This is a genomic window from Kitasatospora sp. NPDC034023 (assembly GCF_055575795.1).
In genome coordinates this window covers 227,810-282,589 of record NZ_JBVIRY010000002.1, presented here as the reverse complement: position 1 = coordinate 282,589, position 54,780 = coordinate 227,810, and the positions used below count along the sequence as shown (strand labels likewise).

The window sequence follows — 54,780 nt, the reverse complement described above, 5'->3', positions numbered from 1 at the left end:
GATCGGGGACACCGAACTCGGCTCGCTGAGCGACCGGCGGCTCACGCTGCTGCGCCGGGAGCGGATCGGCTTCGTGTTCCAGGCCTTCAACCTGGTGCCCACGCTCACCGTCCGGGAGAACATCACCCTCCCGCTCGACCTGGCCGGGGCCGCCCCCGACCGGGCCTGGCTGGAGGCGCTGATCGACGTCGTCGGCCTCGGCGACCGGCTGCAGCACCGTCCGAGCGAGCTCTCCGGCGGCCAGCAGCAGCGGGTCGCGGTGGCCCGGGCGCTGGCCGGGCGGCCGCAGGTGGTCTTCGCCGACGAGCCCACCGGCAACCTCGACTCCCGCACCGGCGGCGAGGTGCTCGGCCTGCTGCGCCGGGCGGTGGACGAGATGGGCCAGGCCGTGGTCATGGTCACCCACGACCCGACGGCCGCCGGCTGGGCCGACGAGGCGCTCTTTCTCGCCGACGGCCGGCTGGTCGACCGGATGGAGCGGCCCAGCGCCGGGCTGGTGCTGGACCGGATGAAGGCCTTCGAACGGGGGCAGGCATGAGCGGGCGCATGAACACCGCCACCCTCAGGCTCAGCCTGCGGTCGCTGCGCGCCCACAAGCGGCGGCTGACCGGCACCCTGCTGTCCATCCTGCTCGGGGTGAGCTTCCTGACCGGCACGATGGTGCTGGGTGACACCCTGCGGGCCAACTTCGACACCCTCTTCGCCGACGCCAACGCGGGCACCGACGTCGTGGTCCGCAGCGCCGACGTCCTGGACTCCCCGGGCACGGCCGGCGGGGTGCGGGCGCCGGTGGCGGTGTCGCTCGCCGACCGGCTGCGCACGATCCCCGGCGTGGCGGCCGTCGAGCCGTCCGTCCAGGGCGCGGGTCAACTCATCGGGAGCGACGGCAAACCGATCGGCGGTCAGGGCCCGCCCACGCTGGCGGGCAACTGGCTCACCGACGGCCGGCTCAACCCGTACCGGCTGGCCGAGGGCCGGGCGCCGGCCGCCCCGGGCGAGGTCGTGGTGAACCGGGGCGCGGCGAAGTCGGGCGGGCTGCACCTCGGCTCGACCACCGTGCTGCGCACCCCGGACCCGGTGCCGGTCACCATCGTCGGCATCGCGACCTTCGGGGCGAGCGCGGACGGCATGGGGCCGAGCACCTTCACCGCGATGACCTTCGCGGACGCCGAGCGCTACCTCACGCCCAAGGGGGCGGGGCAGGCCGGTTCGATCCAGGTCCGCGCGGCCGGCGGGGTGTCCCAGCGGGAGCTGGTCGACCGGATCGCCCCGCAACTGCCCTCCGGCGTCGAGGCGATCACCGGTACGGCGGCCACCCAGGAGTCCACCCAGCTGCTGTCCGGGCGGTTCCTGACCATGTTCACCACGCTGCTGCTGGTCTTCGCCGGGATCGCGCTGCTGGTGGCGACGTTCACCATCCACAACACCTTCGCCATCGTGGTCGCCCAGCGGAGCCGGGAGAACGCGCTGCTGCGGGCGCTCGGCGCGGTGCGCGCCCAGGTGCTCGGGGCGACGCTGGCGGAGGCACTGGCGGTGGGCCTGCTGGCCTCGCTCGGCGGGCTGCTGGGCGGGATCGGGGTGGCGACCGGACTCAAGGCGCTGTTCTCGGTGCTCGGCTTCGCCCTGCCGACCGGCGGCATGGTGATCAGCGCGGCCGCCGTCCTGCTGCCGCTGCTGGTCGGGACGCTGGTCGCGGTGGGTTCGGCGCTGCTGCCGGCCGTCCGGGCCGGGCGGACGGCTCCGCTGGCGGCGCTGCGGGAGACCGGTGTCGACCGGGCGGCGCAGGGGCGCTCGGGTACCGTCCGGGTGGCGCTCGGCGGACTGCTGCTGGCCGGGGGTGTCCCGGTGGCCGTCCTCGGCGCCACCGACGGTCCGTCCGTCCTGCTGACGGCGGCCGGGGCACTGGCGGTGCTGGCGGGCACGGTGGTGCTCGGGCCGGTCGCCGCGGCCTTCGCGGTCCGGACGCTGGGCGCGCCGCTGCCCAGGCTGCGCGGCGTCTCCGGGGTGCTGGCCCGGCGCAACGCGGCCCGCAACCCGCGCCGGACGGCGGCCACGGCGAGCGCGCTGATGATCGGGGTCGCGGTGGTCACGCTGTTCGCGGTCTTCGGCGCGTCGATCAAGGCCACCCTGGACGACACGGTGAGCAAGTCCTTCGCGGGCGATCTCGCCGTCACCACCGCCTCGTTCGGGGCCGGCGGCAGCGGGATCAGCCCCAAGGTGGCGGACGCCCTGGCCGGGCTGCCCGAGGTGCGGCAGACGGTCGGGCTCGGCCGGGGCGTCGCCCGGATCGACGGGCACGGGCGGACGCTGGACGTCACCGACCCGGCCCGGCTGTCCGGCATCGTCGACCTCGGCCGGGTCGACGGCTCGCTCGCCGCGCTCGGCACGGACGGGCTGGCGGTCTCCCGCACCGAGGCGCAGCAGCACGGCTGGCGGCTCGGACAGACCGTCACCGTGGGTTTCACCGACGGCGCGAGCGGCCCGTTCACCGTCCGTGCGCTCTACGAGGGCGGCGGGCTGGCCGGGGACTACCTGATGACCAGGCAGGCCTGGGCCCCGCACCGGGGGCAGGACGCCGACACCATGGTCGCGGTCGGGCTGCGCGACGGCGTCTCACTGGGCGCCGGCAAGGCGGCGGTCGAGAAGGCGCTGGTCCCGTTCGGCAGTCCGCAGGTGCAGGACCGGGCGGAGTACGCCAAGAGCGCGGCCTCCGGCGTCGACATGATGCTCTCGGTGGTCTACGCGCTGCTGGCGCTGGCGGTGCTGATCGCGCTGCTGGGCATCGCCAACACGCTGACGCTGGCGGTGCACGAGCGGACCAGGGAACTGGGGCTGCTGCGGGCGGTCGGCCAGACCAGGGCGCAGCTGCGCGGCATGGTGCGCTGGGAGTCGGTGCTGGTGGCGGCGTTCGGCACGGTCGGCGGGCTGGGGCTCGGCGCCTTCCTCGGCTGGGCCCTGGTCCGGGCCTCGGACAGCGCCGGGACGGGGTCCTTCGCGATACCGCCCGAGCAGTTGGCCGTGGTCCTGGCGGCCGGGCTGCTGGCGGGCGCGGTGGCCGGCCTGCGCCCGGCGGGCCGGGCGGCGCGGCTGGACGTCCTGCGGGCGATCGCCACGGAGTAGGAGCCGATCGCGACGGAGGAGAAGGCAGAGAAGGAGGAGACGGAGGAGGAAACGGTGGCGTGACGGCGCGAGGAGGGCGTGAGGAGGAAGAGCCGGAGCAGGGAGTCAGTCCGCGGTCTGCGGGAACACCTCGCGCAGCAGCGGGTCCGGCAGGCCGCGCTTGCGCCACTCACGCGGGTAGCCCAGCGAGACCTCCTCGAAGGGCACGCCGTCGTAGCTGGTCTTACGGGGGATGTGCAGGTGGCCGTAGATCATCGCCGCGGTGTTGAAGCGGCGGTGCCAGTCGGCGGTCAGCTCGGTGCCGCACCACTGGGCGAACTCGGGGTACCAGAGGATCTCGGTGGGGTGGCGGACCAGCGGGTAGTGGTTGACGAAGACGAGCGGGACGTCCGGGTCGCAGGCCGCCAGCCGCGCCTCGGTCAGCCGGACGCGCTCTCGGCACCAGGAGTCGAGGTCCGGGAACGGGTCGGGGTGGAGCATCCGCTCGTCCGCGCAGACGACGCCGCTCTCGTACGCGGCCGCCAGGGACTCCTCCTTGGTGGTCGTGCCCGGCGCACGGAAGGAGTAGTCGTACAGGAGGAAGAGCGGGGCGATACGGACCGGCCCGCCCGCGCCCCCCCAGACCGGGTAGGGGTCCTCGGGGGTCACCACGCCGAGGCGGCGGCAGAGTTCCACCAGGTGTTCGTAGCGGGCCACACCGCGCAGCTGGACCGGGTCCTCGGGGTGGGTCCACAGCTCGTGGTTGCCGGGCACCCACACCACGCGGGCGAAGCGCTCGGCGAGCAGGCCGAGGGCCCACTCGATGCTGGTGGTGAGTTCGGCGACGTCGCCGGCGACGAGCAGCCAGTCGTCGGGGTGGGTGGGCTGGATCTTCTCCACCAGGTCGCGGTTCTCCTGGTAGGAGATGTGCAGATCGCTCACCGCGAGGAGTCGTCCGCCCGTCGGGGTGGGCCGCGCCGGCTGTGCGTCGCTGCGGTTCTCCGTGGTCACTCCTGCCCCCTGAGGTCGTCCGGCCGATGTGGCCCACCCTATGTGCCGGGCCGGGGGAGCGGGGCGGATTGAACGGATCAGTTGTTCGACTGTCGGACGGATCGACTGTCTGGCGGTTCGATGGCCCGACGGGTCGACTGTCCGGCGGATCGGCCGGGGAGCTGAGGACGGCTCAGGAGCTGAAGTCCATGAGCACGCCGTGGGAGGTGGCGGTGGTGACGGCGAGGATCGCCAGCGAGGCGATGCCGAACGCGAGGCCGAGGACGGCGCGGCCGCGGCGGCTGGTGCCACGGAGCAGGGCCAGGGTGGCGAGGGTGATGGCGATCGGGCCCAGGACGATGTTGAAGAGCAGCAGGCCCGGCAGGCCGAGCAGGAAGGAGGCGACGGCCAGGTTGTCGGCCTCGGCGGTCTCCCGGCGGCCGGCGTTCTGCGGGGTGGTGACGGTGCTCATGGCTGTGCGGGTCCTCTCTGGGAGTGGTCGCGGGAGTGGACGCGGGAGTGGTCCGGGGAGGGGCCGGGTCAGCGGTGGCGCAGGCGGGCGATGCCCTCGCGGGCGCCGAAGGCGAGCAGCCAGGCGGTGATGGCGGCGGAGGCGGCGAGGAACACCGGGAGCGAGGTGTGGGCGGCGGTACCGATCAGGACGGCCATGGCGACGAGGGCGGAGAACAGGATCACGGCTGACTCCTTCGACGGCGGCTGTGGTGGCGCCGGTTTCGGTTGACAAGTGTTTACTGACTTCGACACCACTGTACCCCGGCTGGCCAAGTTCGGCAAACAACTGTTTACTGAATGGCGTGAGTCACACCGTAGGGGCCAGACAGGCCCAGAAGCAGCAGAGTCGGCGGGCGTTGCTGGACGCGGGGTTGCACCTGCTGGCCGATCAGAACCTGGCGAGCCTCGGCGTTCGCGAGGTCACCCGGGAGGCCGGGCTCTCCCCGGCCGCGTTCTATCGGCACTTCCCGGACCTCGCCGCACTCGGGGTCGCGCTGGTCGAGGAGTCGCTGGCCAGCCTGCACGTCATGATCCGCTCGGTGCTCGCCGAGGCCGGCGGCGCCGAGGAGCTGATCGACCGCGCGGTGGACGTGATCGAGCGGCACGTCCGCGAACACCGCGCGCACGTCCGCTTCCTGTCGCGCGAGCGGCACGGCGGGGTCCGGCAGGTGCGCGAGGCGATCGACGCCGAACTCGGCCGCTTTGCCGCCGAGGTGGGTGCCGCGCTCGCGCTGCAGCCGGTGTCGCGGGGGTGGAGCGAGCGGGACCTGCGGATGCTCGCCGAGTTGTACGTGGACCACATGGTGTCCACGGCCTCCGCCTTCCTGGAGGCGCAGGAGGCGGACCCGGCCCGGGAGCGGCGGATCGCCGCCACCGCGCGCCTGCAACTGCGCCTGATCAGCCTGGGTCGGCGCCACTGGCAGGGAAGTTGACCCGCGGGGCAGGGGGCGCGAAGGCGCCCCGGCCCCGACGGCGGTGCCAACCGGGCATGGCGGATCGGGATGGCCTCTTTGTCGCGCTTTGACTCTTGACAGGACGTCATGTCCGCGACAGCTTTGGTGGACCCCCACGTGGACCCCCCACACCGAGAGGTCTCTCATGAAGAAGCCGCTCATAGGCATGCTCGCCACGCTCCTGGCCGCCGGAGCCACCCTCGCCGGAGCCTCCCAGGTCCAGGCCGCCCCCTCGGCCACCGTCAACTTCGCCGGAGCGGTCGCACTCAGCAACTGCTCCGGCTCGCTGGTACGGATGCCCGGCTCGGCCGCAAGCGACCCCGCGCTCGTGCTCTCCAACGGCCACTGCCTGGAGTCCGGCATGCCCGGCCCCGGCCAGGTGGTCCTCGACCAGCCCTCCAGCCGGAGCTTCACCCTGCTCAGCGCCACCGGCGGACGCCTCGCCACGCTGCGCGCGACCAAGGTGGTCTACGGCGCGATGACCGACACCGACGTGTCGATCTACCAGCTGAACACCAGTTACTCCTCGATCCAGTCCCGGTACGGGATCGCCCCGCTGACCGTCGCCACCACCCACCCCGTCCAGGGCGCCTCGATCCGGGTCGTCTCCGGCTACTGGAAGAAGATCTACTCCTGCTCGGTCGACGGCTTCGCCTACCGGTTGAAGGAAGCCGACTGGACCTTCAAGGACTCCGTCCGCTACACCTCGAGCTGCGACGTGATCGGCGGCACCTCCGGCTCGCCGGTGGTCGACGCCTCGTCCGGCCAGCTGGTCGCCGTCAACAACACGATCAACGAGAGCGGCGAGCGCTGCACCCTGGACAACCCCTGCGAGGTCGACCAGAGCGGCACCGTGACGGTGCGCCAAGGCATCGGCTACGCCCAGGAGACGTACGGGATCCCGGCCTGCTTCGCCACCGGAAACCGGTTCGACCTCACCCTCCCGGGCTGCGCCCTGCCCCGCCCGTAGGGCACCCGCCCCGCCCATAGGCGGCCGCCCTGCCTTAGGCACCGCCCGCGCGTGGGCGACCCAGCGACCCGGCGACCCAACGGCCCAACGGCCCAACGACCAGCGCCCTTGCCCCGATGGGCCACCCGCCGACGGCGGATGGCCCATTCGGCCGTCCACCGGGCGGCCGCCGTACCACCCGCACCGCAGAGTTGTGTCCACAAGGCGGCAGTCATGTCCGTTGACCAGATGGAGAGTTGATGACCACCACGCTGAGAAGACTGTTGGTTTCCACCCTGCTGATACCGCTGCTCGCGTTCGGCGGGCTGGCGTCCCCTGCGCTGGCCGCCGACGCCCAGGGCGCCCGGACGGCCGGGTCGGCCCACGGCCGGAGCCCCGCCGACGACCCGAACGCCGACATCAAGGACCGGCTGGCTGCGATCCCCGGGGTGACCATCACCGAGGAGAAGCCGACCGACGCGGACCACCGCTACTTCCTCGCCACCTACACCCAGCCGATCGACCAGTTCCGCCCCTGGCTGGGCACCTTCCAGCAGCGCTTCAGCCTGCTGCACCGCGGCTACGACCGCCCGACCGTCTTCTACACCAACGGCTACACCCTGGGCACCACCCCGTCCCGCACCGAGCCGACTCGGCTGGTGGACGGCAACCAGGTCTCCATCGAGTACCGCTTCTTCACCCCCTCGCGCCCCGACCCGGCGGACTGGTCCAAGGCCGGCATCCGCCAGGGGGCCGCCGACTCGCACCGGCTGGTGACCGCGCTCAAGCGGATCTACCAGCAGGAGTGGCTGTCCACCGGCGCCAGCAAGGGCGGCATGTCCTCCACCTTCTACCGCCGCTTCTACCCGGACGACGTGGCCGGCACGATCGCCTACGTCGCGCCGAACAACACCGACGTCAACGACTACGCGGCCTACAGCGAGTTCTTCCGCACCGTCGGCACCCCCGAGTGCCGGGACCGGCTGAACGCCGCCCAGCGCGAGCTGCTGGTGCGCCGCGACCGCCTGGAGACCCGCTACGTCGCTGACAACAAGGCGGCCGGCTCCACCTTCAACACCCTCGGCACCCCGGACCGCGCGTACGAGGCGGGCGTGCTGGACGTGGTCTGGGCGTTCTGGCAGTACAGCCTGGAGGCGGACTGCGCCAAGGTCCCGGTGGCCGCCACCGCGACCGACGACGAGCTGTACGCCTGGTTCGACGCGCAGTCGGGCATCACCGGCAACAGCGACCAGTCGCTGGCGAAGTACACCGCGTACTACTACCAGGCCGCCACCGAGCTGGGCGCACCGTTCTTCGACGTCTCGCGCCTGAAGGACCTGCTGCACTACGACTACAAGGAGCTCTACTCGGCCCGCACCTACGTGCCGAAGGAGATCCCGACCGTCTTCAACCGGAACGCGATGCCCGACATCGACCGCTGGGTGAAGCGCGAGGGCGAGCGGATCATGTACGTCTACGGCGGCAACGACCCGTGGGGCGCCAAGCCGTTCCACCTCGGCCGGGGCAGTGAGGACAGCTACGTCTACACCGTGCCCGGCGGCAACCACGGCTCCAACATCGGCAAGCTGCCCGCCGAGCAGTCGGCGGAGGCCACCGCCAAGGTGCTGGAGTGGGCCGGCCTGGGCGACCAGGACGCCGCCCGCTCCCTGGCCAAGTCGCCGCAGCTGATCCCGGCCTTCGGCCCGCTGGACGTCGAGGGCCAGCGGCAGGAGCAGGAGCGCCGCCCGCTGTAGCGCGTCGGCGATCACCACGAACTGAGGAGGCTGCCCCGCTGCCCGGGGTGGCCTCCTCGCGTCGTCCGGGGAGACCCGACCCTGGGAGCCCCCACCCCGGCAGCCCGGACCCCGGAAGCCCGGCCCCCGGCCCCTGGCAACCCGGACCCCGGCGGCCCGGCCCCTCCCCGAAGCGCTGAATCAGTGCTTCAATGCTTCCGTGGCCTACCGACGCACGCCCGCCGTACAAGCCCGTCTGGACGCCCAGCGCGAGGCGGTGCTGCAGTCGGCCGTCCTCCTGCTCGCCGAACGCGGTTACGGCGGCTGCACGATGGCCGCCGTGGCGGACCGCGCCGGGATCGCCACCGGCAGCCTCTACCAGCACTTCGCCAACAAGGCCGAGCTGTCGGTGCAGCTGTTCCGCCGGGTGGTCACCCGCGAGATCGACGCGGTCAACGCGGCCGCCGCCCAGTGGGACACCCCGCAGCGGCGGATCGCCGCCGTCGTCGAGACCTTCGCCACCCGCGCCCTGCGCGCGCGCCGGCTGGCGTACGCGTTGCTGGTCGAACCCGCCGACGCGGTGGTGGACGGTGAGCGCCTGGTGTTCCGGCGGGCGTTCCGCGATGTGATCGCCACCGAGATCGCCGCCGCCGTGGCGAGCGGCGAACTGCCCGAGCAGGATCCGGTGCTGACCGCCGCGGCCCTGGTCGGCGCGGTCGGCGAGGCGCTGGCCGGCCCGCTCGCCGGCGAATCCGCCGAGCCTGCGGGGCCCACCGGGCCCACGCCCACCGGGCCCACGCCCGCCGAGCCCACCGATCCCGCCGAGCCTGCCGGGCCCACCGATCCCGCCGGCCCTGCCCGGCCCACCGGGCCCGCCACGCCCACCGATCCCCGGAGGGCCGCCGCCGAGGTGGTCCCCGCCCTGGTCTCCTTCACCCTGCGTGCCCTGGGAGGACGCGATGACAGCGACGCATGAGGTCACCAACCAGGTGCCCCTGCCGTACGGACACGACACCGCCGCCGACCCCGCGCTGCTCGCCGCCCTGCGGCGGGCCGGCGCGGGCTGGGCCGAGCCCGAGCTGCGCGAGCTGGGCCGGCTGGCCGGCTCCGAGCAGGCCGCCGAGTGGGGCCGGCTGGCCAACGAGAACCCGCCGGTGCTGCGCACCCACGACCGCTTCGGTCACCGGATCGACGAGGTCGAGTTCCACCCGTACTGGCACGAACTGATGCGCACCGCCGTCTCGTACGGCCTGCACGCCGCGCCCTGGCGGGACGAGCGCCCCGGCGCCCACGCCGCCCGCGCCGCCAAGTTCTTCGTCTGGAGTCAGGTCGAGGCCGGCCACACCTGCCCGATCTCGATGACCTACGCCGCCGTCCCGGCGCTGCGTGCGACCCCCGCCCTGGCCGAGGAGTGGGAGCCCCTGCTGGCCGCGAAGGAGTACGACTTCGGGCTGCGCGAGCCGCGCACCAAGCGCGGGCTGATCGCCGGCATGTCGATGACCGAGAAGCAGGGCGGCTCGGACGTCCGCACCAACACCACCACCGCGGTCCCGCAGCCGGACGGCACCTACCGGATCACCGGCCACAAGTGGTTCACCTCGGCGCCGATGTCCGACCTGTTCCTGACGCTCGCCCAGGCCCCGGGCGGGCTCAGCTGCTTCGCGCTGCCGCGCGTCCTGCCGGACGGCAGCCGCAACCGCCTGCACCTGATGCGGCTCAAGGACAAGCTCGGCAACAAGTCCAACGCCTCCGCCGAGCTGGAGTACGACGGCGCGGCCGGCTGGCTGGTCGGCGAGGAGGGCCGCGGGGTGCCGACCATCATCGAGATGGTCAACATGACCCGCCTGGACTGCACCATCGGCGCCGCCTCCGGCATGCGCTACGGCGCCACCCGTGCCGTCCACCACGCCCTGCACCGGCGGGCGTTCGGCAAGGCGCTGGTCGACCAGCCGCTGATGCGCAACGTGCTGGCCGACCTGGTGGTGGAGTCCGAGGCGGCCACCACGGTCGCGATGCGGCTCGCCCAGTCCACCGACCTCGCCCTGGCCGGGGACGAAACCGAGTCGCTGGTACGGCGGTTGGGCCTGGCGGTGGCCAAGTACTGGGTGTGCAAGCGCGGTCCGGCGCACGCCGCCGAGGCGCTGGAGTGCCTGGGCGGCAACGGCTACGTGGAGGAGTCCGGGATGCCCCGGCTCTACCGCGAGGCGCCGCTGGTGTCGATCTGGGAGGGCTCCGGCAACGTCGCCGCCCTGGACGCGCTGCGCGCCATGGCCAAGCGCCCGGAGAGCGTGGAGGCCTTCCTCGGCGAACTCGACGCCGCCGCGGGCGCGGACCGCCGGCTGGACGCGGCCGTCGCCGCGCTGCGCAAGGAACTCACCGACCTGACCGACCTGGAGTACCGCACCCGCCGGCTGGTGGAGTCGATGGCGCTGGCCTTCCAGGGCTCGCTGCTGGTCCGGTACGGCGACCCGGCGGTGGCCGACGCGTTCTGCGCCGGCCGGTTGGGCGGCGACCACGGCGCGGCCTTCGGCACGCTGCCGGCGGGGGTCGACACCGAGGCGATCATCGACCGCGCCCGCCCGGTGCCCGCGTGAGCGGCCGGGAAGTGAGCGCCCGAGAGGCGGGCTGCCAGGGGGTGGCGGAGGTCCGCGCGTTCTGGCAGGCCCTCGGGCTGCCCGGCCTGATCGACGTGCACACCCACTTCATGCCGAAGAACGTCCTCGACAAGGTGTGGGCGTACTTCGACGCGGCGGGGCCGCTCATCAACCGCCCCTGGCCGATCACCTACCGCGAGGCCGAGGACGAACGCGTCCGGCGGCTAAGGGAGTTCGGCGTACGGGCGTTCACGTCCATGCTGTACCCGCACAAGCCCGGGATGGCCGCCTGGCTGAACGCCTGGTCCGCCGACTTCGCCGCCCGCACCCCGGACTGCCTGCACACCGCGACCTTCTTCGCCGAACCCGAGGCGCCCGGCTACGTGGCCCGGGCGCTCGAGGACGGCGCCCGGGTGTTCAAGGCACACCTGCAGGTCGGCGGCTACGACCCGACGGACCGTTCGCTGGACGAGGTCTGGGGACTGCTCGCCGAGACCGGCACCCCGGTGGTCAGTCACTGCGGATCCGGGCCGGTGGCGGGCAAGTTCACCGGTCCCGGCCCGATCGGCGCGGTGCTGGACCGGCACCCCGGGCTGGTCCTGGTGGTCGCCCACCTCGGCATGTCCGACTACCGCGAATTCCTCGACCTGGCCGAGCGCCACCCGGCCGTCCGGCTGGACACCACCATGGCGTTCACCGACTTCGTCGAGGCCGACGACCCGTTCCCGCGCGACGAACTGCCGCGCCTGCGCGGGCTGCAGGACCGGATCCTGCTCGGCAGCGACTTCCCCAACATCCCGTACCGGTACGTCCACCAGCTGGACGCGCTGGCCGGGTTGGGGCTGGGGGAGGAGTGGCTGCGGGCGGTCTGCCACGACAACGCGGCCGCCCTGTTCAAGCTCAGCTGACCTCAAGCTCAGCTGACCTCAAGCTCAGCTGACGACCTCAAGCTCAGCTGACCGCCCCCAGCACCCCCAGCGCGTCCGCGTGCAGCCCGGGCGCGGCGGCGAGGAAGCTGTCGGCGTCGGCCGTCCAGGCCGCCCCGGCGGCGTCCGTCACCGCCGCGCCCGCCTCGCTCGCGATCAGCGCGCCGGGCAGCAGGTTGCCCGCGTCCAGGCCGTACTCCCAGAACAGCGCCAGGTGCCCGGAGCCGACCTGCGCCACCTGCAGTGCGGTCGGGCCGAGGTTGCGCACCGCCAGCACCGCGCCGGCCATCGCGGACAGCGACTCGCCCGCCCGGCGCAGTGCCACCGGGTCCCCGGCCACCCGCGGCGGCTGGCTGGTGGCGGCGACGGTGGCCGCCAGCTCGCGCTCCAGCGGGGTGATGGCGCGACCGTCCAGCTCGGCTCCGCCGCCCAGCACCGCACGGTAGGTCCGTCCGCCGTTCAGCTCCGGGGCGTGCACCACGGCGAGCACGGCGGCGCCGTCCCGGACCAGCGTGGCGGTGACCGCCCAGTGCGGCTGGCCGAGCAGGTACTGCACCGCGCCGTCGGTCGCGTCGCAGAGCCACCACTCGCCCTCGGCGGGCACCGAGTCGTCCGACTCCTCCGGCACCCAGCCGGCCTGCGGGCGCAGCGCGGTCAGCCGCTGCTGCAGCTCGGCGGCGGCCGGCCCGTCCAGTTCGGCGAAGCGGGCCCCGGCCTCCTCGAGCGTCCGCGCCGTGACGGGTTCGGTGGACCGGCGGGCCGCCAGCTTCGCGCCGACCTCGCGCACCGCGGCCTCCACACCCTGCGCCAGCGTCCACAGCTCGTTCATCACGGTCTTCCTCACCTGCTCACGGCCGGTTCGCTCCGGCCTCCCGAGACAAGTAGTACCGTCGGGGCTGCCGAACGGGACTCTCAAGCCGCCGAGAATGACGGGAATCGGACACCATGGACCTCTCCGCTGCCGATCCGGACGCCGTACTGGACGCGCTCGACCGCCGCCTGATCTGCGCCCTCCAGGTGGACGGACGGGCCGAGCCCGGCCGGATCGCCGAGGTGCTGGGCGTCTCCGCCCGTACGGTCACCCGCCGCCTGGCCCGGATGCGGCAGGCCGGGGTGCTGCGGGTGGTCCGGATGCCCGACGTCGAGGACGCAGCCGTGGGTGCGCTGCTGTTGCGGGTCCGGGTGCTCAGCGGCCGGGTGAACACCATCGCGCAGGCGCTGGCCGACCGCTCCGACGTCCCCTTCGTCGACGTGATGCTCGGCGGCCACGAGATCGGCGCCGTCATGATGACCGACGCCGGCGCCCGCGACCGGCTGCTGTACGGGCAGTTGCCCGCGACCGGCGCCGTCACCGAGACCACCACCCACGCCGTGCTGCACGCCTTCGCCGACGCCGGGCAGTGGTGGGCCGGCCACCTGACCGAGGCGGAGGCCGCCGCGCTCGCCCGTCCCGCCGTCCCGCGCCCCGCCGCACCCCCACCGCTGGACGGCCTCGACCGTGCGCTGCTGGATCGGTTGGGCGAGGACGCCCGGCAGTCCCACGCCGTCCTGGCCGCGGCCGTCGGCGCCCCCGAGTCGACCGTGCGCCGCCGACTGCACCGGCTGGACGAGCTCGGACTGCTGCGCACCCACGCCACCGTCGACCCGCGGCTGCTCGGCATGGCCGTCGACGCCAACCTCTGGCTGGACGTGCCGCCCGGCCGGCTCGCCGAGGTCGGTGCGGCCCTGGCCCGCCACCCGCAGGTGCACGGCGTGTTCGCCACCAGCGGCCCGACCAACCTGCTGGCGACGCTGTTCTGCGCGGACCACGGCGAGCTGTACCGCTTCCTCACCGACACCCTCGGCCCGCTCGGGGCCGCCCGCGTCGAGACCACGATCACCGCCCGCGCGGTGAAGCGGGCGGGGGTCCTGCTCCGGCAGCCGCCCCGGAGGCCGTAGCGACCGTACCCGCCCCGGAGTCGGTAGCGACCGTACGGCCCCGGCGCCCGGAGTGGCCGTTACCTGCGGGGTAATCGACGCCCGCCGTCGGGCCGGGCAGGGTGGGGGCAACCCGGTGAGGCCGTCAAGGCCCCGGGATCCCACCCCCGACAGGAGGCGATCCGTCATGTCCGCCCACGCGAACACCCTCACCCCCGCCCGGCCGGGTTCCGCGTTCTCGCCGTGGACGGTGCGCGGCGTCCTCGCCCTGGACGCCCTGGTCACCGGCGGCAACGGCCTGGCCTACCTGGCCTTCCCGGGCCCGCTCGGTGAGCTGCTCGGCCTCGGCCGCGCCACCCTGTTCGGCCTCGGGGCCCTCCTCGCCGTCTACGCGGTCGCGGTCGGCGCGCTGGCGGCCCGTCGGCAGCCGCCGCCGCTGGGCGTGCGGACGGTGATCGACCTCAACCTGGCCTGGGTGGTGCTCAGCCTGGTGGCGATGGAGGCGTGGCTGGAGCCGACCACCGCCGGCTTCGTCTGGATCCCGGTGCAGGCCGCGGCGGTCGGCCTGTTCGCCGTCCTGCAGTTCACCGCCCTGCGCCGGAGCGGGCGCAGCGGCGGGAACGACGGCAAGGGCGGGAACGACGGCAAGGGCGGGAACAGCCGCAACGGTGGGAGCGCCCGCTACAGCTGACGCTCCGGCCCCACCGCGGACTGCAGGAACCGCACCGTCGCCGCGTCGGCCGGGAGGAAGGTCTCCATGGCCAGCTCGGAGACGGTCACGTCCAGCGGGGTGTTGAAGGTCGCGACGGTGGAGAGGAAGGACAGTACCCGCCCGTCGTGGCGGATCCGGACCGGTAGCGCGAACGGGAAGCCGTCCCCGGCCGCGTCCTGCGCCGGGTCGTCGGCCGGCTCGGGGTAGCCGCGGACCTCCTCGTACAGCCGCCGCAGCGGTTCGGCGCGGACCAGCTCCAGCTGGCGCTCCATCCGCTCCAGCAGGTGGTGGCGCCACTGCCGCAGGTTGACGATGCGCGGCGCCAGCCCGTCCGGGTGCAGGGTGACCCGGATCGCGTTGAGCGGCGGCTCCAGCAGGTGCGGGGCGACCCCGTCCAGGAGCAGTCCGAGCGAGCGGTTGGCCGCCAGTACCCGGAAGCTCCCGTCGACGACGACCGCCGGGTACGGGTCGTGGGCGGCCAGCAGCCGCTCCACGCCGCCGCGCAGCGCGTCCATCGAGGGGTCGTCCAGCGGTGTCTCGGGGTAGTGCGGGGCGTAGCCGGCCGCGAGCAGCAGGGTGTTGCGCTCACGCACCGGGACGTCCAACTGCTCGGCCAGCCTCAGCAGGAGCTCCCGGCTCGGGCGGGAGCGGCCGTTCTCCACGAAGCTGAGGTGCCGGGCCGAGGAGTCCGCCCGCAGCGCCAGTTGCAGTTGGCTGAGCTGTCGTCGTTCCCGCCAGCCGCGCAGCAGCGGGCCGACGCCGGTTCCCGTCGGGCTGCCCATGCCCGCCATGATCGTCATGGCCCAGGACGGTACTCGAACAAGCCCGGTCGGCGGGAGGGGGCGAGGGGCGAGGGGGGACGGACGGACCGGACGGGGCCGGGTGAGGCCGGGTGGGCAGGGCGGGGCAGGGGGACGGCGGGGATCCGGGGGATCCGGGGGATCCGGAGGGATCAGACGCCGGTGCTGGAGCCCGGCCGGATGACCATGAGGACCACGACCACGGCCCACAGCAGGTTGAACACCCCGGCCGTCATCGGCAGCAGGCGCAGGCCGTTGACGGCCTTGGCGCGCTGCTCGTCCGCCGGGTCGAGGCCGAGCGCCTCCACGGCGGCCTGCTGGCCGGGCAGCACGAACAGCAGCAGCGAGAGCGCGGCGATCGCGGTCAGCACCATCGAGACGATCACCCAGGACTGGCCCATCACGTCCATCACCTGGGCCAGGCCGATGCCCAGCACCGGCACCGCGACCCCCAGCAGCGCGTAGACCTGGGTGATCCGGTGCAGGACGCGCAGCACGCCGCCCGCGTCGGAGGCCTGGTCCGGCCCGCCGGCCAGCGCGGCCTTCGCCCGGCGCGGGAACATGCTGACGGCGACCGCGACCGGGCCTATGAACAGGACCGACACGAGGACGTGCAGGCTCAGCAGGAACTTGGCCATGGCGGGGCACCCTTTGGATCCGGTGGGCAGCTGGGAAGCGGGCGCGCGCGGTCGGCGCGCCCACGAGCAGGCACGCTAACACCGCTTATCCACGGGCCCGCCGCTCGGGTCGGCGGTGGCGAGAGCCCGGGCCCGCGGTTCAGCCCGCGGCCGTCAGCTCCACGATCCGCGGTGCGGCGGTGCTGACCGCCGCGACGGCGGCGCCGTGCTCCGGGTCGGTCCAGTCGATCAGGTGCAGGTCCTCGTACCGGCTGCGCACCGGCGCCCCCGGCGGTACGGCCAACGGCAGGGCGGAGAGGTCGATCCGGCCGAGGGTGTCCAGGGTGGCCCGCCCGATCTTGATCAGCGACTCCTTGCGCACCCACAGCCGCAGGAACGCCCGGTCCGGCTCCGGGTCCGCCTCGACCAGGGCGAGCTCCGCCGGGGCCAGTACCCGGCGGGCGACCGCCCGCAGCGAGCCGCCGCGGCCGGACAGTTCGACGTCCACGCCGATCGGCCGGTAGCCGGCGCCCGCCGCGACCACGCCCCGGGTGTGCGACAGGCTCACGTGCACCCCGGGGTGGTCCGGCAGGTACGGCTTGCCGTGGTCGGCGAGCCCGCAGTCCGGGCACTGCTGGGCGAGCACCAGGCCCGCCGCCGGGACACCGAGCAGCCGCGCGGCGCAGAGCCGGACCAGCAGGTGCCCGGCGGTGAAGTCGACCCGCCCCGACTCGTGCCGGAAACGCGCGGCGCGTTCCCGTTCGAGAGCGGTCAGCAGGTGCTCGCCCGCCTCGGGGTGCCGCAGCACGGCGTCGGCGGACGCGACGGCGACGAGCGGCGCGCTCTGGTCCTGGGCCTCGGTGGTCATGACTCCAACCTAGAGCTTCGCGGGCAGGGGAGCGCACCCGGGAGATCGCTGGGCCGTTCGTAAGAATTCCGGATCGGACCTGAGGGTCCATAGGGTGCGAATAGTCCGATATAGGGTTGGATATCCCGGATTTGTGGGACCGCCAGCAGATCACACGGACCATGGCAGGTCATCCGAACCTGCCCTTTTCTCTGCGCGGAGGAACAGTCGATGGGGCAGGCCACCGGTTCGCCGGATCACCGAACGACCGCCGTGAGAACACCCGCCACCCGCAGCCGCCGGGCCGTCCGCGTCGCGGTGGCGACAGCCGTCGCCGCGCTGCCGCCGGCCGCCGTGCTGACGGTCGGTTCGGCCGCTCCGCTGGCCCCGCCGCTGGGCGCCTGCACCGGACCCGACTGCCCCGGCACCTGGCCGCCGTCGAACAACGGCGACTTCACCGGACGGGACGCCACCATCAACGTCTTCACCGGCGGCAACTACATTGTGAACGGCCGCGCCGCCGAGGCCGAGGGCAAGATCGTCACGCTGGGAAACCTGGCCGTCGACAAGAACGGCGGCGGCGTCTACAACATGGGCGTCGTCGGCGTCGGTTCACGCGTCGTCCCGCCCAACGGCAGCGACTTCGTCACCACCGGCGGGAACGCCGACGTCAGGACCGGCAACACCGTCCTCATCGGTGGCAGCGACTCCCACGGCCAGGCGTTCGGCAACCTGCGCCACGCCGGCAGCGTGACCGGCACCGTCAACATCGATCCCACCGGCCAGTCGATCCAGGACTCCAACGCCGCCGCGCCGTACCGGACCGTGCTCACCCGGATCGAAGAGGTCTCCGACTGCGTGGGGCGGGCCACCGCGACCGGCACCGTCGACATCTCCTCCAGCACGGCGACCTTCACCGGCGACGGGACCAGCGCGAAGCAGGTCTTCAACGTCACCCGGAACCTCGCCTCGCCGGCCGGGCGGCAGATCGGCCTGGTCTTCAACCGCATCCCGGCCGGCGCCACCGTCGTGGTGAACATGCTCGGCGACAGCCCGATCATCAACACCTACACGGGCACCGGCCTGGCAGGGGACCAGACCACCGAGCTGCGCTCGAAGCTGATGTACAACTTCCCCACCGCGACCACGGCCCAGATCCTCGGTGGCGCCCAGTTCCAGGGCTCGGTCCTGGCCGGCAACCCGGGCGGCACCACCATCATCGCCCAGCCGGGCATGAACGGTCGGGTGTACCTGGCGGGCAACCTGATCCACACGGGGACCGGCGGCTACGAGATCCACAGCTACCCGTTCGACGGGGACCTGCCGGAGTGCACGGTGACGCCGAGCCCGTCGCCGACCTCGCCGTCTCCGTCACCGACCTCGCCGTCGCCGACGTCCCCGTCCCCGACGCCTCCCTCGCCGACGTCTCCGAGCCCGACCTCGCCGATGCCCACCTCCCCGAGCCCGAGTCACCACTCGCCGTCGGCCAGCGCTTCGACATCGAGCGCGCACCCGGCCCCGACCAGCCACCATCCGACCGGCCACCACCCGACCGGTCACCCGACCAGCCACCACCCCGGTGGGGGCGGTGAGCTGCCCTCCACCGGTGCGGGCAACGCCCCGGTGGTCTTCGGCCTGGCGGGCGTCGGCCTGCTCGGCCTCGGCGGTCTGGCCGTGATGGCCGCCCGCCGCCGTGGCCGCCACGGCTGACGGCCCGTACGGGACGGCTGAACGGCTGAGCACCTGAAGAGCAGAACGGCTGACCGGCCGAAGAGCAGAACGGCTGAACACCTGAAGAGCTGACCATCGGCCCAGGTCGCCCGCGTCGATCCGACCGGGCGGCCTGCGCCGTCCCGGGCTCCGGCGCGGAGCAGCCGGGGGCGGGCCGACGGGAGGCCGAAGGCGGGGTCTACCGCTGCGCCGGGTAGTCCGCGAGCCCCGAGGCGAGCAGGTCGAATGCCTGCTCCGCCGCCGCCCGGACTCGCGTCCGGACGGCGGCGGCCGGTTCGCCGGCCACCATGGCCCGCCGGATCTCGCCGAGCACCGCGCGGTGGGCCCCCGCGATGGCTCCGGCCACCACGTGGGGGAGCGGGTCGTCCTCGGCGGCTCCCGACTGCTCGGCCAGGACGGCTGCCAGTGCCGCCTCGGCCTGCTCGCCGAGTTCCAGCAGCCGGGCCCGGAGTGCCGGGCTGTCCGCGACGATCCGCCAGAACGCCGCCATCCCAGGGTTCAGTCCGACCGTCGGTTCCCCGTCCTCGAGGGCGGCCAGCAGGTCGGCCCGGACGGCGGCCACGGCGGAGCTGCCGGCCGGGCGGCGCCGGACCACCTCGGCCAAGTGGGCGACCACGGCGTCCTGCCGGTCGAAGAACAGGTCTTCCTTGGTCGGGAAGTAGTTGAAGACCGTGTTGGGCGAGACCCCGGCGGCCCGGGCCACCTCGACCACCGTGACCTGGTCGAACCCGCGCTCGGCGAACAGGCCCATGGCGGTGTCGGCGAGGAGCTCCCGGGTCTGTTGCTTCTTGAGTTCGCGAAGTCCCATGGCGGGATCCTATGCCAGAATCATGGTGTCGCAGCAAACTTGCAGTGACACCAAAAATATCGGGTATGGTCGCGGCATGACCTTCACCTTCGGCATCTATCCCGGCGGACTGCTCGGTGACGACACCGGCGTGCTCGCTCCCGTCCGCCCCGACGACCCGGCGCTGATCACTGCGGCGCTGCGCGAACTCCAGGGCGACGCACCAGAGTTCCTGGTCCGCGCCTACCGCTCGTACGCGGACTCGGCGCACGCCCCCGATCGGCCCGAGCAGTACGCCGTGGACGGCCGGAGGCTCGACCTGGTGCTCCAGTACCGTGACCGCAGCGGGGAATTGGCGGGCTGGCTGGACTTCGTCCGGAGCACGGTCCGGGCCGAGGGCCACCGCGTCGCCCTGCTCCAGATCTGCGAGGAGCCCAACCTCGACCTGCCGCCCGTGGACGGCAGCATCCCGAACGTCCGCCGGGCGCTGGTGGCCGGCGTGGTCGCGGCCAAGGAGGAGGCGTTGGCCCGCGGTTACGACCACCTGGCCGTCGGCTTCAACGCGGTGCCGTCCTTCGATCCCGCGGACACCTTCTGGCCCGAGCTCGGAAAGCTCGCCGACGAGCGCTTCCACCGCGCCCTGGACTACGTCGGCCTGGACTTCTACCCGGACGTCTTCGGGCCCGTCCCGCCCGGCGGACTCGCCGACGCGGTACGGGCGGTGGTCACCGGATTCCGTCGCGACTTGCTGCCCAGGGCCGGTATCGGGTCCGCCGTACCGGTGCGGATCTGCGAGAACGGGTGGCCCACCGGCCCCGGGCGGAGCGAGGCGCGGCAGGCCGAGGTGGTCGAGGAGCTGGTCCGGACGGTCGCCGGGCTGGCCGCCGAACTCACCGTCACCGGTTACGCGTTCTTCGCCCTGCGGGACGCCGACAGCGCGGGTGCGGGGCTGTTCCACCACTTCGGCCTGCTGCGCGACGACTACTCGCGCAAGCCGGCCTTCGACACCTACCGGAAGCTGGTGGCCGAACTGACCGGCTGAAAAGGCTAGTTCGCCTCGAAGAAGCGGTCCACCGTGCGGCGCCGGGCGGCGACGGCGTGCACCGGCTCGCCGATCACCCGCCCGGCCAGGGCGACGGCCAGTTCGCCGACGTCCCGGCGGAGCCGGTCGGTGGCCGCGGCCCGGTCGGCGGCGATCCGCGGGTGGGCGGTGGCGAGCAGTTCGTCCCGGTCGCGGAGGCCCTCCGCGCGGGCCGCGGCGATCGCCGCCGCGCCGCGCTCGGCGTAGTCCTCCCGGATCCGGGCTGCCTCGTGCCGGGCCTCGGCCAGTTCCCGCAGGTGGGCGTCCCGGACGGCCGCGGCCTCGGCGTGCAGGGTCTCGGCGCGTCCCGTCCGGCTTTCGGTGATCTCCCGACGCTCGGCCTGCACCCGCTCGATGCGGGGGAGCAGGTGCCGGCCGAGTATCCACAGGATCAGGAAGAACTGAGCCAGGCCGAGGAGCACGACCGGTTCGGGCTTGAGTTCGAGGTTCACGCGACCCCCCTGAGTCCGACGTTCCGTCAATCAGGGGTCTCCCCGGGGCCGATCGCGCTGGAACTCCACCCGGACATGACGTCCGTCACGGTGCCGATGCCCCGAACGGCATTGCCCTGTCCGGAACTTGACGATCAGTCCGGTGGTTCGGAAGCCGCTCGGGTACGCCGGGTCGACCGCTACGTCACCTCGCCCCGGCGGGAGAAGCGCTCTGCCCGCCACTCGCCGCTCTCCAGTACCTCCGCCAGCTGGCGGGCGGCGTCCCAGACCTCGGTGTACGAGAGGTAGAGCGGGGTGAAGCCGAAGCGCATCAGGTCCGGCGCGCGGAAGTCGCCGATCACCCCGCGCTCGATCAGCGCCTGCACCACCGGGTAGCCGTCGGCGTGCCGCAGGGCGACCTGGCTGCCGCGCCGGGCGTGCTCGCGCGGGGTCACCACCTCGATCCCGTCCAGGCCCTCGGTCAGTGAGATGAACAGATCGGTCAGCGCCAGGCTCTTCGCCCGAACCGCCGCGAGGTCGGCCCGCTCCCAGATGTCCAGGGAGGCTTCGAGGGCCGCCTGGCCGAGCAGCGAGGGCGAGCTGGTCAGGAAACGGCCGATGCCCGGTTTGGGGTCGTACCCGGGCTCGAAGGCGAACGGGCGGGCGTGTCCGAACCAGCCGCTCAGCGGCTGCAGCGGACCGGCCGCCAGGTGCCGCTCGGCGACGTACAGGAAGGCCGGCGAACCGGGGCCGCCGTTCAGGTACTTGTAGGTGCAGCCGATCGCGAAGTCCACGTTCGCGGCGCCGAGTTCGACCGGCAGCGCGCCCACCGCGTGGCACACGTCCCAGATCATCAGTGCGCCCGCGGCCTGCACCCGGGCGGTGATCCCGGGCATGTCCAGCAGCTCGCCGGTGCGGTAGTCGACGTGCGACAGGACGACCGCGGCGACGTCCCCGTCCAGGTGCCGGTCCAGGTCCTCCGGCCGGATCAGCACGCTGCGCGCGCCGTCGACCAGGCCGGTCACGCCCTCGGCGATGTACAGGTCGGTCGGGAAGGCCTCGGCGTCGCCGAGCACCGTGCCCCGGCCCGGGCGCAGCCGCAGCGCGGCCGACAGCACCTTGAACAGGTTCACCGAGGTGGTGTCGCAGACGACCACCTCCGCCGGATCGGCCCCGATCAGCGGCGCGATCCGCCGGCCCAGCCGGTACGGCTGCTCGAACCAGCCGGCGTCGTTCCAGCTGCGGATCAGCTCCCGGCCCCACTCCTCCTCGACGACCTGGCGCACCCGCTCGGGCGTGCGCACGGGCAGTGCGCCCAGCGAGTTGCCGTCCAGGTAGATCACCCCGTCCGGCAGGGCGAACTCCTTGCGGAACGCCGCCAGCGGGTCGACGGCGTCCAGCGCCGCGCAGTCCTCGCGCGTGGTCATGCCCATTCCCTCGTTCCCCTCGCTCACTGCTCTTCCCGTCACTGCTCTTCCCGTCACTGCTCTTCCCGTCACTTCTCGCGCCGTGACGGACCGTCCCGTCACAGCTCGTTCCGGATCGTCCACAGCTCCGGGAACACGTCCTGCTCGGCCGACTTGCGCAGCCAGGTCAGCCCGCTCGAGCCGCCCGAGCCGGGCTTGCCGCCCATGGTCCGCTTCACCGCCGAGAGGTGCCGCTGGCGCCAGCGGGTGACCCGCTCGGCGACGTCCAGCAGGGCCTCGCCGAGCGGCTGCAGCGCGGCGAACTCCGGCTCGGTGTACACCCGGCGCCAGGCCGCCGCGACCTCCTCGGACGGGTGGTAGCGCTGCTCGGACGACTCCGGGTGCAGCTCCAGGCCGCGCCGCGCCAGCAGCGCCAGCACCTCGTCGTACAGGCCGGGGGAGCGCAGCGCCTCGACCAGCTCGTCCTGGGTGTGCGGCATGCCGTCGTACATCTTCAGCAGCGCGGCGTTCTTGTTGCCGAGCAGGAACTCCAGGTGCAGGAAGGCCGCGGACTGGAAGCCGGAGGCCTCGCCGAACAGCGAGCGGAAGGAGTTGAACTCGTGCGGCGTCATGGTGGCCAGCAGGTCCCAGGAGTCCACCAGCACGTTCTGTGCGTGGGTGCCCCGGCGCAGCGCCGCGAGCGCGGTGGGGAGGTCGTCCTCGCGCAGTGCCTGCCGGGCGATCGTCCACTCGTGCCGCAGCAGGTCGAAGAGCAGCTCCATCACCTGGGTGGTGACGATGAACGACAGCTCGGCGGGTTCCTTGCTGCGCGGGTGCTGCAGGCTGTGCAGCTCGTCCAGGCGGGCGTACTGGGCGTACGGGGTGCTCCGAACCGGCGCCCCGCCCCGACCGAACGACAGGTTGGGTGTCTCCACCGTGTCGTGCCCCATCCCGATGCCTCCTGCTCCGTCCGGGCCACGTCGCCCGCTCCCGTGAACCAGACGGACTGCCTGGTTCCACCGGGATGCCCATTGTGCGGCGGTGGTGGCTCCCGCTTGAATGGTCGACGGACACCGCAACCGCCGTTGCAGCTGTCATTCGCGAGGCGTTCAGCCGATTCGCTTTACGAATGAAATTCCCTTGATCCCGACCACTGATCCCGACCACCCGGGGAGCCGCCATGGACGCCGTCGACCGCCGCCTGCTGGCCGAGCTGCAGGCCGATGCCCGGCTCTCGTACAACGAACTCTCCCGCCGGGTGAGCCTGTCCGCACCCGCGGTGGCCGAACGGGTCCGCCGCCTGGAGTCCGAGGGGGTGATCAGCGGCTACCACGCCCATGTGGACCCGACCCGGGCCGGGCTGCCGATCACCGCCCTGGTGCAGATCCAGTGCTACGGCCCGCGCTGCGTACTGCGCGACCCCGACGTGCCGACCTGGCCGGAGGTGCTCCAACTGCACCGGGTCACCGGCGGGGCCTGCTGCGTGCTGCTGGTCGCGGTGCCGACGATGGCCGAGTTCGAGGCGCTCTGCGACCGGCTCGGCGGCTACGGCCAGCCGTCCAGCTCGATGATCCTCTCCAGCCCGGTGCCGTGGCGGCCGCTGGCGCCGCGCTGACCGGGAGCGCGGGCCCGGAGCACGGGCCGCAAGCGCCGGCTGGGAGCGCGGGCCGGGAGCGCAGGCCGAGGCCGTTGGCCTTGACGTGGACGTCAAGGAGTAGGTTCCCCCGCATGTCGAACGAGCGCCACATCCTGCTGCTGCCGGGGAGCCTGCGGGCCGGGTCCACCAACGAGACCGTGCTGCGCACCGCGGCTGCCGTGGCCGCCGCCGCCCCGGGCCTGCGGACCACGTACTACGCCGGGCTGGCCGGGCTGCCGCACTTCAACCCGGACCACGACACCGACCCGCTGCCGGAGCCGGTGGTCGCGCTGCGGGCCGCGATCGAGGCGGCCGACGCGCTGCTGGTCTGCACGCCCGAGTACGCGGGGACGCTCCCGGGCTCCTTCAAGAACCTCCTGGACTGGACGGTCGGCGGGGTCGAGATCTCGGACAAGCCCACCGCCTGGATCAACGCCGCCGGACCGGGCCGCGGCAGCGGCGCCGAGGCCACCCTGCGCACCGTCCTCGGCTACACCGGCGCGGCCGTGGTGGACGAGGCCTGCGTCCGGATCCCGCTGGAGCGCGGGGCGGTCGGCCCGGACGGGCTGATCGCCGACCCGCTGGTGCGCGAGCGGATCGGCGAGGTGCTGGCGAGGCTGGCCGCGGCCTGACCCGATGCCCGGCCCTGTGTGGGTCCGGGCTCAACGCGCCTCGGGCAGGTGCACCCCGAGCCCGGACAGGCCCTCCAGGAAGAGCTCCACGCCGACCGCCGCCAGCAGCAGCCCGAGCAGCCGGGAGAGCACCTCCAGCGAGGTCCGGTGGGAGCGCTGCAGCAGCGGCGCGAGCAGGGCCACGCAGACGTAGTTGATCATGGTGACGGCCACGTACGCCCCGGCGACGGCGGTCTTCCAGCCCCAGTCGTCGTGGTTGAGCGAGGCGACCAGGACGGCGGTCACCGCGAGCGGGCTGGCGATGTACGGCAGGAGCAGCTCGCGGATGCCGTCCACCAGCGGGTTCGGCAGGTGATCGCCTTCCTCGCCGTCGCCGCCGAGGTGGACGCCGAAGACCAGCGCGACCGCGTAGATGAAGAAGATCAGCCCGCCCGCGAGCTGCAGCGACTGGTCGCTGATGTGGAACAGGGTGCTGACCTCGTCCGCCGTGAATCCGAGCACCAGGCCGATCACCGCCGAGATGACCGTGCTCCACGCCGCCAGCCGCCGCAGCTCCCGGGTGCTGCGGGTGGTGGCCAGCCGGGCGAAGGACAGCAGGGTCTTCGGCGGGCCGACCACGGCGAAGAAGGTGATGAACGCGCTGCTCAGGTTGAAGACGAACATGCGCCCAGCATGACCGTGGCGTCCGGGGCGGCCGGTCCGCCACGCCCCGCGACCGGGCGTGGCGTGGGTCTCCCCGGCCGGCGGTCCATTCCCTGTCCGCGGTTCATTCCCGGTCGGCGGTGAATTCGCCCGGATGGCGGCCCCAGCTCGAACGCGTGGGCGCTCTCGGTTGCTATGGAGGCAGGACCGCCATGCCGGCGGGTCCCGCCGGGACGACCACCGGCCGGGACCACTCCGCCGCGGAATCGAGGATGCGACATGTGCCTGAACCGTAAGGACCTGGGCCTGCTGGCCCTGCGCAGCGCGGTCGGCGGGGTGCTGATCGCGCACGGCACCCAGAAGCTGTTCGGCTGGTTCGGGGGTGGCGGCCTGGAGGGCACCACCCAGGCGATGGACCACATGGGCTTCCATCCGGCTCGGGAGAGCGCGATCGCGGCCGGCCTCGGCGAGGCGGGCGGCGGGGCGCTGCTGGTGGCCGGACTGGCCACGCCGGCGGCCGGCGCGGTGGTGGCCGGGACGATGGCGGGCGCGGTGGCGGTGCACGCCCCGGCCGGCTTCTTCGCCATGTCCGGCGGCTACGAGTACCCGGCCTTCCTCGGCGCGACCGGGCTGGCGATCGGCCTGTCCGGCGCCGGGCGGTACTCGCTGGACCACCTGACCGGGCACGTCTTCGACCGGCCCGGGGTCGGCGTGCTGTCCTTCGTGGCGAGCGCGGCCGGCGCGTACGGCGTGGTGGCGCGGCGCCGGCACGTGGTGCGGCTGCGCGAGGAGCGGGCCGCGGTGGAGGCGGACGAGCAGGAGGGCTCCGGGCTGTCCTGACGGGCCGCGCGGCCCGTCCGGTGCTCCACGCGCGGTCACCCGGAGGCAGCAGCCCTGCTGGCGGCTGCCTCCGGGCCCTCGGATGGTGGGCGGGGAGGCGTGCCGGGCAGCCCGGCGCCGACCGGAACCGGACGGTGACCGGAACCGACCGGAACCGGCAGACCGGAACCGGCCCACCGGAAACGAGGGACCGCATGGACCGCATCGATCGCATCGACCACCTGGACCACCTGGGCCGCCGGCCGCTCACCCGGGCCGCCTCCCCGAGCCCGAGGGTCACCGTGCAGGACCTGGATGCTCCCCCGCTGCGCCGTCAACGGCTGGCGGTGGCCGGGATGTTGGCCGCCGCCGTGCTCGGTGCGGCGGCGTTGGCGGGCTGCTCCTCGAGCAAGAGCGCGAGCAGTGTGGCCTCCGAGGCGGCGTCCGCGGTGGAGAAGGGCGCGAGCGCCGCCGCCTCCGCCGCCTCGGCGCTGGCCTCGGCGGCCGGCGGGGCCGGCGCGGTGATCGCCTCGGCGGAGGCGCAGGCCTCGGCGGCGGTGTCGGCCGCCTCCTCGGCGGTGGCCGGGATCAAGGGCGGGCTGGACGCCAAGGCGGACGTGACCGCCGGGGAGGTGACCACCGGCTCGGACGGCAAGGCGCAGGTGCAGCTGACCGTCACCAACCACGGCCAGCAGTCGTACCGGTACGTGATCCAGCTGAACTTCACCGACGGGTCCGGCAAGGTGCTCGACGCGACCGCGGTGACCGTCCAGGAGGTGGCCGCCGGGCAGAGCGCCCAGGCCACCGGGCGCAGCAACCGGGACCTCTCCGGCACGGTCAAGGCCGAGGTGGCCAACGCCGTCCGGTACTGACGCCCGGTAGTGACGCCTGGTAATGGCGCCTGGCGCTGACGCTCGGCTCGGCGCGCGGGCGGTGGAACCTTAAGCGGGACTCAAGGCCCAACGGGACCCCTTGACGGGCGAGTTGGTCTAGTCCATTTTTATTGCCCAGGTGCAGGGAGCCCCTGAACCGGCGCCGACGGCCTTGTGCCGTCGGCGCCGGTTCGGCGCATCCCGGCGTCCGTCATGGCCTGATCCCGCACGATTCCCCACCCATTCCTGTCATGTCCCGGTCGTCCGGCCCCACCCCGGACGCGCGCCCCCGGCGCGGCGGGAACCCCCACAACCAGGAGTCACGCACCCATGCTGCGCTCACACATCGAAAGGGCCGGGACCCCGGCTCCGCAGGGCGGTCGCCGACGCCGCCCGAAGAGCCTGGCCGCCATCGCGGCCGGCACCACCGCCTCCCTCCTGCTCGGCGCGGGCCTCGCGCTGTCCGGCGGCGGCGCGGCCAACGCCGCGACCACCAACAGCAGCGGCGCGCCCGCCACCAGCGGCGGCATCAAGGTCGCCTACTTCGACCAGTGGTCGATCTACGCGAACGGCTACTACCCCAAGACGATCCAGGACACCGGCGTGGCCGGGAAGCTGGACTACCTGATCTACGACTTCGCCAACATCCACCCGAGCGACCTCGGGTGTTTCGAGGCCACCAAGGCCGCCGACACGAACGACAACAACCCCAACGCGGGCGACGGTGCGGGCGACGCGTTCGCCGACTACCAGAAGAGCTTCGGCGCGGACATCTCGGTCGACGGCGTCGGTGACGTCTGGAACCAGCCGATCGCCGGCAACTTCAACCAGCTGAAGAAGCTGAAGGCGAAGAACCCCAACCTCAAGATCCTGATCTCGCTGGGCGGTTGGACCTACTCCAAGTACTTCTCGTCGGCGGCCGCCACGGACGCCTCGCGCAAGCACCTGGTGTCGTCCTGCCTCGACATGTTCGTCAAGGGCAACCTCCCGACCGACGCCGGCTACGGCGGCGCGGGCTCGGCGGCCGGCATCTTCGACGGCGTCGACATCGACTGGGAGTACCCGGGCGGCGGCGGTCACGCCGGCAACATCTCCAGCCCGGCCGACAAGCAGAACTTCACGGCGCTGCTGAAGGAGTTCCGCACCCAGCTGGACGCGCAGGGCAAGGCCGACGGCAAGACCTACGCCCTGTCGGCGGCGGTCGGCGCCGGCCAGGACAAGATCATGAACGTCGAGACCGACAAGATCGGTCAGTACCTGACCTTCCTCGACGTCATGACCTACGACATGCACGGCGGTTGGGACCCGCAGGGTCCGACCAACCACCAGGCGCCGCTCTACTCCGGCCCGAACGACCCGTCGACCCCGGCCAAGCCGGGCAACGGCAAGTACTCGATCGACAACGCCATCAAGGCGTGGACGGTCGGCGACGCGCAGTACGGCATCCCCGGCGGCTTCCCGGCCAACAAGATCAACATGGGTGTGCCGTTCTACTACCGGGGCTGGACCGGCGTCCAGAACAACGGCAAGAACGGCCTCTTCCAGCCCGCCACCAGCCCGGCGGCCGGTGCGGCGATGTCCGGCAACGTCCCCGGCATCCAGATGTTCAAGGAGCTCGCGGGCTTCGTCGACAACCCGTCCAAGACCTTCTGGGACGACGACGCCAAGGCCACGTACTTCTACGACGGCACCACCTTCTGGAGCGGTGAGGACGCCCGGTCGATCCAGGCCAAGATCGACTACGCGCACTGCAGCGGCCTCGGCGGCTCCTTCGCCTTCTCGCTGTACGACCTGGGCACCAAGACCGCCCTGTTCGACAAGATGGTGAGCGCCACCAACGGCTCCGCCGCCGGCTGCCCGGCCCCGCCGACCGGCACGCCGACCCCGACCCAGACGCCGACCCCGACCGGCACCCCCACCGGCACGCCGACGGGCACCCCCACCGGCACCCCGACCCCGCCGGCCACCTGCGCGGCCGCCCCGAGCTGGGACCCGAACGCCACCTACGCGGCCGGCGGCACCAAGGTCTCGTGGAAGGGCCACTACTACACCAACAAGTGGTGGACCAAGGGCGAGGACCCGAGCCTGAGCGGCCAGTGGGGCGTCTGGGCCGACAACGGCCCCTGCTGACACACGCACGCACGCACCACCGAGCGGGCGAGGGGCCTGACGGACCCTCGCGGCGAACGCGGGCGGCCCCGGACGAGCATGAACTCGTCCGGGGCCGCCCGTCGTGTCCGGCCGCTCAGATCTTGGCGTAGGTGACCGTGATCGTGGTCGACGAGCCGGTGATCAGCAGGTTGTTCTCGCCCTTCTCGGCGAGGCCCGAACCGTCGCCCGTGGAGGTCACCTCGAAGCCGGCCGCCTCGAGCGCCGAATGCCAACGAAAATCCGCCGGCCCGGCCCTCTCGTCCGGCGGCCCTCTCGCCCGCCGGCCCCCTTGCCCGCTAGCCCAGGTCGGCGGTGCGGCCGAGGGCGTCCGGCTGGCTCTCCTCGATCCGGCGCAGCATCCGGGCCAGCAGGCCGGAGAGCGCGGTGCGCTCCTCGCCCACGACGTCCTGGAGCAGCTCCTCCTCGAACACCGCCGCCATCCGCATCGACTCCAGCCACTTGTCGCGGCCGGTCTCGGTCAGCTCGATGATCACCCGCACCCGGTTGGACTCGTCCCGCTCCCGGGTGACCAGGCCGTCGGCGACCATCCGGTCGATCCGGTGCGTCATCGCCGCCGGGGTGAGCCCGAGCCGCTTGGCCAGCTCGCCCGGTCCCAGCCGGTACGGGCTGCCGGAGACCACCAGGGCCTTGAGCACCTCCCACTCCGCGGAGGTGATTCCGAGCACAGTCAGCTGCCGGTCGTACGCCACGCCCATCCGCCGGGAGACCCGGTTGAGGGTCTGCACGATGGTCTCCACCTGGGGGTCCACGGTGGGGAATTCCCGCTGGTAGAGGGCGACCTGCTCGGCGATGCCGAACTCCAGGGGGGTGGCCGGGGCGGGCTTGTCGGCAGCCGGCGCCGGCTTGTCCGTAGTCATGCGGACCAGTGTCGCACGAGCGTGCACTCCTTAAGCCTTTGACTCCGCAGCCTTCTGGTGCTAAGACTTTATCTCGTCAAACTTTAGCTCTGAAATCTTCTGGACTTAAGAGTATCCAGTTGAAGCCAGGAAGGGATGTGCACGGTGGTCGGCACGGTGAAGCAGCAGAGGCAGCAGCGAGGCGGGGCGGGCGGCCCGCTGCGCCGCGTCCAGATCGGCAACGCGCTCAGTGCGTTCGGCAGCGGATTCACGATGCCCTACATGTTCGTGTACGTGGACCAGGTGCGCGGGCTGGGCTCGCTGGCGGCCGGGATGGTGTTCACCGTCTTCGCGCTGGCGGCCCTCGCCGTCCTGCCGTTCACCGGGCGCGGCATCGACAGGTACGGCCCCCGTCCGGTGCTGCTGGCCGGTACGGCCCTCGCCGCCACCGGCGCGTTCGCCTTCGGCCACGCCACCGGCACCCCGGCCCTGCTGGTCTCCTCCTTCCTGTTCGGCGCGGGTGTCACCACCTGCCAGCCGGCGCTCGCCACGATGATCGTCCGCTGCTCGACGCCGGCGACGCGCTCGCACGCCTTCGCGCTGCAGTTCACCCTGGTCAACCTGGGCATGGGCATCGGCGCGCTGGTCGGCGGGCAGATCGTGAACGTGGCCGACCCGGCCAGCCTCACCCGGCTGTTCACCATCGAGGCGGTGACGTTCCTCGGCCTGGCCCTGGTCACCGGCACCGCCCGGATGCCGCGGATCCAGCTGACCGCCGTCCACGGGAAGAACGACGGCCCGACCGGCCTGCGCGCGCTGGTCGCCGACAAGGCGATGCTGCGGCTCTGCGTGCTCGCCGGGCTGATCTTCTTCACCTGCTACGGCCAGTTCGAGTCCGGCGTCGCGGCCTTCGCCACCGACACCGTCGGCACCGCGCCCTCCACGCTGGGCTTCGCGATCGGCGCCAACGCGCTGACCATCGTGGTGCTGCAGATGTTCATGGTGCGGATCACCGCGCGCCGCCGCCGCACCACCGCGATGGCCGCGGCCGGCCTGGTCTGGCTCGGTGCCTGGGCGATGGCCCTGGTGGCCGGTCTGATCCGGACCGAGACCATGGCCGCCACGGTCGCCATCGTCTCGATCTACGCCCTCTTCGGCGTCGGCGAGTCGCTGCTCGCGCCCACCATGGGCCCGATCGTGGCCGACCTCGCCCCGGCCCGGCTGCTGGGCACCTACAACGCCGGGTACTCCCTGGTGAAGCAGATCGCGATCGCGGTCGGCCCGGCCGTCGGCGTGCTGCTGGTCGGCTCCGGCACCTGGCCGCTCTACCTGGCGGCGATGGCGGGTTCGACGCTGCTGATCGTGGCCCTGGCGCTGCGGCTGCGCCCGTACCTCACGCCGGAGCAGGACAACGCCGCCCCGGCCGTGGTCCGCACCGTCCCGGTCCGGGAGCTGCAGACCGCCGCGTAGCGGAAGGGCGCGCACGAGCGTTCGAAACGGGCGCCGACCAGGTCACCTGGTCGGCGCCCGTCGCGCTTGGCTTCGCGACCACCGCCACATAGTGTCAGTGGCTGTTGACCGCCCGGATCCGGCCACTGCGCCGGGGTCCGGGCAGAGCAGACAGGCGAATCGGCGAGGCTATGACGCAAGCGGCGCTCACGCACCCCCCGGCGGCCCCGGCCCCAGCCGCCCCAGCACCGGCCCCGCGCGGGGGCCTGGTCCGCTGGGCGGCCGACCGCTCCGGCTGGCTCGGGCCGATCGCTGTCGCGCTCTTCGCCGGCCTGCTGCGGTTCTGGCACCTCGGCTACCCCAACTCCTTCGTCTTCGACGAGACGTACTACCCCAAGGACGCCTGGTCGCTGCTCCGACAGGGCTACGAGGGCACCTGGCCCGACCACGCCAACGCCGACATCCTGGCCGTCCCGCAGTCCATCCCGCTCGGCTCCGCGCCCGAGTTCATCGCACACCCTCCGCTCGGCAAATGGGTGATGGCGATCGGCGAGCAGCTGTTCGGTCTGCACCCCTTCGGCTGGCGGTTCATGACCGCCCTGCTCGGCACCGTCACCGTGCTGATGCTCGCCCGGATCGGCCGCCGCCTCTTCGGCTCCACGCTGGTCGGCTGCACCGCCGCGCTGCTGATGTCGGTGGACGGCCTGCAACTGGTGATGAGCCGGGTCGGCCTGCTCGACGGCATCCAGATGTTCTTCGTGCTCGCCTCCTTCGGCAGCCTGCTGATCGACCGCGACCACGCCCGCGCCCGGCTGGCGGCGGCCTCCGACGGCGACCTGGTGCGGCTCGGGTGGCGCCCCTGGCGGATCGCCGCCGGGGTGTTCGTCGGCGCCGCCTGCGCGGTCAAGTGGAACGGCGCCCCGATCCTCGCCGCCTTCGGCGTCCTGACCGTCCTGTGGGACCAGTCCGGCCGCCGCGGGGCGGGAGCCCGCCACCCCTGGCGCTCCATGCTCCGCCGGGACTCCGGACCCGCCGTCCTCGCCATGGTCGGCTCCGCCCTGGTGGTCTACGTCGGCGCCTGGGGCGGCTGGCTGGCGAGCGGAGGCAACGGCGAGGGCGGGTACGACCGGCACTGGGCCGACGGCCGCGCCGGGCTCTCCCCGGACAGCTTCCTCGGCATCCCGCTGCCGCAGGTGTCGATGAGCTGGGTGCCCGCGCCCCTGCGCAGCCTGTGGCACTACCACTCGCAGATGTACGACTTCAACACCGGCCTGAGCACCCCGCACACCTACCAGTCCAACCCCTTCGCCTGGCTGGTCGACGGCCGTCCGGTCTCCATGTACTGGGAGCAGGTCCCGAACGGCACCCGCGGCTGCACCTCCTCCGGCGGCTGCGCGGCGCAGATCCTGGGCCTGGGCACGCCGTTCCTGTGGTGGGCGGCCTGCCTCGCGCTGGTCTACCTGCTGTGGCGCTGGTTCTTCCGGCGGGACTGGCGCTCGGGCGCGGTGCTGTGCGCGGTCGCCGGGATCTACCTGCCCTGGTTCCGGTACCAGGAGCGGACGATCTTCTCCTTCTACATGGTCGTGCTGGTGCCGTTCCTGTGCCTGGCCGTCGCCCAGATGCTCGGCGCGATCCTCGGCCCGGCCGGCTGCAGCCGCGAGCGCCGCCGGATCGGCGCGATCGGGGCCGGGGCGGTCGTGCTGGCGATCGTCGGCTGCTTCGCCTTCTTCTACCCGCTGTACACGGCGGAGGTGATCCCGATGTCGTCCTGGCAGGACCGGATGTGGTTCACCAGCTGGATCTGATGCCCCTTGCGGCGTCCGGCGGCGAGCCGGATGGTTCGGGCCTCGCGGCGTCCGGCGGCCAGCTGCTGCCGGTCACCCCGGTGCTCGGGGTGGTCACCGCCGTCCTGCTGCTGGCCGCCGTCGCGGTGGCCGGGCGGGGGCTGCTCGGCCACGGGCACGCGGTGCTGCGGGCCGGGCTGCGGGCGGTGGTGCAGCTGGCGGCCGTCGCCGTGGTGATCACCTGGGTGGTCGGCTCGCTCTGGTGGTCGGCGCTGTTCGTGCTGCTGATGTTCACGGTCGCGGTGCGCACCGCCGGGCGACGGATGACCCCCGGGCCGGACTGGGTCTGGGCGGCCGCCCCGATCGGGGCCGGGGTGCTGCCGGTGCTCGCCCTGCTGCTGGGCGTCGGGCTGCTGCCGGCCAAGGGCCTGTCCGTCATCCCGGTCGCGGGGATCCTGATCGGCGGCGCGCTCACCGCGACCTCGCTGGCCGGGCGGCGCGCCCTGGACGAGCTGCGGCAGCGGCGCGGCGAGGTGGAGGCGGCACTGGCGCTCGGCTTCGAGGAGCGCGAGGCGCGGCTGGAGATCTGTCGTACGGCCGCGGCGACCTCGCTCGTCCCGGCGCTGGACCAGACCCGCACGGTCGGCCTGGTCACCCTGCCCGGGGCCTTCGTCGGGATGCTGCTCGGCGGGGCCTCGCCCGCCCAGGCGGGGACGGTGCAGCTGTTCGTCCTGGTCGGGTTGCTGGCGGTGGAGTCGGTGGCGATCGTGGTGGTGCTGGAACTGGTCGGCCGAGGCCTGGTGGCGGTCGGGCCGGTCGACGCCGTCCGGTAGGCTTGGGCGCGTTGAAGGGGAGTAGCCCTCCACCGGACCGTCGACATACTGGCCCCCAGGGGCCCGGCGCCCGGGGCACCGCTCGCAGAGCGTTGCCGGCGAGACCTTCGGCCGCAGTGCTGTGACCATGACCAGTGCTGTCGGGCCGAGGCGTCCCCTGACGGAGCTGCGGAGGCCGGGCAGCCCGACCGAGGAACTCCCTGATGAGTGAGCGAAGCGAACGAGCCATCAATAGGCGCGGCTGGGCGAATGCCCCTGCCGAGCGCAGCGAGGCGGGCGCATGAGTCTGACCGTTGCCGCGTTGACCTTCGGCATCATCTTCCTGGCCGAACTGCCGGACAAGACCGCGCTGGCCAGTCTGGTGCTCGGCACCAAGTACCGCGCGAGCTACGTCTTCGCGGGCATCGCCGCCGCCTTCGCCCTCCAGGTGGGCATCGCGCTCGTCGCAGGGCACCTGCTGTCGCTGCTGCCGCACCGCTGGGTGGAGGGCGTCACCGGCGCGCTGTTCCTGGCCGGCGCGGCGATGCTGCTGTTCCACGGCGGCGGGGACGAGGACGAGCACGCGGCCAAGGAGCCGTCCTCGGACAGCTTCTGGAAGGTGGCCGGGGCCAGTTTTGTGGTCGTCGCGATCGCCGAGTTCGGCGACCTGACCCAGATCATGACCGCCAACCTGGCCGCCAAGTACGCCGATCCGCTGGCCGTGGGCGTCGGCTCCTGGCTGGCGCTGTGCGCGGTCGGCGGGGTAGCGATCGTGGGCGGGCAGAAGCTGCTCAAGTACGTGCCGATGAAGCTGATCATCCGCGTGGCGGCGGCGATCATGGTGGTGCTGGCGGGCGTCAGCATCTTTGGGGCGATCACCGGCTGACCGGGCACCCCCGGCGTGACCGACGGGCGGCGTCTGCTGATCGGCAGGCGCCGCCCGTTCGCGTGCCCGGGGCGCGGCAGTCGGGGAGCAGTAGCCAGGTGGGCGGGGAGCAGTAGCCAGGTGGCTGGGGGTCAGCAGCCCGGGTCGGCAGTGAGGACGGCCTGGGTCTTCGGGCCGTAGACGTCGTTCTCGCCCTTGATGCGGTTCTCGCGCTGGTAGTCGTTGAGCACCGTTCGGGTCCAGGAGTCGAAGGTGCCGGTGATGATCGACTTGTCGACGTATCCGCACTCGGCGGCGTAGAGGCGCCGCTGCATGTCCATGACGTCGGACCCGCTCATCCCCATCTTCAATACACGCGCCGTGGGCGTGGGGGTGGGGGTGGGCGTCGGTGTCGGGGTGGGCGTCGGCGTGGGGGTCGGGGTGGGCGTCGGTGTCGGGGTGGGGGTCGGCGTCGGGGTGGCCGTCTTCGTCGGCGTCGGCTTGCGGGTGGGCGTCGCCGACGGGCTCGGCGTCTCGCTGGTCGGCGCCGGCGTGGTCGGCACCGCAGCCGGAGTCGGCTCCACCGGCGCGGGCGCCAGGGTGGTGGTCGGCAGCGGCTGCGCCTGCTTGGCGCCCGGCTCGTCGGAGGGCGTCACCGCGTACGCGACGCCGATGGTGAGCGCCACCAGCGCGGCGCCGATCCCGACGAGCAGCCCCTTGCGCTCGGCCAGCGGGTTCCTGGCGGCCTGCTCGGCCGCCCGGCGTGCGGCCCGGCCGCTGCCGACGGCCTCCGGCTCGGGCCCGGGCTCGGGGGAGGCCGGGGCGTTGTCGAAGGGGAAGAGGCCGATCTCGTTGCCGTGGCCGCCGTGGCCGCCGTGGCCGCCGCTGTTGCCGCCGCCGTTGCCAGTGCCGCTCCCGTACCCGTACCCGGTCCCGGCGGGGGGCCGCGGCGGCCCCGGCGCGTACGCCCCCGGCCCGGAGGGCGGCACCGGCGGCATCACGGTGGTGGCGGAGGCGTCGGCGTCCGGTCCGAGCGGGGGCCGGCCCGGGAGGACGGGCGGCAGCACGGTGGTGGCGTAGGCGTCCGCGTCCGGTCCGAGCGGGGGCCGGCCCGGGAGGACGGGCGGCAGCACGGTGGTGGCGTAGGCGTCCGCGTCCGGTCCGAGCGGGGGAGTGACCGGCCCGCCCGGAGCGAACGACTGCCCCGCAGCGAACGGCTGCCCCGGGGCGACCGGCGGCAGCACGGTGGTCGCGAACGGGTCGACGACCGGGGCGTGCGCCGACGACTCCTCGGCCACCTGGTCGGCGGTCTGCGGGACGTACGGGCGGACCAGCGGCGGGCCCTCGAGGTGGGGGAGGACGGCGGTCTCGGTGAGGCTCGGGTCCGGGACGCAGCCGCACCCGGTTGAGCGTGCGGTGCCGCACGTCGGGCAGTGCTGGTCCGGCATCGGCCGGTCCTCCTCGGTTTCGGGGCGTTCTCGGAGCGGTTTCGGCGGCTCCGGGGCGGGGCCCGGGCGCACGATCGCGCCTGATTATGCAGGACGGCCCGGAGGGTGGACAGGGGCGTCCGGCCTCCGGCGGGGGTGTTGTGCCGGTTGGTGCCGGTTGGCTCCTCCGAGAACGCCCCGAAGGCCGCGGAAGTCCCCGGTGCTTACGTTCGGCTCAACCCGAAGGAACAAACCGGGACGAATCTGCCAGCATGGTGAGCTGGGAGTGATCATCCGCACGGGCCCGGCAGCCGGGGCCCGCGACCCTACGGAGACGCCTTGCCCACGGAGACGCCATGACGGATCCGCTCGCCGCGCCCGACCGGAGCCCGGCGAGCGAGCCCGGCCCGCCGGAGGCCGCCGTCCCCAACCTCTGGGTGCCGATCGGCGCCCTGCTGCTCGCGATGCTGCTCGCCGCCCTCGACCAGACCATCGTCTCCACCGCGCTGCCCACCATCGTCAGCGACCTCGGCGGCCTCGAACACCTCTCCTGGGTGGTCACCGCCTACATGCTGGCCGCCACCGCCGCGACCCCGCTCTGGGGCAAGCTCGGCGACATGTACGGCCGGAAGCGCTTCTTCCAGGCCTCCATCGTGATCTTCCTGCTCGGCTCGGTGCTGTGCGGGATCGCCCAGAACATGGGCGAGCTGATCGCCTTCCGTGCCCTGCAGGGCCTGGGCGGCGGCGGGCTGATGGTGCTCTCCCAGGCGATCGTCGGCGACCTCGTCCCGCCCCGGGACCGGGGCCGCTACCAGGGCCTGTTCGGCGCCGTGTTCGGCGTCACCAGCGTGCTCGGGCCACTGCTCGGCGGGCTGTTCGTCGACCACCTCAGCTGGCGCTGGGTCTTCTACATCAACCTGCCGGTCGGCGTCGTCGCCCTGGTCGTGATCGCCGCGGTGCTGCACGGGCGGGAGGTGCGGCGCGAGCACCGGATCGACTACCTCGGCACCGTCCTGATCGCCGCCGTCGCCACCTGCCTGGTGCTGATGACCTCGCTCGGCGGCACCACCTGGGACTGGAACTCCTGGCAGATCACCGGCCTCGGCGTGCTCGGGGTGGTGCTGCTGCTCGCGTTCGTCCTGGTCGAGCGGACGGCGGCGGAACCGGTCCTGCCGCTGCGGCTGTTCCGCTCGCGGACCTTCAGTCTGGTCGCCGTGATCTCCTTCGTCATCGGCTTCGCGATGTTCGGCGCGCTCACCTACCTGCCGACCTTCCTCCAGGTGGTCATGCGGGTCTCGCCCACCATGTCCGGCATCCACATGCTGCCGATGGTGCTGGGCATGCTCGTCACCTCGATCGGCTCCGGCCAGATCGTCGCCCGCACCGGCCGCTACCGGATCTTCCCGATCGCCGGAACCGCCGTGACGACCGTCGGGCTGCTGCTGCTCTCCCGGCTGGACGAGCACAGCAGCACCGCCGAGATGAGCGGCTACTTCCTGGTCTTCGGGCTCGGGCTGGGCCTGGTGATGCAGGTGCTGGTGCTGATCGTGCAGAACTCGGTCGGCTACGAGGACCTCGGCGTGGCCACGGCGGGCGCGACCTTCTTCCGTTCCATCGGGGCCTCCTTCGGTGTCTCCATCTTCGGGACGATCTTCGCCAGCGGGCTGCGGGACCGGCTCGCCGACGCCCTGGCGGGGGTGCCGCTGCCACCCGGGTTCCGGCCCGAGGCCATCACCGCCGACCCGAGGGTCATCCCCCGGCTGCCGGCCGCCGTCCAGGCGGACGTCTACCACGCGTACGCGGAGTCGATCACCCGCGTCTTCCTGTACGCGGTGCCCGTCGCGGCGGTCGCCTTCGTCCTGTCGCTCTTCCTGCGCGAGCAGAAGCTGCGCTCCACCGTCACCGCGCCGGACCTGAGCGAGTCCATCGGGCTCAACCCGGTGGAACGCACCTCCCTGGACGAAATCGCCCGCGCTCTGTCGGTACTGAGCACCCGCGAGGCCCGGCGCGACCTCTTCCGGCGGATCACCGCCACCGCCGGGCTGGACCTGCTGCCCGCCTCCAGCTGGCTGCTCCTGCAGATGCACCAGCACGGCTCGGTCGAGCCGGCGGAGCTCGCCGAACGGCGGATCGTCCCGGTCGCCGTCATCGAGGAGGCCGCCCGGGAAGTGGAGGGCCGGGGCCTGGCCGCGCGGGCCGGCGGGCTGCCGCTGCGGCTCACCGAGCCGGGGGAGCAAGCGGCACTGCGGCTGGTCGCCGCCCGGCGCGCCCAACTCGCCGACCTGCTGGGGGACTGGGACGAGCAGCAGTACGCCGACCTCGCCGAGCTGCTGACCAGGCTCAGCTCCACCCTGTGCGCCGACCTGCGGGACCGGCCCGACCCGGTCGGACCGGAGCCGCCGTACCGGGGCGAGGGGAGATCGTTCTGAGTGCGGTCGTGTGGCCGTGTGGCCGTGTGGCCGTGCGGTCGTGTGGCCGTGCGGTCGTGGGGTCGTGCGGTGTGTGGCCGTGCGGCCTGTGGGTCCGTGGGGCCGTGGAGGTGGTCCGGTGGAGCGGCGAGGCGTGATCGGGTGACGTATCGTCGCCTACCGGTCCCGGTCGCGTCGGCTGCCGGGGGAATTCCGTCGAGAGGGTGCGGCATGCCACTCGAGATCGAGCGCAAGTTCCTGCTGGGCTCCTTCGAGCCGCCGGAGACCGCGGTGCGGCAGCACATCGAGCAGGGCTACATCGCGATCAAGGACGACGGGACGGAGGTGCGGCTGCGCCGGATCGGCGGCAGCTGCGTCCTCGGCGTCAAGCGCGGGAAGGCCGGCTCTCCGGTGCGGGTCGAGGTGGAACGCGAGCTCGGCGAGGAGGAGTTCACCGAGCTCTGGCCGGCCACCGCCGGTGCCCAGCTGGTCAAGGACCGGTACACCTTCGAGTCGGCCGGCGTCACGGTTCACGCCGACGTCTACCAGGGCGAGTTGGCCGGGCTGCGGACCGCCGAGGTGGAGTTCGGCTCGGAGGCCGAGGCGGAGGCCTTCAGCCCGCCGGACTGGTTCGGCGCCGAGATCACGGGCGTCAAGGCGTACAAGAACCAGACCCTCGCGACGCGCGGGCTGCCCTCGGAGGCCTGACTGCTCTATCCGGGAGGCCGGTCAGGCCTCCGAGGGCAGCCGGCCACGCTGGACCGCCCGCACGCCGAACTCGAACCGGCTGCGGGCGCCCAGCCGCTCCATCAGCTCCGTCGCCGACCGGCGGGCCGTGCGCACCTCGCCGCCCAGCCCGGCCAGCCAGCGGACGTACGCCACCGTGGGCCGGTTGTTGCGCGTACCCGCGATCTCATGGCGCGCCGAACCAGCGGGGGGTGTCGAGGCGGAACGGGTCGCCGGGGGCGAGCCGGCGCAGGCCGTCCTCGACCTGGCGGAGCTGCTCCTCACCCAGGGTGGCGGACCACTCGGTGCGCAGCTCGTCGAAGATCCGGGCCGAGCGGACCAGGCAGTCCACGCCCCGGTCGGTGAGCCGGACCACCTTGCGGCGGGCGTCGGCCGGGTCGCTGCCGCGCTCGACGTAGCCGAGCTGCTCCAGGTTGTCGATGGTCTTGCCCGCCGCCTGCTTGGAGACGCCGAGGCGGCGGCCGAGTTCGACGGCGGTGGTGCCGTGCGGGCCGATCGCCTGGAAGACGAAGCCGTGCATCGGCCGCAGGTCCGGGTGCCCTTCGCGGGCGATGCGCTCGTGCAGTTCGTCGATGATCGTCCGGAAGGCGAGGAGCAGCCGCAGCGGCAGCTCGAAGCCGGGCGGGGCCGGTTCACTTGACACGATAGACAACCTCATTGACCATATAGACAATGTCATTGACCATCTTAGGGGAGTCCATCACCATGTCTGTGATCCGCCGAACCGACGCCCGCCGGACCGAGACCCCGAACGCCGCCATGACCACCTTCGCCTCACCCACCCAGGGCTCGACCACCCTGGCCCTGTGGCAGGTCGAGATGCGGCCCGACAGCCAGGGCCCGCTGCACGCCATGGAAGCCGAACAGATCTGGACCTTCCTCGCCGGCTCCGCCACGGCGGACCTGGCGGGCGAGCACCACACCCTCACCGCCGGCGACACCCTCGTCCTCCCTGCCGACACCGCCCGCCGCATCACCACCACCGAGGGCTTCACCGCCATCGTCGCCTCCACCTCCCCCTCCCGCGCCTACAACCCCGACGCCATCACCCCCGAAGGCGCCTGCGCCGCCGCCCCCCGCGACGCCGAACGCATCCTCCCGGCGTGGATCGCCTGAACCGCGGCACGCGGGCCCGCCCGGCGTGAGGTGTAGCAGACTGCTGGCAGTGACCGAGCCGGCGGCCGCACCCGAGGCCCCGGCGGACCAGTAAGGAGCGGCATGTCCGTCGTCAAGATCAACGTTCTGACGGTGCCCGCCGAGCAGCGCGAGGTGCTGGAACAGCGCTTCGCCTCCCGCGCCGGCGCAGTGGAGAACTCGGACGGCTTCGAGTGGTTCGAACTCCTCCGCCCGGTCGAGGGCACCGACGAGTACCTCGTCTACACCCGCTGGCGCAGCGAGGAGGACTTCCAGGCCTGGATGGAGGGCCCGATGAAGTCGGCCCACCAGGGCGGTGGCGAGGGCGAGGCCCCCAAGCGCCCCGCCGCCTCCGGCTCCACCCTGTGGTCCTTCGAGGTCGTCCAGTCGGCCGGGCCCAAGGGCTGACATTCGTACGGCAGTTGCGCGCCCCGGGGCTCGACGGGCCCCGGGGCGCGAGGCTGTCCGGGCGACCTCGGCGACCCCGGGCGCTGCTGAGGCGGGTTCACGCCGAGGCGGCGTAGAGGACTTCGCGCAGGCCCGGGACGGATTCGCGGTCGGCGCGCCAGACGAGGCGGAGGTGGAGTGGCGGGGGATCGAGGGGGAGGCGGATCAGGGTGCCGGCGGCGAGTTGCTCGTGGACGGCGAACTCGGGCAGGAGGGCGATGCCGAGGCCCTGTTCGGCGCAGGCGCGGGTGACGGCGACGCCGCCGGTGCGGACGCGGTCGACGTCGTGGCCGAGCAGGCGTTCCCCGGCGAGGAAGAAGGAGCAGGCCGGGGTGTTGACGAGGAGGCGCCGGCCGCGCAGGTTCTCCCGGGTGAGAGCGGTGGCGCCGGCCAGCGGGTCGGTGGGGGCGGCGACCAGGACGAGCGGGACGTCCTGCAGGTCGACGTGGTCGAGCGGGGCCGGCGGCAGGTAGAAACCGAGTTCGCCGAGCGCGCCGGCCGTGTCCAGGATCAGCGCCGCCTCCAGCGCACCGGCCGCGACCCCGCCGAGCAGGCCGTCCCGGGCGCTGTCGGTGTGCAGGGATATCTCCAGGTCGGGCCGGCGCTCGGCGAGGCGGGCCAGAACGGTGGGCACGTGGGTGGCCGCGATGGTCTCCAGCGCGCCGAGCCGCAGCCGGGCTCGGGCGGTGACCACCTCCCGGCGCGCCTGCTCGGCCTGGTCGAGCAGCCGCCGGGACCACGGCAGCAGCCGCTCCCCGGCCGGGGTGAGGGTCATGCCACGCGGGGCCCGCTCGAACAGGTCGGTGCCGAGACTGCGCTCCAGCGTGCGGATCTGCTCCGAGACGGAGGACGGGGCGAGGCCGAGCGCCACGGCCGCGCCGGTGACGGTGCGGTGGGCGACGACGGCCTCGAAGACGCGCAACTGACGTAGTTCCACTGGTATCCCCGACTCCCGAACGTCCTCGCGTGTCCCGTCCGTGTTGCGGGACAGCGTACGGGTGCGGGCACGGAGCCGTACCGGGGCGTTCGGAAAATCCGAACGGTGCGTGAGGCTCCGGCGGTCGAACGGACGGCGGTGGCGCGGCCAGAGTGGGCGGCCGTTCCACCCGTCGATCAGGAGACCTCTCGATGACTGCCCCCGCCGTCCCGCCCGCCGTCCCGCCCGTCCTACCAGCCCTGACCGCCCCACCTGCACCCGCCCGATCGCGGGCCCTGCTCGGCATCGCCCTCGGCTATTTCATGGTGCTGCTCGACACCACCGTGCTCTCCGTCGCCGAACCCGATCTGGCGGCCTCACTGGGCAGTTCGACCGCCGGACTGCAGTGGGCCGTCACCGGCTACAGCGTCACCTTCGGGGCGCTGCTGCTGTCGGCCGGTGCCGCCGCCGACTGCTACGGCGCCCACCGGGCCTTCCGCTTCGGCATCGCCGCCTTCGGAGTGGGCTCGCTGCTCAGCGCGCTCGCGCCGGACATCCGGACACTGGTGCTGCTGCGCGCCGTGCTGGGCGTCGCGGCGGCGGCCTGCGTCCCGGCGAGCATGGCGCTGATCACCCGCCTCCACCCGGAGCCGGGGGCACGGGCCCGGGCAGTCGCCGTGTGGGCGGCGGTCAGCGGCTGCGCGATGGCCTTCGGGCCGATGGTCGGCGGCGCGCTGGTCGACCTCGCCGGGTGGCGGGCGGTGTTCCTGGTCAACGTCCCGCTGGCAGCGCTGGTCCTCGCCCTGGTCGCCGGACGGGCGGTGCACTGCCCGCGCGGCGAGCGGCGCATCGACTGGCCGGCCCAGCTGGCCGCCTGCGCGACCCTCGCACTGTTCACCGACGCGCTGATCGCGCTCGGCGACACCGCGTGGTCGCACGCGGCCTGGTCGGGGGCGGGCGCGGCGGCGGCCGGCATCGCCTTCGCCCGGCGCGAGCGGCGCAGCCCCGCGCCCGCCATCCCGACCGACGTGCTGCGGGCACGCGGCATGGGTGCGGTGCTGCTGGCGGGCGGGGCCGTGAACTTCGCCATGCTGGGCGTGCTGTTCGTGCTGCCGCTACTGCTGCAAGGGGAGCTGAGGCTGTCGCCGACGCTGGCCGGGGTGGCGTTCCTGCCGATGACGCTGCCGCCGGGCTTCAACCCGCTGCTCACCGGACGGATCGTCGCCAAGGTCGGCCCGTGGCGGCCGGTGCTCGGCGGGCTGGCGCTGCTGTCGACGGGCTGCGCGGTGTTCGCGGGGGCGGTGCTGCTCGGCACGCCGTACTGGCTGCTCGCCGTGGGCCTGCTGGCGGCCGGATTCGGGGTCTCCTTCGCGCTGCCCGCGCTGGTCACCGCCGTCGTCACCACCGCGCCCGAGGGCAGCGCGGGTACGGCGGGCGGCCTGCTCAACGCCGTACGGCAGGTCGGCGCGACGCTGGGGGTGGCGGTGACGGGCGCGTTCGTCGGTGGCGGAGCTGCCGTCGGCGGTGGCGGCGCGCTCGCGGCAGCGATGCTGCTCCCGGCGGCGGTGTGCGCGGCGGCGGCGCTCACGGTGCTGCGCAGCCGCCGGTGACCGATGCACTGGCGGCTGACCAGGAATCACGCGAGAGGCGTGAGGAAGATCCACACGTGGCCGAACGGGTCGCGGAGCATCGACTGCCGGGCACCGTACGGCATGTCGGCCGGGGGAGTGAGGAGTTCGGCGCCCGCCGCAACGGCCTGGGCGGTCAGCCCGTCCACGTCCGGGACGTAGACGTGCAGGATGACGGACGGAGCGCCGGCGCCGGGCGGTGCGAACGGGGCCTCCGCGTCACCGAGCATGAGCGTGGCGCCCTGCACCTTGATCTCGGCGTGCACGATCCGCCCACCCTCACCCTCGAGCCGGAACAGCTCGGACGCCCCGAACGCGGCGCCGTAGAAGTCGATCGCCTCGGCAGCCCCGTCGACCAAGATGTGCGGGATGACGCCGTACTTGTACTGCTCGGGAATCTCCATGCGGATCACGGTAGGCCGGTGCCGCCCAGTCGAGGATCAGGCGTAGGACCCACCGGCCCTACGCCGCTCGGCGGAGGGCTCCAGGACCTGTTCAGCCAGGCGGGGAACTCCCCGTCCGGCACGGAGCAGTTGAACTCCTGGACAGCGCCCCGTTGTCCGCCAGGGGCGCGACATTGGAGAGATGGCCGCCGGCGAGATCGGGCAGGGCGTCGCTGATCCGGCCGAAGGCGCGGTGGCTGGTCATGGTGACGTACTCGCTCTGACCGGGCCCAGGTCCGCGCCGGGCAGCGCGGGCCCGGCCGGCGGGACTGTGTTCCGCGCGCCCCCACCGGGTCACCCTCTGCTCTTCGTCTTCTCGGGGGTGCTTTAGCGCCCATCGGCTGGCGAGCCTGTATGTGGCGCTGCTGAATGCCCAGTACAGCAGTTCGGCGGGGTCGCGGGTCGTCTGTTCGTGGACCAGTTGCCCTCGCTCGACGGCGAGGTAGCGCAGTGCGCCGTCCTCGGCGACGACCATGAACGGCCGGGCGCCGTCACGCTGCACGAAGCCAGGCATATCGGAGCCCTTGATCCCGATGACCGCGCTCAGTCGGGCGATCTCGGCTTCCAGGTACTGCCGCATCAGGGCACCCTGGTCCTTGCTCATGGTCACCACCATGTCATGAGGCGCACGGCCCAGGAGGAGGGCCCGTTCTCATCAGCCCACCAGGCTCTTCGAGCCGGTGCAGCGGTATCTGGATGGCGCTCTCGCGGGCTGACCGAGCGTCGGCTTGGGGCTCTGGATGTTCGCGCCGGGTGGTGTGCGCGTGCGCCGCCCGAATGGGTGACGGGAGTCAAGGATTGACGTTCTGTCAGGGCGATACGGTGAACACTGCGCAAGAGAAAGCCCCGGCGGTGCTACCAACACCCCGGGGTATGGCACCAGGAGCAGGAGACTCCCGAATGCAGATTCATCGTATCCCCAAGCATGACCCCGGGTACACGATCCTCGACAACGGCCACGTCGTCCGTAAGCACTCGCTGAGTTGGGCGGCGCGCGGCATCCTGGGCTATCTGCTCAGCCTGCCGGATGGGGCGCGGGAGGACGTTCGCACGCTCGCGGCGAAGAGCCTGGAGGGGCGGGCGACCGTGGCCCGGGCGCTGCGGGAGCTGGAAGCGGCCGGGCACTACGTCCGGCGGACGCAGCGGGATCCCGTCACCGGGCAGGTGCGGACGGACGTTTCGGTCCACGAGCAGCCGGTGGTGGGGAAGGCGGTTCACACCGTGCCGCCGCTTCCCGTTCCCCCGGCCGCCGGGGTGCCTGGAGCTGGGGCGGCAGGCGGCGGGAACGCGGGAAGCCCTTCCAAGGAACCGAAGGTCAAGGACGTGAAAGAACCTTCCGTCCGTCCCTCCGAGAAGTTGACGGCCGGCATGGCCCTGCTGCTGGACCTCGGGCGCCGGGAGCCCCGGATGGCGTTGGCGGGGAAGCCGCTGTCCGACCAGGCCGCGCGGGTGGAGGGGCTGCTCGCGGGTGGCTGGACGAGAGAAGCGCTGGCGGGGATTCTGGCCGCGCCCCTGCCGCAGACGGTCACGCACAGCGTGGGGGCGATCCTGGCGGGGCGGTTGGCGAAAGTGCCGGCTGTTCCGGCGGCACCGATGACGGCGGACAGGCCGCGCCGACATGAGTGCTCCGGGCGGGGTGGGATGTGCGGGCGGCCCGTCGCGAGTGCCGGGCAGAGGTGCGGCCGGTGTTCACCAGGTCAGGAAGCCCGGAAGCTCGGTGACGGGCGGGAGCGGTGCGTCCGCCGGTAGCGGGCGGATCTGGACGTAGGCGTGCTCGAACTGTGAGTAGGAGAAGCCGTCGAGGCCCGGCGCGACGACCAGGATGCTGCCTCCCCGGCGCCAGATCCGGTATCGCCAGCGGTAGCCTTCGTGCGTCACGTCCTCATCGGGCGGGCCGAGCAGTGCGGTGAACTGCTCGGCCACGGCGTCCAGTCGGGTGCCAAACGTACCGGCCGGCGGATCGACGAGGCTCCGCCAGCCGGGCTGCTCCGCCCAGAAGTCCTCCGTCCACGCCCCGTCGGGGTGAATCCAGTACTCGTACGCGAACGGCATGGCGAGGCGGTCGTCGCCGTACACGAGGTGTCCGGCGGGCGTGTACGCCTTCTCGTTGAACTCGCCGAGGTAGTCGCCGGTCGAGCGCCAGCCGGCGCTCACCATGGCCTTCTCGGTGATCTCGGGGTCCTCCCAGTCGAGTTCCACCATCTCGGCGATCTGCTCGGCCAGTTCGAGCGTGACCGGGCAGACTGCGACGGTCCAGGGCGACTCTTCCTCGTCGGACACGCGGGGGACTCCGTTCTGCGGTGGCGTACAGGCGTTCACCCTACTCAGAGCGTGTCGCGGACCTCGATCGAGCCGCGGTCCACCACGAACCTCTGGTTGGGGTTGGTGACGTCGCAGCCGTACAGGAAGACGTTGTCGCCGTTGGTGCGGGACGACCCGACGTCGACGCACATCTCCTCGCCGCTGCCGACCGTCCGCTGCAGGACGAGCGCGCCGCGACGCAGCAGCCAGGTCTGGTTGGCGCTGGCGGCCTGGCTGTACTCGCACGCCCAGATGCGGACGACGTCGCCGTTCACACCGGTGTAGTCGGCGTCGAGGCACATCTCCTGCGCCGTACCGACGGTGTCGGCGACCTTCACCCTCCCGTCGTCCAGGACGAAGCGCTGGTTGGTGTGGTCGAGGCAGTCCCACACCCGGACGTTGTCGGCGTTGTAGCGGGTGCTGCCGACGTCCAGGCACTTGCCGGTCGTCACCCGGGGTGGGGTGGCGACGGTGAGGGTGCCGTCGGTGATGGTGTACTCGGTGGTGCTGCCGGGGTTGGTATAGCGGAAGGTGCCGTTGCCGCGCGGGAGCGTGGTGTCCGACGGCGCGGACGGGTTGACGGTCACCAGCGGGGAGAAGCGGAAGTAGCCGTTGGACGGCCAGCCGCTGTTGCCGCCGTTGAGGCCGTAGCCCTCGCAGGTGAGGGTGCGGTTGCCGTTGCTCTGCGCGCATCCCCGCAGGCCGACGTTGTTGGAGGCCCACGAGGACCCGTCGCTGCTGTACTGCGTGGGGACGGTGGACTGCGCCGGGAAGGTGGTGTTCCCCGGGGCGGTGAAGACGGCGGTCATGCCGGACGGCGGGAGCAGCCCCGCGCCGCCGGTGTTCTGGTACGTCCACGGCACGGCGCCGGTCCGGCCGGGCGCGATGGTGGCGGTGGTGGGGACGTCGCGGCCGATGAAGGTGACGGCCGCGGCGGGGGAGGCGAGGGCGGCGGCGAGGGTGAGGGTCGTCGCGGCGATGGTCGTCGTACGGGCGAGGGTTCGGATCACGCTCGCGATGATCGTGGACGAACGGGGGCGCCACGGGCGCACGGCACGCCAGGGGAACGGCGGTTCACCCTTCCGGCGGCCGGAACACGACGGGCGCGTCGAAGGCGGCCCGCCGGGTCGCCCGGCGCAGGGCGCGCAGCACCGGGGTGCCGAGGGCGAGGCACAGGACGACGGTCAGCACGGCGCGCGGCAGGTCCCAACCCAGCGAGGTGGTGAGGCAGTAGGCGGCGAAGCGGACCAGGTTGGCGGGCAGAGAGTCGCCGGGGACGAAGGAGATGGAGCCGGCCAGGCCGCCGATGTACGGCCAGCCCTGCAGGTTCATGATGGTGCCGTACAGCACGGCCGACACCGCCCCGTACCCGGCGAGCAGCAGCAGTTCGCGGCGGCCGCGCAACGAAGCGGCGCCCGGCAGCAGCCCCGCGCCGAGGCAGACCCAGCCCATCGCCAGCATCTGGAACGGCAGCCACGGCCCGACCCCGCCCGTCAGCAGCGCGGAGGCGAACATCGACAACGAGCCCAGGACGAAGCCGAATCCGGGGCCGAGCACCCGCCCGGAGAGCACCATCAGGAAGAACATCGGCTCCAGCCCGGCCGTGCCCGCGCCGAGCGGGCGCAGGGCCGCGCCCGCCGCGGCCAGGACGCCGAGCAGCGCGACGGACTTGGCGTCCAGCCCGGGCGCGCCGCCGCCCGCCGAGCGGCCCTCGGAGATCTGCGCGATGACGACGGCGAGCAGCAGGGGCAGGAGCAGTGCGAACAGCCATGGCGCGTCGGTGGAGTGGCCGACCAGCGCCGACTTGGTGGAGGCGAGCAGCGGCCAGCCGAAGGCGGCGACGCCGACCAGCGAGGTCAACGACAGTGCCGCGACGGACCGGCGGCCGAGAGGGACCGGACGGTTCATGCGCCGCTCGGAGGTCGGACGGTTCATGCGCGGATCGGAGGCTGGACGGACCATGCGCCGATCGGGGGCCGGACGGTTCATGCGCCGTTCGCCTCCGCGCCGATCGCCGCCGCGACCTGCCCCACGGTGAGCCACGGCCCCGGCGCCAGCACCTTGGCGACCTGCGGGGCGAAGGCGGGGGAGGAGACCACGACCTCCGCCGTCGGCCCGTCGGCGACGATCTCGCCCTCGGCCAGGATCACCGTGCGGTGGGCGAGTTCGGCGGCCAGTTCGACGTCGTGCGTCGCCAGCAGGACCGCGTGGCCCTCGACGGCGAGGCCGCGCAGGATCTCCACCAGCCGGGCCTTGGCGGCGTAGTCGAGGCCGCGGGTCGGCTCGTCCAGGAGCAGCAGCGGGGGTCGGGCGGTGAGGACGACGGCGAGGGCGAGGGTGAGCCGCTGGCCCTCGGAGAGGTCGCGCGGGTGCGCGGCGTCGGCGATGCCGGGCAGCAGGCGTTCGACGAGGGCGCGGCAGGTGCCGGGCTCGGCGCCCGCGTCGGCGTCGGCCGCCGCGCACTCGGCGGCGACCGACTCGCCGTACAGCAGATCGCGCGGGTCCTGCGGGACGAGGCCGACCTGGCGGATCAGTTCGGCGGGCCGGGTGCGGTGCGGGGTGCGGCCGCCGACCCGGACGCTGCCGGAGGCGGGGGCGTGCAGGCCGACCAGGGCGCCCAGCAGGGTGGACTTGCCGGCGCCGTTGCGGCCCATCAGGGCGGTGATCTCGCCGGGGTGGAGGGAGAGATCCACGCCGCGCAGGGCCTGGACGGGGCCGCGTCGCACGGCGAGACGGTCCGAAACGGCAAGGGGGGAGCCGGTGGTGACACCGGCAGCGGACGGCGCGCGGCCGTCGAGGCGCTCTCGCAGCGCCGCCGCCTTGCGCCGTGCGTCGCGCACCGACAGCGGCAGTGGGCGCCAGCCGGCGAGCCGGCCGAGGCCGACGACGGGCGGGTGCACCGGCGAGTGCGCCATCACCTGGGCGGGCTCGCCCAGGACCGGGGGCGCGCCCGGGGTCAGCAGCAGTACCTGGTCGGCGTACTGGACGACCCGTTCCAGCCGGTGTTCGGCCATCAGGACGGTGGTGCCGAGGTCGTGGACCAGCCGCTGCAGGACGGCCAGGACTTCCTCGGCCGCGCCGGGGTCGAGGGCCGAGGTGGGCTCGTCCAGGACCAGCACCCGCGGGTGCACGGTGAGTACGGAGCCGATCGCGACGCGCTGCTGCTGGCCGCCGGAGAGGGAGCCCAGCGCCCGGTCGCGCAGGTCGGCGAGGCCGAGCAGGTCGAGGGTCTCCTCGACCCGGCGGCGCATCACGTCGCCCGGCAGGCCCAACGACTCCATGCCGTAGGCGAGTTCGTCCTCCACGGTGTCGGTGACGAAGTGCGCCAGCGGGTCCTGCCCCACCGTGCCGACCAGGTCGGCGAGTTCGCGCGGCCGGTGCTCGCGGGTGTCCCGGCCGCCGACGGTGACCCGGCCGTGCAGGACACCGCCGGTGAAGTGCGGCACCAGGCCGCTGACCGTCCCCAGCAGGGTGGACTTGCCGGAGCCCGACGGGCCCACCAGTAGGCAGAGTTCGCCCTCGGGGACGGTGAGGTCGACGCCGTCCAGGGCGGGCGCGGCGGAGTCCTCGTACCGGACGGAGACCTGCTCGAAGGTGATCACGATGCCCTCCGGGGCGGGGTCGGGGCGGCGAACGCCGGCACCAGGCCGAGCAGGACGGCCAGGACGGCGGCCAGCGGCAGTGGGGGAACGGTCGGCGGGACGACGATGGGGGCGAAGGCGACGGGGTCATGCGCGGCCAGGTAGGTGGTGAGGGCGGCCACGGCGGCGCCCGAACCGGCGGTCAGCCACTCGGGCAGCGCCCAAGGATCCGGCCGGTAACGGGTTCTGACGGATCGTCGGCTACCGAGCAGCAACCCGGCGAAGGCGGCGGCCAGGCCGAGCAGCAGCACGGGCAGCGCCCAGCCGGCACCTCCGGCGGTCAGCAGCCCGTACGCGGCCAGGCAGACCCCGAGCAGCCCGGCCAGGGTGAGCGCCGCCGCGGTCCGGGCGAGCCGGCGCGGGACGTCGGCGGTGCGGCCGAACCCCCGGGTGTCCATCGCGGCTGCCAGCGCGACGGACCGCTCCAACGCGCCCTCCAGCACCGGCAGTCCGACACTCAGCACGGCCGCGACGCCCCGGTCCGTACGGCCGCGCAGCCGCCGCGCGGCGCGCAGCCGGCGGACGTCCGCGACCAGGTTCGGCGCGAAGGTCATCGCCACCACCACCGCCACGCCCGCCTCGTAGAGCGCGCCGGGCAGGGTGCGCAGCAGCCGGGCCGGGCTGGCCAGGGAGTTGGCGGCGCCGACGCAGACCAGCAGGGTGGCCAGGCGCAGCCCGTCGTACAGCGCCGCGAGCAGGCCCTCGACGGTCACCGGGCCGCCGATCCGCACACCCTGCGCCCAGGTGGGCAGCGGCACTTCGGGCAGCGTGAACAGCACATGGGTACCGGGGATCGGCGAGCCGAGGAAGACGGCGAACACCAGCCGGATGCCGAGCACCAGCAGGCCCAGCCGCAGGAAGGCCCCGTACGACCGCGACCAGGGCGCGTCGCCGCGCCGGGCCGCGACCACGTACCCGGCGACGGTGGCGAGCAGCAGAAGGATCGCCGGGTTGGTGGTGCGGGTCGCCGCCGCGCCCAGTCCGAGCGCCCACAACCACCAGGCCCCGGGGTGCAGTTGGCGGGGGCCGGTGGGCGGTCGGGTGCTGCGGGGGGTGCTGCTCACGGGGACTTCCTGGAGGGGTGCGGTCTTCCTGGCGGGGTGGCTCGGGTCAGGACTGACGGCGGCGGCGGCGCGCCTGCCGGACGGCGTCGCCGACGAGGCCGGCGACCAGCACGCCACCGGCGATCAGCCCGATGTCCGGGCCGCTGTCGCTGTCGCCGCCACTGGCGCCGCCGTGGCCGGCGGACGTGCCGCCGCTGCCCGGCTGCGCGGCGCCCGCCGCGCCGACCTGGTCGGCGCAGCCCGCCGTCGGGTACCCGGCGATGGCGCACAGCAGGCCGTTGGTGTCGTACCGCAGCGGCGGAGCGACGGCGGCCAGCACTTCGGCGGAGGTGGCGCGCGGCGCGACACTGGCGCACACCGTGCGCGGCTCGGGCACCGATCCGGCAGCTGATCCGGTGCCCGATCCAGCAGGTGATCCGACGTCCTCGGCGGTCCCGAAGTCCAGCACGACGGCCACCCGCTTGCGCCCCTCCTGCGCGGGCGTCTGCGCACAGATGCCCGCGAAGCTCCCGGCCGTGCGCGGCTTCGCGGCGTCCTGCCCGCCGTCCGGACTCACCGCGAACCGCCACCCGTCCACGGAGGCGTCCGGCGGCACCGCGATCGCCGGGCCCTGCTGCTGGTACGCCCAGCCTCCGCCCTCGGCGCCGCGCCAGAACGACCAGTACCGGTACCCCGCCGCCTCCGCGGGCGCGGCACCGGCGAACACCGGCAGCGCCCCGACCAGCGGCAGCAGCAGCGCGGCGAGGCCCCGCCCGGATGGACGGGCGGCGCGGACGGCGCGGCGGACGGCGCGGCGGCGGGGTGCGCGGCGCATCAGAGGTTCGGGTTGCGCTTGCGCTGGAGGCTGAGGAGGAGGCCGCCGCCGAGGCCGATGAGGAGGCCGACGCCGATGACCCAGTACTGACCGATGCCGTCGTGCTTCTTCTTCGCCGGGGTGGCCTCGTCCGAGGTGGCGGCGGTGGCCTTGGGGGCGGGGCCGAGGGCGGTGAGCTTGCCGGTGAGGTCGGAGGTAGCGCGGTGGTCGGCCTGGGCGACCAGGAGGAGGGTGGCGGTGGCGCCGGCGTCGGTGCCGTTCTTGGTCCAGGTGGCTTCCTGCTGCTCGAGCCAGTCGGCGGCGTCGGAGGCCTGGTCGGGGTGGCCGCTCTGGATGAGGGCGAGGGCGGCCCAGGCGGTCGCGGTGTAGTCGGGGGTCGGGGCGGCGCCCGGGGTGGTGAGGGTGAGGTGGTTGCCGCCGGCCGTGAGCTGGGCGGAGAGGTAGGCGCCGGCGGCCTCGCCCGACTCGGCGTGCGGGACGGTGGCGGGCGCGGAGCCGTCGGAGCACGCGAGGGGCTTGGGCTCGGTGTCGGCGCGCACCGAGCCGGCGACCGGCAGGTGTCCGCCCGCGGCGGCGAGGGAGGCCTGGCCGCTGGCCAGGGCGTTGGGGGCGAGGGCGCCGGTGGCGGCGTCCGGCTGGTAGGCGAAGGCGCCGCGCTGGTCGGCGGGGGCGCTGCAGCCGAGCTGGAAGGCGGCGAGGCCGTCGAACGCGTTCTTCCCCGCACCGGAGCCGGGCTTGGCGACGCTCGCCGGGTCGGTCCGGGCGGCGAACAGCGCGTTGACGGCGAGTCCGGTGGAGTTGGCGTCGCCCGGGCTGCCCGGGTTGTAGGCCCAGCTGCCGTCGGCGTTCTGGTTGGCCTTGAGCCAGGCGACGCCCTTGTCGACGGCCGGCTGGTGTCCGCCGAGGGCGACGAGGGCCTGGATGGCGACGGCGGTGGCGTTGCTGTCCTCGGTCTTGGGGTCGCAGGCCGCGCCGGCCGCGCGGTAGGAGGGCCAGCCGCCGTCCTCGCACTGCTGGCCGGTGAGCCAGCCGACCGCCGAGTCGGCCGGGGTGACCTTGGCCGTGGTCAGCGCGGTGAGCGCCAGCGACTGCCGCCACACACCGTCGTACGTCGGGTCGCTCTTCCCGTACAGGCCGTCGGGGACGGCGACCGGGGTCGGCGAGGGGCTGTCGGCCAGGGCCGGTCCGGCGGCGACGCCGGCGAGCAGCGCGGCGGACAGGGCGGCGGCGCCCAGGCGGGCGGCGGTGAGCATGGTGCTGGTGTGCCTTTCGGTGAGCGGTGGTGGCCCTGGCGGGGGCCGTTCCGTAGTCCTCGACGGTGCCGGGCGCGTGCGTCCGGGCCGGCCGCTCGCCCCGCCCCGGGCGCTCCGACTCGTCCGGTGACCAAGGGGGACCGGGCTCACGGTTGCGGGGTCAGCGCCGGATTCGCACCGGCTTTCCCCGGGGGAGGAGCGGGATGGAGTTGTGCTGCCCGTCGACTCTAGCCGCCGGGCCGCGCCGGGTGTCCCCTCCGTGGCAGGAACAGGTTCCAGTCGGGGGCCGTTCACGGCCGGGCGATTGAAGGGCGATTGAAGGGCGATCGAAGGGCGATCCCAGGGCGGTCAGGGACTGTTCACGGGAGAGTGAGCAGTCGGGCCGCGGTGTGCAGGTCGGCCCGGACCTCGGCGATCGAGGCGCGTCCGGAGAGCCAGGCGACGAGCGCCGAGTGCCAGGTGTGCTCGATCACCCGCACCGCCGCGCGCTGGCTCTCGCTGGGCGGGCCGGACTGGCCGATGGCGTCCAGGATGAGCTGTCCGGTGGCCACGCTGACCTGGTCCACCTCGGCGCCGACCGAGCGGTCCGCGAAGGACAGGGCCCGGACCATCGCCTCGGCGAGCAGCGGCTCGCGCTGCAACGCGTGGAAGGCCCGGGTGAGGGTGTCGGCGACCCGCAGGGCGGGCTCCGCCTCGATCGGCGGGTGCCGCCGGATGTGTTCGTGCAGGCCTTGCAACTGCTCCAGCATCACCGCGACCAGCAGGTGCACCTTGGACGGGAAGTACCGGTACAGCGTGCCCAGCGCGACCTGCGCGCTCTCCGCGACCTCCCGCATCTGCACCGCCTCGTACCCGCCGCGGGCGGCCAGCGCGGTGGCGGCCCGCAGGATCCGCCGGCGGCGCTCGGCCTGCCGGGTGGTCAGCGGCAGCTCACCGGGCCGGGGCGCCACGGGGCTCGGGGTGAGGTGCTCGGTCGACGGCGGCAAGGGTGCTCCCGGGCGGGCGAGAGTGGCGGTGTGCTCCACTGGTCGGCAAGAGTTCGGCAAAGGGCGCCGGCAGGGTCGTCGGCAGGGTTCGTCGGCAGGGTCATCGGCAGGGTTCGGCGGGCGTCGGCGTGGCGGGAATCACCAGCCCTGGCTCCTGAGGAAAAGCTACGGGCCGGTATCTTCGAGGTCTCTCATTGTTCACGTGGTCGACGACGAGTTCCCCAGCCACTGAAACCTGATCTACTTTAGCGACCGGCAGCACAGATAGCAGCTAGAGATGAGGGCCCAGGATGACCGCGCAGCCGCTGCGGATTGCCCTGCTGTCGTACCGCGGGGACCCCTTCTGCGGCGGTCAGGGCGTGTACGTACGGCACCTCTCCCGTGAGCTGGCCAGGCTCGGCCACCACGTGGACGTGATTGGCGCCCAGCCCTACCCGGTGCTGGACGAGGTCGAGGGCCCCGGTTCGGTGCGTCTGGTGGAGCTGCCCAGCCTGGACCTCTACCGGGCCGACGACCCGTTCCGCACCCCCGCCCGCGGCGAGTTCCGCGGCCTGGTGGACGCCCTGGAGTTCGCCACCATGCGCACCGGCGGCTTCCCCGAGCCGCTGACCTTCTCGCTGCGCGCCCGCCGGTACCTGGCCGCCCACAAGGGCCGCTACGACGTGGTGCACGACAACCAGACCCTCGGCTACGGCCTGCTGGGTCTGGCCCGGTACGGCTTCCCGCTGGTCACCACGATCCACCACCCGATCACCGTGGACCGGCAGCTGGAGCTGGACGCGGCCGGCACCCGGCTCAAGCGGCTGTCGCTGCGCCGCTGGTACGCCTTCACCCGGATGCAGCGCCGGGTCGCCGCCCGGCTGGACCGCGTGATCACCGTCTCCGGCACCTCGCAGCGCGAGATCGCCGAGCACCTGGGCGCCGCGCCCGGCGCGATCTCGGTGGTGCCGATCGGCGCCGACACCC

At 73.4% G+C, this 54,780-nt stretch carries 54 protein-coding genes and 1 pseudogene (2 of these 55 only partly in view); 28 read left to right on the top strand and 27 right to left on the bottom strand.

Annotated features, from left to right (window positions below):
- Positions 1–538, top strand: the 3' portion of a protein-coding gene (locus ACZ52R_RS04165; RefSeq protein WP_465623716.1) for an ABC transporter ATP-binding protein. It extends 218 nt beyond the left edge of the window; only the last 538 of its 756 coding nucleotides appear in the window; its start codon lies off the left edge, out of view; the stop codon is at positions 536–538.
- Between the two features lie 8 nt (positions 539–546).
- Positions 547–3,120, top strand: a complete 2,574-nt coding sequence (locus ACZ52R_RS04160) for an FtsX-like permease family protein (protein ID WP_465752685.1) — start codon at positions 547–549, stop codon at positions 3,118–3,120.
- Between the two features lie 105 nt (positions 3,121–3,225).
- Here ACZ52R_RS04160 and ACZ52R_RS04155 read toward each other — a convergent pair whose 3' ends face one another.
- The 3 genes from ACZ52R_RS04155 to ACZ52R_RS04145 all read right to left on the bottom strand — a co-directional run bounded on the left by ACZ52R_RS04155 (position 3,226) and on the right by ACZ52R_RS04145 (position 4,785).
- Positions 3,226–4,110 carry a metallophosphoesterase family protein gene (locus ACZ52R_RS04155; protein WP_465623713.1) on the bottom strand — a complete coding sequence of 295 codons (885 nt, stop codon included), beginning with the start codon at positions 4,108–4,110 and terminating at the stop codon, positions 3,226–3,228.
- A gap of 172 nt (positions 4,111–4,282) precedes the next feature.
- Positions 4,283–4,561: a DUF4190 domain-containing protein gene (locus tag ACZ52R_RS04150; protein WP_465752683.1), complete on the bottom strand. Its 279-nt coding sequence runs from the start codon at positions 4,559–4,561 to the stop codon at positions 4,283–4,285.
- 68 nt (positions 4,562–4,629) lie between these two features.
- On the bottom strand, positions 4,630–4,785 hold the full coding sequence (locus ACZ52R_RS04145; protein WP_189918519.1) for a hypothetical protein: 156 nt from the start codon (positions 4,783–4,785) through the stop codon (positions 4,630–4,632).
- 119 nt (positions 4,786–4,904) lie between these two features.
- Between ACZ52R_RS04145 and ACZ52R_RS04140 the strand changes: the two genes are divergently transcribed.
- The 6 genes from ACZ52R_RS04140 to ACZ52R_RS04115 all read left to right on the top strand — a co-directional run bounded on the left by ACZ52R_RS04140 (position 4,905) and on the right by ACZ52R_RS04115 (position 11,739).
- The gene (locus tag ACZ52R_RS04140; protein ID WP_465623710.1) at positions 4,905–5,534 is read left to right on the top strand and encodes a TetR family transcriptional regulator; all 630 of its coding nucleotides are present in this window, start codon (positions 4,905–4,907) and stop codon (positions 5,532–5,534) included.
- Between the two features lie 166 nt (positions 5,535–5,700).
- The gene (locus ACZ52R_RS04135) at positions 5,701–6,525 is read left to right on the top strand and encodes a S1 family peptidase (RefSeq protein ID WP_465623708.1); all 825 of its coding nucleotides are present in this window, start codon (positions 5,701–5,703) and stop codon (positions 6,523–6,525) included.
- Between the two features lie 239 nt (positions 6,526–6,764).
- Positions 6,765–8,258, top strand: a complete 1,494-nt coding sequence (locus ACZ52R_RS04130; RefSeq protein WP_465623705.1) for a S28 family serine protease — start codon at positions 6,765–6,767, stop codon at positions 8,256–8,258.
- A gap of 199 nt (positions 8,259–8,457) precedes the next feature.
- Positions 8,458–9,213 carry a TetR/AcrR family transcriptional regulator gene (locus ACZ52R_RS04125; protein WP_465662774.1) on the top strand — a complete coding sequence of 252 codons (756 nt, stop codon included), beginning with the start codon at positions 8,458–8,460 and terminating at the stop codon, positions 9,211–9,213.
- Positions 9,197–10,831: an acyl-CoA dehydrogenase family protein gene (locus ACZ52R_RS04120; RefSeq protein ID WP_360492871.1), complete on the top strand. Its 1,635-nt coding sequence runs from the start codon at positions 9,197–9,199 to the stop codon at positions 10,829–10,831. The genes ACZ52R_RS04125 and ACZ52R_RS04120 overlap by 17 nt, the downstream gene beginning before the upstream one ends.
- 11 nt (positions 10,832–10,842) lie before the next feature.
- On the top strand, positions 10,843–11,739 hold the full coding sequence (locus ACZ52R_RS04115; protein ID WP_465662778.1) for an amidohydrolase family protein: 897 nt from the start codon (positions 10,843–10,845) through the stop codon (positions 11,737–11,739).
- A 43-nt stretch (positions 11,740–11,782) separates the two neighbouring features.
- Here the strand turns inward: ACZ52R_RS04115 and ACZ52R_RS04110 are convergent, their stop codons facing one another.
- Positions 11,783–12,586 (bottom strand): inositol monophosphatase family protein, encoded by an 804-nt coding sequence (locus ACZ52R_RS04110; RefSeq protein ID WP_465623699.1) that lies wholly within the window; start codon positions 12,584–12,586, stop codon positions 11,783–11,785.
- A gap of 116 nt (positions 12,587–12,702) precedes the next feature.
- Between ACZ52R_RS04110 and ACZ52R_RS04105 the strand changes: the two genes are divergently transcribed.
- Both ACZ52R_RS04105 and ACZ52R_RS04100 read left to right on the top strand, forming a co-directional pair.
- Entirely contained in the window at positions 12,703–13,695 is a 993-nt protein-coding gene (locus tag ACZ52R_RS04105; RefSeq protein WP_465752681.1) for an Lrp/AsnC family transcriptional regulator, read from the top strand.
- Positions 13,696–13,861: 166 nt separating this feature from the next.
- On the top strand, positions 13,862–14,365 hold the full coding sequence (locus ACZ52R_RS04100; RefSeq protein ID WP_465662782.1) for a hypothetical protein: 504 nt from the start codon (positions 13,862–13,864) through the stop codon (positions 14,363–14,365).
- Here ACZ52R_RS04100 and ACZ52R_RS04095 read toward each other — a convergent pair.
- The 3 genes from ACZ52R_RS04095 to ACZ52R_RS04085 all read right to left on the bottom strand — a co-directional run bounded on the left by ACZ52R_RS04095 (position 14,356) and on the right by ACZ52R_RS04085 (position 16,671).
- Complete coding sequence (locus ACZ52R_RS04095) at positions 14,356–15,186, bottom strand: helix-turn-helix domain-containing protein (protein ID WP_465662784.1); 831 nt, start codon at positions 15,184–15,186, stop codon at positions 14,356–14,358. The genes ACZ52R_RS04100 and ACZ52R_RS04095 overlap by 10 nt on opposite strands.
- 152 nt (positions 15,187–15,338) lie before the next feature.
- Positions 15,339–15,824 carry a hypothetical protein gene (locus ACZ52R_RS04090; protein WP_465662786.1) on the bottom strand — a complete coding sequence of 162 codons (486 nt, stop codon included), beginning with the start codon at positions 15,822–15,824 and terminating at the stop codon, positions 15,339–15,341.
- Positions 15,825–15,963: 139 nt separating this feature from the next.
- Positions 15,964–16,671, bottom strand: a complete 708-nt coding sequence (locus tag ACZ52R_RS04085; protein ID WP_360492854.1) for a 4'-phosphopantetheinyl transferase family protein — start codon at positions 16,669–16,671, stop codon at positions 15,964–15,966.
- 252 nt (positions 16,672–16,923) lie between these two features.
- On the opposite strand from ACZ52R_RS04085, the gene ACZ52R_RS04080 reads away from it, so the two are divergent.
- A complete protein-coding gene (locus ACZ52R_RS04080) occupies positions 16,924–18,360 on the top strand; it encodes a choice-of-anchor A family protein (RefSeq protein ID WP_465623693.1) in 1,437 nt (478 codons plus the stop codon).
- A 199-nt stretch (positions 18,361–18,559) separates the two neighbouring features.
- Here ACZ52R_RS04080 and ACZ52R_RS04075 read toward each other — a convergent pair whose 3' ends face one another.
- The gene (locus ACZ52R_RS04075) at positions 18,560–19,189 is read right to left on the bottom strand and encodes a TetR family transcriptional regulator (RefSeq protein ID WP_465623692.1); all 630 of its coding nucleotides are present in this window, start codon (positions 19,187–19,189) and stop codon (positions 18,560–18,562) included.
- A 76-nt stretch (positions 19,190–19,265) separates the two neighbouring features.
- Here ACZ52R_RS04075 and ACZ52R_RS04070 point away from each other — a divergent pair, with 76 nt between their 5' ends.
- On the top strand, positions 19,266–20,210 hold the full coding sequence (locus ACZ52R_RS04070; protein ID WP_465662790.1) for a hypothetical protein: 945 nt from the start codon (positions 19,266–19,268) through the stop codon (positions 20,208–20,210).
- Positions 20,211–20,215: 5 nt separating this feature from the next.
- Here ACZ52R_RS04070 and ACZ52R_RS04065 read toward each other — a convergent pair whose 3' ends face one another.
- The 3 genes from ACZ52R_RS04065 to ACZ52R_RS04055 form a co-directional block, all read right to left on the bottom strand.
- Positions 20,216–20,701 carry a F0F1 ATP synthase subunit B family protein gene (locus tag ACZ52R_RS04065; RefSeq protein ID WP_465623689.1) on the bottom strand — a complete coding sequence of 162 codons (486 nt, stop codon included), beginning with the start codon at positions 20,699–20,701 and terminating at the stop codon, positions 20,216–20,218.
- A gap of 179 nt (positions 20,702–20,880) precedes the next feature.
- The gene (kynU, locus tag ACZ52R_RS04060) at positions 20,881–22,107 is read right to left on the bottom strand and encodes a kynureninase (protein WP_360492845.1); all 1,227 of its coding nucleotides are present in this window, start codon (positions 22,105–22,107) and stop codon (positions 20,881–20,883) included.
- A gap of 98 nt (positions 22,108–22,205) precedes the next feature.
- Positions 22,206–23,036, bottom strand: coding sequence for a tryptophan 2,3-dioxygenase (locus ACZ52R_RS04055; protein ID WP_465623688.1), 831 nt, complete (start codon positions 23,034–23,036; stop codon positions 22,206–22,208).
- Between the two features lie 230 nt (positions 23,037–23,266).
- On the opposite strand from ACZ52R_RS04055, the gene ACZ52R_RS04050 reads away from it, so the two are divergent.
- Both ACZ52R_RS04050 and ACZ52R_RS04045 read left to right on the top strand, forming a co-directional pair.
- On the top strand, positions 23,267–23,701 hold the full coding sequence (locus ACZ52R_RS04050) for an Lrp/AsnC family transcriptional regulator (protein WP_360492841.1): 435 nt from the start codon (positions 23,267–23,269) through the stop codon (positions 23,699–23,701).
- Between the two features lie 113 nt (positions 23,702–23,814).
- Entirely contained in the window at positions 23,815–24,354 is a 540-nt protein-coding gene (locus ACZ52R_RS04045; protein WP_465623687.1) for an NADPH-dependent FMN reductase, read from the top strand.
- Positions 24,355–24,384: 30 nt separating this feature from the next.
- Here ACZ52R_RS04045 and ACZ52R_RS04040 read toward each other — a convergent pair whose 3' ends face one another.
- Complete coding sequence (locus ACZ52R_RS04040) at positions 24,385–25,017, bottom strand: MarC family protein (RefSeq protein WP_360492835.1); 633 nt, start codon at positions 25,015–25,017, stop codon at positions 24,385–24,387.
- 258 nt (positions 25,018–25,275) lie between these two features.
- Between ACZ52R_RS04040 and ACZ52R_RS04035 the strand changes: the two genes are divergently transcribed.
- The 3 genes from ACZ52R_RS04035 (at position 25,276) to ACZ52R_RS04025 (ending at position 28,817) form a co-directional block, all read left to right on the top strand.
- Positions 25,276–25,836, top strand: a complete 561-nt coding sequence (locus tag ACZ52R_RS04035) for a DoxX family protein (protein ID WP_465623686.1) — start codon at positions 25,276–25,278, stop codon at positions 25,834–25,836.
- A gap of 194 nt (positions 25,837–26,030) precedes the next feature.
- Positions 26,031–26,687, top strand: a complete 657-nt coding sequence (locus ACZ52R_RS04030; protein ID WP_465623685.1) for a hypothetical protein — start codon at positions 26,031–26,033, stop codon at positions 26,685–26,687.
- Between the two features lie 330 nt (positions 26,688–27,017).
- The gene (locus ACZ52R_RS04025) at positions 27,018–28,817 is read left to right on the top strand and encodes a glycosyl hydrolase family 18 protein (protein ID WP_465752679.1); all 1,800 of its coding nucleotides are present in this window, start codon (positions 27,018–27,020) and stop codon (positions 28,815–28,817) included.
- Positions 28,818–29,134: 317 nt separating this feature from the next.
- Here the strand turns inward: ACZ52R_RS04025 and ACZ52R_RS04020 are convergent, their stop codons facing one another.
- Entirely contained in the window at positions 29,135–29,716 is a 582-nt protein-coding gene (locus tag ACZ52R_RS04020) for a MarR family winged helix-turn-helix transcriptional regulator (protein ID WP_360492825.1), read from the bottom strand.
- A gap of 156 nt (positions 29,717–29,872) precedes the next feature.
- Between ACZ52R_RS04020 and ACZ52R_RS04015 the strand changes: the two genes are divergently transcribed.
- From ACZ52R_RS04015 to ACZ52R_RS04000, 4 genes are all read left to right on the top strand, one after another.
- Positions 29,873–31,165 (top strand): MFS transporter, encoded by a 1,293-nt coding sequence (locus ACZ52R_RS04015; RefSeq protein WP_360492822.1) that lies wholly within the window; start codon positions 29,873–29,875, stop codon positions 31,163–31,165.
- A 170-nt stretch (positions 31,166–31,335) separates the two neighbouring features.
- On the top strand, positions 31,336–32,949 hold the full coding sequence (locus ACZ52R_RS04010) for a dolichyl-phosphate-mannose--protein mannosyltransferase (RefSeq protein ID WP_465623682.1): 1,614 nt from the start codon (positions 31,336–31,338) through the stop codon (positions 32,947–32,949).
- Positions 32,949–33,761, top strand: a complete 813-nt coding sequence (locus tag ACZ52R_RS04005; RefSeq protein WP_465623680.1) for an ABC transporter permease — start codon at positions 32,949–32,951, stop codon at positions 33,759–33,761. Before ACZ52R_RS04010 ends, ACZ52R_RS04005 begins: the two co-directional genes overlap by 1 nt.
- Positions 33,762–34,041: 280 nt before the next feature.
- Positions 34,042–34,626 (top strand): TMEM165/GDT1 family protein, encoded by a 585-nt coding sequence (locus tag ACZ52R_RS04000; RefSeq protein WP_360492814.1) that lies wholly within the window; start codon positions 34,042–34,044, stop codon positions 34,624–34,626.
- A 131-nt stretch (positions 34,627–34,757) separates the two neighbouring features.
- Here the strand turns inward: ACZ52R_RS04000 and ACZ52R_RS03995 are convergent, their stop codons facing one another.
- Positions 34,758–36,053: a peptidoglycan-binding domain-containing protein gene (locus ACZ52R_RS03995; RefSeq protein WP_465752676.1), complete on the bottom strand. Its 1,296-nt coding sequence runs from the start codon at positions 36,051–36,053 to the stop codon at positions 34,758–34,760.
- Between the two features lie 335 nt (positions 36,054–36,388).
- Between ACZ52R_RS03995 and ACZ52R_RS03990 the strand changes: the two genes are divergently transcribed.
- The gene (locus ACZ52R_RS03990) at positions 36,389–38,461 is read left to right on the top strand and encodes an MFS transporter (RefSeq protein ID WP_465752674.1); all 2,073 of its coding nucleotides are present in this window, start codon (positions 36,389–36,391) and stop codon (positions 38,459–38,461) included.
- Positions 38,462–38,671: 210 nt separating this feature from the next.
- Entirely contained in the window at positions 38,672–39,148 is a 477-nt protein-coding gene (locus tag ACZ52R_RS03985; protein WP_360492805.1) for a CYTH domain-containing protein, read from the top strand.
- 21 nt (positions 39,149–39,169) lie between these two features.
- Here ACZ52R_RS03985 and ACZ52R_RS03980 read toward each other — a convergent pair.
- Positions 39,170–39,295: pseudogene (locus ACZ52R_RS03980) on the bottom strand (helix-turn-helix transcriptional regulator); the annotation flags it as partial.
- A gap of 58 nt (positions 39,296–39,353) precedes the next feature.
- Positions 39,354–39,845 carry a MarR family winged helix-turn-helix transcriptional regulator gene (locus ACZ52R_RS03975; RefSeq protein ID WP_465752672.1) on the bottom strand — a complete coding sequence of 164 codons (492 nt, stop codon included), beginning with the start codon at positions 39,843–39,845 and terminating at the stop codon, positions 39,354–39,356.
- Positions 39,846–39,892: 47 nt separating this feature from the next.
- Here ACZ52R_RS03975 and ACZ52R_RS03970 point away from each other — a divergent pair, with 47 nt between their 5' ends.
- Both ACZ52R_RS03970 and ACZ52R_RS03965 read left to right on the top strand, forming a co-directional pair.
- The gene (locus ACZ52R_RS03970; RefSeq protein WP_465752670.1) at positions 39,893–40,303 is read left to right on the top strand and encodes a cupin domain-containing protein; all 411 of its coding nucleotides are present in this window, start codon (positions 39,893–39,895) and stop codon (positions 40,301–40,303) included.
- A 102-nt stretch (positions 40,304–40,405) separates the two neighbouring features.
- Entirely contained in the window at positions 40,406–40,729 is a 324-nt protein-coding gene (locus tag ACZ52R_RS03965) for an antibiotic biosynthesis monooxygenase family protein (protein ID WP_360492796.1), read from the top strand.
- Positions 40,730–40,826: 97 nt separating this feature from the next.
- Here ACZ52R_RS03965 and ACZ52R_RS03960 read toward each other — a convergent pair whose 3' ends face one another.
- Positions 40,827–41,705: a LysR family transcriptional regulator gene (locus ACZ52R_RS03960; RefSeq protein ID WP_396287793.1), complete on the bottom strand. Its 879-nt coding sequence runs from the start codon at positions 41,703–41,705 to the stop codon at positions 40,827–40,829.
- 191 nt (positions 41,706–41,896) lie between these two features.
- Between ACZ52R_RS03960 and ACZ52R_RS03955 the strand changes: the two genes are divergently transcribed.
- Positions 41,897–43,294, top strand: a complete 1,398-nt coding sequence (locus tag ACZ52R_RS03955; protein WP_465752668.1) for an MFS transporter — start codon at positions 41,897–41,899, stop codon at positions 43,292–43,294.
- Positions 43,295–43,320: 26 nt separating this feature from the next.
- On the opposite strand, the gene ACZ52R_RS03950 is transcribed toward ACZ52R_RS03955, so the two are convergent.
- Positions 43,321–43,716, bottom strand: a complete 396-nt coding sequence (locus ACZ52R_RS03950) for a VOC family protein (protein WP_465623667.1) — start codon at positions 43,714–43,716, stop codon at positions 43,321–43,323.
- Positions 43,717–43,807: 91 nt separating this feature from the next.
- Entirely contained in the window at positions 43,808–44,359 is a 552-nt protein-coding gene (locus ACZ52R_RS03945; protein WP_465752666.1) for a hypothetical protein, read from the bottom strand.
- A gap of 92 nt (positions 44,360–44,451) precedes the next feature.
- On the opposite strand from ACZ52R_RS03945, the gene ACZ52R_RS03940 reads away from it, so the two are divergent.
- Positions 44,452–45,504, top strand: coding sequence for a helix-turn-helix domain-containing protein (locus ACZ52R_RS03940; RefSeq protein WP_465752664.1), 1,053 nt, complete (start codon positions 44,452–44,454; stop codon positions 45,502–45,504).
- On the opposite strand, the gene ACZ52R_RS03935 is transcribed toward ACZ52R_RS03940, so the two are convergent.
- The 8 genes from ACZ52R_RS03935 to ACZ52R_RS03900 form a co-directional block, all read right to left on the bottom strand.
- Entirely contained in the window at positions 45,445–46,035 is a 591-nt protein-coding gene (locus ACZ52R_RS03935) for a hypothetical protein (protein WP_465662799.1), read from the bottom strand. The genes ACZ52R_RS03940 and ACZ52R_RS03935 overlap by 60 nt on opposite strands.
- Before the next feature lie 44 nt (positions 46,036–46,079).
- Positions 46,080–47,066: an RICIN domain-containing protein gene (locus ACZ52R_RS03930; RefSeq protein ID WP_465623660.1), complete on the bottom strand. Its 987-nt coding sequence runs from the start codon at positions 47,064–47,066 to the stop codon at positions 46,080–46,082.
- 64 nt (positions 47,067–47,130) lie between these two features.
- On the bottom strand, positions 47,131–47,991 hold the full coding sequence (locus tag ACZ52R_RS03925; protein WP_465752662.1) for an ECF transporter S component: 861 nt from the start codon (positions 47,989–47,991) through the stop codon (positions 47,131–47,133).
- A gap of 50 nt (positions 47,992–48,041) precedes the next feature.
- Positions 48,042–49,658 carry an ABC transporter ATP-binding protein gene (locus ACZ52R_RS03920; protein ID WP_465752660.1) on the bottom strand — a complete coding sequence of 539 codons (1,617 nt, stop codon included), beginning with the start codon at positions 49,656–49,658 and terminating at the stop codon, positions 48,042–48,044.
- Positions 49,655–50,761, bottom strand: a complete 1,107-nt coding sequence (locus tag ACZ52R_RS03915; protein WP_465752658.1) for a CbiQ family ECF transporter T component — start codon at positions 50,759–50,761, stop codon at positions 49,655–49,657. Before ACZ52R_RS03915 ends, ACZ52R_RS03920 begins: the two co-directional genes overlap by 4 nt.
- 46 nt (positions 50,762–50,807) lie before the next feature.
- A complete protein-coding gene (locus ACZ52R_RS03910) occupies positions 50,808–51,575 on the bottom strand; it encodes an SCO2322 family protein (RefSeq protein WP_465752656.1) in 768 nt (255 codons plus the stop codon).
- Positions 51,575–52,828, bottom strand: coding sequence for a prenyltransferase/squalene oxidase repeat-containing protein (locus tag ACZ52R_RS03905; protein ID WP_465623651.1), 1,254 nt, complete (start codon positions 52,826–52,828; stop codon positions 51,575–51,577). Before ACZ52R_RS03905 ends, ACZ52R_RS03910 begins: the two co-directional genes overlap by 1 nt.
- A gap of 359 nt (positions 52,829–53,187) precedes the next feature.
- Positions 53,188–53,814: a TetR family transcriptional regulator gene (locus tag ACZ52R_RS03900; protein ID WP_465752655.1), complete on the bottom strand. Its 627-nt coding sequence runs from the start codon at positions 53,812–53,814 to the stop codon at positions 53,188–53,190.
- A gap of 290 nt (positions 53,815–54,104) precedes the next feature.
- Between ACZ52R_RS03900 and ACZ52R_RS03895 the strand changes: the two genes are divergently transcribed.
- A protein-coding gene (locus ACZ52R_RS03895; protein WP_465752653.1) for a glycosyltransferase family 4 protein crosses the window boundary here: on the top strand, positions 54,105–54,780 show its 5' portion. It continues 635 nt past the right edge of the window; 676 of the gene's 1,311 nt are visible here — the first part of the coding sequence; its start codon is at positions 54,105–54,107; its stop codon lies off the right edge, out of view.

What these genes read in the sequence shown, in the direction of transcription:
- ACZ52R_RS04160 (WP_465752685.1), top strand. Translation starts at nt 547, where the DNA reads ATGAACACCGCCACCCTCAGGCTCAGCCTGCGGTCGCTGCGCGCCCAC.
- ACZ52R_RS04150 (WP_465752683.1), bottom strand. Translation starts at nt 4,561, where the DNA reads ATGAGCACCGTCACCACCCCGCAGAACGCCGGCCGCCGGGAGACCGCC.
- ACZ52R_RS04135 (WP_465623708.1), top strand. Translation starts at nt 5,701, where the DNA reads ATGAAGAAGCCGCTCATAGGCATGCTCGCCACGCTCCTGGCCGCCGGA.
- ACZ52R_RS04130 (WP_465623705.1), top strand. Translation starts at nt 6,765, where the DNA reads ATGACCACCACGCTGAGAAGACTGTTGGTTTCCACCCTGCTGATACCG.
- ACZ52R_RS04120 (WP_360492871.1), top strand. Translation starts at nt 9,197, where the DNA reads ATGACAGCGACGCATGAGGTCACCAACCAGGTGCCCCTGCCGTACGGA.
- ACZ52R_RS04110 (WP_465623699.1), bottom strand. Translation starts at nt 12,586, where the DNA reads ATGAACGAGCTGTGGACGCTGGCGCAGGGTGTGGAGGCCGCGGTGCGC.
- ACZ52R_RS04105 (WP_465752681.1), top strand. Translation starts at nt 12,703, where the DNA reads ATGGACCTCTCCGCTGCCGATCCGGACGCCGTACTGGACGCGCTCGAC.
- ACZ52R_RS04100 (WP_465662782.1), top strand. Translation starts at nt 13,862, where the DNA reads ATGTCCGCCCACGCGAACACCCTCACCCCCGCCCGGCCGGGTTCCGCG.
- ACZ52R_RS04095 (WP_465662784.1), bottom strand. Translation starts at nt 15,186, where the DNA reads ATGACGATCATGGCGGGCATGGGCAGCCCGACGGGAACCGGCGTCGGC.
- ACZ52R_RS04090 (WP_465662786.1), bottom strand. Translation starts at nt 15,824, where the DNA reads ATGGCCAAGTTCCTGCTGAGCCTGCACGTCCTCGTGTCGGTCCTGTTC.
- ACZ52R_RS04085 (WP_360492854.1), bottom strand. Translation starts at nt 16,671, where the DNA reads ATGACCACCGAGGCCCAGGACCAGAGCGCGCCGCTCGTCGCCGTCGCG.
- ACZ52R_RS04075 (WP_465623692.1), bottom strand. Translation starts at nt 19,189, where the DNA reads ATGGGACTTCGCGAACTCAAGAAGCAACAGACCCGGGAGCTCCTCGCC.
- ACZ52R_RS04070 (WP_465662790.1), top strand. Translation starts at nt 19,266, where the DNA reads ATGACCTTCACCTTCGGCATCTATCCCGGCGGACTGCTCGGTGACGAC.
- kynU (WP_360492845.1), bottom strand. Translation starts at nt 22,107, where the DNA reads ATGACCACGCGCGAGGACTGCGCGGCGCTGGACGCCGTCGACCCGCTG.
- ACZ52R_RS04055 (WP_465623688.1), bottom strand. Translation starts at nt 23,036, where the DNA reads ATGGGGCACGACACGGTGGAGACACCCAACCTGTCGTTCGGTCGGGGC.
- ACZ52R_RS04050 (WP_360492841.1), top strand. Translation starts at nt 23,267, where the DNA reads ATGGACGCCGTCGACCGCCGCCTGCTGGCCGAGCTGCAGGCCGATGCC.
- ACZ52R_RS04045 (WP_465623687.1), top strand. Translation starts at nt 23,815, where the DNA reads ATGTCGAACGAGCGCCACATCCTGCTGCTGCCGGGGAGCCTGCGGGCC.
- ACZ52R_RS04040 (WP_360492835.1), bottom strand. Translation starts at nt 25,017, where the DNA reads ATGTTCGTCTTCAACCTGAGCAGCGCGTTCATCACCTTCTTCGCCGTG.
- ACZ52R_RS04035 (WP_465623686.1), top strand. Translation starts at nt 25,276, where the DNA reads ATGTGCCTGAACCGTAAGGACCTGGGCCTGCTGGCCCTGCGCAGCGCG.
- ACZ52R_RS04030 (WP_465623685.1), top strand. Translation starts at nt 26,031, where the DNA reads ATGGACCGCATCGATCGCATCGACCACCTGGACCACCTGGGCCGCCGG.
- ACZ52R_RS04025 (WP_465752679.1), top strand. Translation starts at nt 27,018, where the DNA reads ATGCTGCGCTCACACATCGAAAGGGCCGGGACCCCGGCTCCGCAGGGC.
- ACZ52R_RS04020 (WP_360492825.1), bottom strand. Translation starts at nt 29,716, where the DNA reads ATGACTACGGACAAGCCGGCGCCGGCTGCCGACAAGCCCGCCCCGGCC.
- ACZ52R_RS04010 (WP_465623682.1), top strand. Translation starts at nt 31,336, where the DNA reads ATGACGCAAGCGGCGCTCACGCACCCCCCGGCGGCCCCGGCCCCAGCC.
- ACZ52R_RS04005 (WP_465623680.1), top strand. Translation starts at nt 32,949, where the DNA reads ATGCCCCTTGCGGCGTCCGGCGGCGAGCCGGATGGTTCGGGCCTCGCG.
- ACZ52R_RS04000 (WP_360492814.1), top strand. Translation starts at nt 34,042, where the DNA reads ATGAGTCTGACCGTTGCCGCGTTGACCTTCGGCATCATCTTCCTGGCC.
- ACZ52R_RS03995 (WP_465752676.1), bottom strand. Translation starts at nt 36,053, where the DNA reads ATGCCGGACCAGCACTGCCCGACGTGCGGCACCGCACGCTCAACCGGG.
- ACZ52R_RS03990 (WP_465752674.1), top strand. Translation starts at nt 36,389, where the DNA reads ATGACGGATCCGCTCGCCGCGCCCGACCGGAGCCCGGCGAGCGAGCCC.
- ACZ52R_RS03985 (WP_360492805.1), top strand. Translation starts at nt 38,672, where the DNA reads ATGCCACTCGAGATCGAGCGCAAGTTCCTGCTGGGCTCCTTCGAGCCG.
- ACZ52R_RS03975 (WP_465752672.1), bottom strand. Translation starts at nt 39,845, where the DNA reads ATGAGGTTGTCTATCGTGTCAAGTGAACCGGCCCCGCCCGGCTTCGAG.
- ACZ52R_RS03970 (WP_465752670.1), top strand. Translation starts at nt 39,893, where the DNA reads ATGTCTGTGATCCGCCGAACCGACGCCCGCCGGACCGAGACCCCGAAC.
- ACZ52R_RS03965 (WP_360492796.1), top strand. Translation starts at nt 40,406, where the DNA reads ATGTCCGTCGTCAAGATCAACGTTCTGACGGTGCCCGCCGAGCAGCGC.
- ACZ52R_RS03955 (WP_465752668.1), top strand. Translation starts at nt 41,897, where the DNA reads ATGACTGCCCCCGCCGTCCCGCCCGCCGTCCCGCCCGTCCTACCAGCC.
- ACZ52R_RS03950 (WP_465623667.1), bottom strand. Translation starts at nt 43,716, where the DNA reads ATGGAGATTCCCGAGCAGTACAAGTACGGCGTCATCCCGCACATCTTG.
- ACZ52R_RS03945 (WP_465752666.1), bottom strand. Translation starts at nt 44,359, where the DNA reads ATGAGCAAGGACCAGGGTGCCCTGATGCGGCAGTACCTGGAAGCCGAG.
- ACZ52R_RS03940 (WP_465752664.1), top strand. Translation starts at nt 44,452, where the DNA reads ATGGCGCTCTCGCGGGCTGACCGAGCGTCGGCTTGGGGCTCTGGATGT.
- ACZ52R_RS03925 (WP_465752662.1), bottom strand. Translation starts at nt 47,991, where the DNA reads ATGAACCGTCCGACCTCCGAGCGGCGCATGAACCGTCCGGTCCCTCTC.
- ACZ52R_RS03910 (WP_465752656.1), bottom strand. Translation starts at nt 51,575, where the DNA reads ATGCGCCGCGCACCCCGCCGCCGCGCCGTCCGCCGCGCCGTCCGCGCC.
- ACZ52R_RS03905 (WP_465623651.1), bottom strand. Translation starts at nt 52,828, where the DNA reads ATGCTCACCGCCGCCCGCCTGGGCGCCGCCGCCCTGTCCGCCGCGCTG.